Raw genomic sequence first — 57,671 nt, 5'->3', positions numbered from 1 at the left:
GCCAGCGTCTCGCTGCGCGGATCGGAAAACAGCGAATGCACCCACCCGGCCCTAACGTCTGGCGCCGGGCGGGGCACTCGCCGGGCGCAAACTCACCGCATCAACTGACCGCGGATCGCTCCGTCGGGATACTGGCTGGTATGGACGTTGACGTAATACATCGAGGGATTGGCAGCGATCCCGTCCTGCAAGGACTGGCTGGCGTCCGAACATCCCTGATACTCGCCCTGGTTCGAGCGGTTGAGCGGAAACACCACGTCGCCGTTCGTACCGGCGGCGCCGCGGTGAATGTGCGCGGCGGTGATCGGGCCGATGCCGGTCACGTCCTTCAGTTCGTAACAGATCTGGCCCAGTTCGTCGGACAGGGATATTTCGGCGCGGCCCATGCCTTGCGGCGCGCCGCCCCCGACCTCGGCAGACCCGGTCAGATTGGCGTTGTAGGTGTCCGAGGTCGTCTCGACCGCGCCTTCCTCCAGTGTGGCACAGGCCGACAGGCCAAGCGCGCCGATGGCGATCATCGCATAGGACAGGTTTCTCATCGAATGTTCTCCTCACCGCATGAAATCATGCTGGCTGGGAAACGCCGGGGTGCGGCGCGATGTTCCGCATTTCGTCAGCTTTGGGGCAACGGGTCGCCGGGTCTCGCGCGCGACGGGTAGTCGACATAGCCGCGTGCGTCCCCGCCGTAATAGGTGCCGGGATCGGGCTCGTTCAGATCGCCTCCGGCGGCGATGCGCGCGGGCAGGTCGGGATTGGCGAGAAAGGCGCGCCCGAAAGCGACCGCGTCGGCATCGCCCCGCGCGATCCAGCCGGCAGCGTCCTCCGGCGAGAGGTTGCCGTTGGCGACGAACGTGCCGTCGAACGCCTCGCGCATGGCGGCGAGAATGCGATCGCCCTCGCTCTTTTCGCCGCCCGCCCCGCCGTGGTCCGTCGCCCGGACCACATGCAGGTAGGCAAGTCCGCGCCCGGACAGCAGGCGCGCAGCGGCCGGGTAGGTTTCGTGCGGATTGTCGTCGTGACTTCCGCCCGGCCCGCCAATCGGCGTCAGGCGCACGCCGACGCGTCCCGCCGGCAGTTCTTCGGTCAGCGCGTCGACCACCTCGCCCAGAAGGCGCAGGCGCTTCTCCAGCGTGCCGCCGTAATCATCGGTGCGCTTGTTCACCGAAGACCGCATGAACTGGTCGATCAGGTAGCCGTTCGCAGCGTGCAGCTCGACCCCGTCGAAGCCGGCACGGGCGGCCATGCGGGCGGCGTTGCGGTAATCGTCGACGACGGCGGCGATCTCGTCCCTCGTCAGGGCGCGGGCTTCCTGGTGGGGAACCTGCGGACCATCTTCGAGGTAATCGCCGACGAAAGCCTTGCCTTCGGGTGTCCACGCGCTGGAAGAGACGGGCTGCGCGCCGTCCGGCTGGAACACCGGATGGCTGATCGCGCCCACATGCCACAACTGGCAGAAGATTCGGCCCCCGGCGTCGTGCACCGCATCGGTGACAAGCTTCCAGCTATCAGCCTGTTCGGGCGTGTAGATGCCGGGCGTCCAAGCGTAGCCCTGCCCCTGCCGGCTTATCTGCGTCGCCTCCGACACGATCAGCCCCGCCCCGGCGCGCTGCGCGTAATAGAGGGCATGTAGCGGCGTCTGCTCGCTCGTTTCGCGGGTTGAGCGGGCGCGGGTCAGCGGGGCCATCCAGATGCGGTTGGAAAAGGTCAGGTCACCCGCGGTCACGGGTTCGAACAGCGGGGCGGTGTCGTTTTCGGGATCGTGGCGGGACATGGCGGCTCCTGTTCAATCGGTTGTCGAATGCAACCGGCAAGTGGGATTCGCGTTCCGCTGGGGCGAGGCAGCTATTCTACGCGGGCGCCAAGATCGCCTTCACGCGGGCGGTCGGGCGAGGGTCGCGAGGCCCGCTTCATTCCCACTCGATCGTGCCCGGCGGCTTGGAGGTGTAGTCGTACACCACGCGGTTGATGCCCTGCACTTCGTTCACGATGCGCGTCGCCGTGCGGGTGAGAAAGCTGGCGTCGAAGGGGTAGACGTCCGCCGTCATCCCGTCGGTGCTGGTCACGGCGCGCAGAGCGCAGACGTAGTCGTAGGTACGGTGGTCGCCCATCACCCCCACCGTCCGCACCGGCAGCAGTACGGCGAAGGCCTGCCAGATCGCATCGTAGAGACCGGCATTGCGGATCTCCTCGAGATAGATCGCGTCCGCCTTGCGCAGGATGTCCGCCCTGGCCTTGTCCACCGCGCCGGGAATACGGATCGCCAGCCCGGGACCGGGAAAGGGGTGGCGGCCCACGAACACGTCGGGCAGGCCCAGTTCGCGGCCGAGATCGCGCACCTCGTCCTTGAACAGTTCGCGCAAGGGTTCGACCAGCGCCATGTCCATGCGTTCGGGCAGACCGCCGACATTGTGGTGGGACTTGATCGTGACGCTCGGCCCGCCGGTGAAGCTGACGCTTTCGATGACGTCGGGATAGAGCGTGCCCTGGGCGAGGAAGTCGGCGCCGCCGATCCTGCGCGCTTCCTCCTCGAACACGTCGATGAAGGTCTTGCCGATGAACTTGCGCTTCCTTTCGGGGTCGGTTTCGCCTGCCAGCCCCGACATGAAGCGCTCCTCCGCATCGACGTGGACGAGGGGGATGTTGTAGTGCCCGCGGAACAGGCCGACCACCTGTTCCGCCTCTCCGGCGCGAAGCAGGCCGTGATCCACGAACACGCAGGTCAGCTGCTCGCCGATCGCCTCGTGAATGAGGACGGCGGCGACCGCGCTGTCGACCCCGCCCGACAGGCCGCAGATCACCTTGCCCTCGCCCACCTGCTCGCGGATCTCGGCGATCTTGGTGGCGCGGAATTCTGCCATGGTCCAGTCCCCGGCGAGCCCGCAGACATGGCGCGCGAAATTGGCCAGCAGCTTGCCGCCGTCCGGCGTGTGGACGACTTCGGGATGAAACTGCGTCCCGTAGAACCTGCGCGCCTCGTCCGCGATGACGGCGAAGGGCGCGCCGTCGCTGACCGCGACGATCTCGAAGCCGTCGGCGAACTGCGTGACCTTGTCGCCGTGGCTCATCCACACCTGGTGGCGCTCCCCTTCCCGCCACAGACCGTCGAACAGCGCGCACGGCTTCGTCACGGTGAGGAACGCGCGGCCGAATTCGCCGCCCTCGCCGGTTTCGTGCCCGGGTCGCACCTCTCCGCCGAGCTGGTGCGTCATGACCTGCTGCCCGTAGCAGATGCCGAGGATCGGCACCCCGGCCTCGAACAGCATCGGGGGTGCGCGGGGACTGTCTTCGTCGGGCACGCCGGCCGGGCTGCCCGACAGGATGATTCCCTTGGGCTGCAAACGTTCGAACGCCGCCTGGGCCTGCGTGAACGGCGCGATCTCGGAATAGACGCCGGCCTCGCGCACGCGGCGGGCGATGAGCTGCGTGACCTGACTGCCGAAATCGACGATCAGGATGGAATCGGGAAGGTGGTCTTTATCCATGACGCCATGCCTTTGGCGTGCAGCCACCGGCAAGTCCAGCCGACCGGAAACACGGGCCATCATGGTCAAGTTGCAAAACACGCAACACTTGTCATATATTTCGCATTTGCAACATTTTGTGTCGCACGCCATCTGCCCGCCCACAGACAGGGGACCAGCTTCGCCCGTCATTCCACAAAGATTTGAAAGTTAATTCCAATGCGTCACGTGCTCACCAACATCGCCGCCTCCGTGGCGGCTATCGTCATCTCCTCCACGCTGTTCACCGGCATCCTCGTCTGAGGCACCGGTAAGCATCGGTCCGGTCGACGCTCCTCCCCCGATCCCCCGAAGTCCCGGACCGTTCGATGGCCGCCCGCGCGAAAGCGTCGGGCGGCCATTTTCGTGTATGTTCAGGGAATCGGCCGGGCCTTCGCCTCAACCGCCGCCCAGTTCCCCGAGGCCCAGCGCCAGCAGCACGCCGAGCGCGGTAGCGATGCCGGCCGAGTAGCTGTCTTCCTTGAAAGCCTGGGGAAAGACCTCGGTCGACAGGCTGGCCACCACCGCTCCCGCCGCCACGCAGCGAATGATGCCGAGCGTGCCCTCGCCCGCGGTATCGAGCAGGAGGTTGCCGGCGATCGCCGCTACCGACAGCAAGGCTGCCGTGCCGCCCCACAACAGCATGGCGCGCCCTTTCGAAATGCCGGAACCGGCCATCTCCTTGGCTCCCCCGGCGGCCTCCGGCAGATTGGACAGGAGGATCGAACCGGCAAGAGCCGCGACTTCCATCGGCCCCGCGCCGATCAGCGCCACGCCAAGCGCGAGGTTTTCCGGGATACCGTCGAGCGTGATCGCCGCCAGCAGGCCGCCGCCCTGCTCCGATCCCCATTTCTCGTTGATCAGGTAGTCGACGGCGGTGAACACCACGGCGCCCACCGCCACGCCGACGAACGCCGGCAGAAGCCCGGCCTTGTCCACGCTCGGCTCGATCAGTTCGGTTACCACCGACAGCAGCAGCGATCCCCCCGCCAGCGCGACGAGGAAACCTTCCACGGGTTTCGACAGCGAGCCGTAGATGCCCCACGCCGCCCCGGCGAGCAGCGCGCCCGATACCACCAGCACCACGATCAGCGTCATCATCATGGCTACCGCCCCTAAGCCTGTCAGGGGGGAGATCGCAACCGGTGGAAAAGCCTTCGCGCGCCCGCACGCGCGATTTGGGTTTTCGCACCGCAAACCCTATATGATCGACATGGACGAGACACCCGAAACCACCCCCGAACCGATCCCCGCAGATACCCATCGCAAGGGCCAGTACGGCGCGGAAAGCATCAAGGTGCTGAAGGGGCTGGATGCGGTCCGCAAGCGGCCCGGCATGTATATCGGCGATACCGACGACGGTTCAGGCCTGCACCACATGGTCTTCGAGGTGAGCGACAATGCCATCGACGAGGCGCTGGCCGGCCATTGCGACCTGGTTCTGATCGAGCTCAACACCGACGGCAGCGTTTCCGTGGAGGACAACGGTCGCGGCATTCCGGTCGACATCCACAAGGAGGAAGGCGTCTCCGCCGCCGAGGTCATCATGACCCAGCTTCACGCGGGCGGAAAGTTCGAGAACACCAGCGACGACAATGCCTACAAGGTTTCGGGCGGGCTGCACGGCGTGGGCGTATCCGTCGTCAACGCGCTGTCCGAATGGCTGGAACTGCGCGTCTGGCGCGACGGCAAGGAACACTGGATGCGCTTCGAGAACGGCGATGCGGTGGAACCGCTGCGCGTCGTCGGCGACGCGCCGCCCGTCGCCAGCAACGGGGACGAGGACGGGCTGAAGAAGGGCACCCGCGTTACTTTCAAGGCAAGCGAGGAGACGTTCAAGAACGTCATCGAATTCGATTTCGAGAAGCTGGAACACCGCTACCGCGAGCTCGCCTTTCTCAATTCGGGCGTGCGGATCCTGTTGCGCGACAACCGGCACGAGGAACCGCTCGAGCACGATCTGTTCTACGAAGGCGGCATCGCGGCGTTCGTGAAGTATCTCGACCGCAACAAGCAGGCGATGATTCCCGAGCCGATCTCGGTCTCCGCCGAGAAGGACGGCATCGGCATCGACGTCGCGCTGGAATGGAACGACAGCTATTACGAGAACGTCCTCACCTTCACCAACAACATCCCGCAGCGCGACGGGGGCACCCACCTCGCCGCCTTTCGCGCGGCGCTGACCCGCACGCTCAACAATTACGCCGCCAATGCCGGCTTGCTGAAGAACGCCAAGGTCTCCCTTTCCGGGGAGGACATGCGCGAAGGGCTGACCGCCATCGTCAGCGTGAAGCTGCCCGATCCCAAGTTCGGCAGCCAGACGAAGGACAAGCTGGTGAGTTCCGAGGTCCGCCAGCCGCTCGAAAGCCTGATGGGCGAGAAGATGACGGAATGGCTGGAGGAAAATCCGGCCGACGCGAAGAACATCGTCCAGAAGATCATCGACGCCGCCGCCGCGCGCGAGGCCGCCCGCAAGGCCCGCGAGATGAGCCGCAAGGGGGCGATGAGCGTCGCCAGCCTGCCGGGCAAGCTCAGCGACTGCCGCGAACGCGATCCGGCGAAGTCCGAAATCTTCCTGGTCGAGGGCGATAGCGCCGGCGGCTCGGCCAAGAGCGGTCGCGATTCCAAGTATCAGGCGATCCTGCCGCTGAAGGGCAAGATCCTGAACGTCGAGCGCGCCCGGTTCGACCGGATCATCTCCTCGAAGGAGGTCGGCACGCTCATCCAGGCCATGGGCACCGGGCTGCGCGACGAGTTCAACCTCGAAAAGCTGCGCTACCACAAGATCGTCATCATGACGGACGCCGACGTGGACGGCGCGCATATCCGCACGCTGCTGCTCACCTTCTTCCACCGCCAGATGCCCGAGATCATCAAGGCCGGGCACCTGTTCATCGCCCAGCCGCCGCTGTTCAAGGTCGCCAAGGGGAAGAGCGAGGTCTATCTGAAGGACCAGGGCGCGCTGGACCGGCATCTGGTGCAGGCGGGCCTGTCGGACCGTCTGCTCGAGACGCAGGGCGGCGCGCGCGCCGGGGCCGATCTTGCGGACCTGGTCGAACAGGCGCTGCTGCTGAAGAACCTCATCGGCTTCGCCCCGCGGAAATACGATCCCGCGGTGATCGAGGCGATGGCGCTGGCGGGCGCGCTCGAACCGGGGCTTTCCGGCGAAGCGATGGACGCAGCGCTCGCCCGTGCGGCGGCGCAGATGCAGATGGGCGATCCGGAGGCCGAATGGTCTGCGCGCACCGCCCGCGACGGCGGGGCACGGTTCGACCGAATCTGGCGCGGCGTGACCGACGTCCATCTGATCGAGGCGAAGTTCCTCGGCAGCGCGGAGGCGCGCAAGCTACACCGCCGCGGCGTCGAGCAGGCGGAAACCTACGCCGCACCCTCGCGCCTGGTAAAGGCCGGCGGCGGGGCGGCGGAGCCGGAACCGGTGGAGGACAATCCGGACGAGACCGATGCCGAAAGTCCGGCCTTCGACCCCGAGACGGCCATCACCCGGCCTACCCAATTGCTCGACGCCGTCCTGGCGGCGGGGCGCAAGGGCCTGTCGATCAGCCGCTACAAGGGTCTGGGCGAGATGAACGCGGAGCAGCTCTGGGAAACCACGCTCGACCCGGACAACCGTGAATTGCTGCAGGTGAAGGTCGAGGATGCCGACGTGACCGACGAGATTTTCACCCGGCTCATGGGCGATGTCGTCGAACCGCGCCGAGAGTTCATTCAGGACAACGCGCTGAACGTCGCCAATCTGGACGTCTGAAGCGGAACGGGCCGTCGCTTTCTGCGGCAACGACGACCCGTTCCCACGCCGTCAGTCGCGGCGAATCTCCACCCGGTCCGCATGGCCATCGCCGTCGCGGTCGCGGCGAACGATATCGGCGTCCCCGTCGCCGTCGAGGTCGCGCCCCCGGGTGTCCGCATGTCCGTCGCCGTCGAGATCGGCGGTGACCGTTCCGTCATTGGCGGGCCGGCCCGTCGCGCGGGTGTTCATCGTATCGGTTACGGGCGTGGGTCGATGCGAGGTCGCCCCGCTTTCCGCCCTGCCGCTGGTCGCCGTCGTGGCCGCGGGCGAGGCGCCCCGTTCGGCATCGCTCACCAGCCTGTCATAGAGCGCCTCGTAATGCTTCATTGCCTGGCGCATGTCCTCGGTTGTGGTTTCCCCGGTGTTGTGGCGGTCGGCGATGTCGTGGCCCGCACGGTAGTGGCGGGCGACGTCGGCATGGTTGACGGTCAGATCCTCGAACCGGTGATCGAAGTCGGCCATCGGAAAGCCCTTGGCCGTCATCATCGTCGCCAGCATCCGGTCGGCGTGGAGCACGGCTTCCGTCGGGCTGTCGACGAAGACCGATTTCACCTCCCGCCATTCGTCGGCGAAGCGGGCGTGTTCCTCGCTGGTCAGGGGGCGGATGTCGAGGGTCTTCACCCGCTCCTCGCGGGCCTCTAGGTTGGCTTCGGCGGCATCGCGCCCGCCCTGTGCCTCGAGCGTACGGTCGTATTCCTCGCCGAACTGGTCGCGCAGGTGATCGGTGCGCTTCTTGCGAATGCTCGCCCAGATGGCAAAGGCGATGAGTATCACCGCGATGACGATGATGATGGTCAATATGTTCTGGTCCATCGGATTTCTCCAGTCTGGACCCCGCCCTCATTAGCCGATCAACACTGGGCAGGCCGGGGCGTTCCAGCCCATGGTACTGCCAACGCACGGAAAAAGGGGCGACCCGTCGCGGGCCGCCCCTCCTGTCTTTCGCCGGGTTTGGGTCAGTCGTTCGCCGGCGGCGCGACCGGGCTGCCAAGCTCCGGCTCGCGGGAGAACTGCTCTTCGTCCGCCATCGTGTTGCTCGGGTTCGTACCCATGGCGCTGTTGTTCGTCGATCCGTCCATGCCATCGCGCGTGTAACGCTCGCCGCTGACCATGGTATCGGCGTCGATCGCGGTATCGTTCTGAAGCCGGTAGAGCGCACCGTTCGAAATCGCGAAATAGCCGGGGCTGCCATTGTAGTCGTCGATCGTCAGGCGATACCCGTCGTCATCGACGGTATAGGTACCGGTGCGCGGGCTGCCGTCGCTGCCGGTATATTCATAGGTGTTGTCCGACGAATTGAGGCTGAGGCTGGAGGTGGTGCCGTCGGAATTGGCGTAGTTGTAGGTGCCCGAATAGTCGCCGGCATCCGACAGGCGCGTGGCTGGACCGGGTTCGGTCATCCCGGCATCGGTGGACGTCGCGGGGGCGGCCGCGACATCGGTCACGTCGTCCGTCGGCTCGTCGCTGCCGCAAGCGGCGAGCAGGGCCAGGGGCGCCGCTGCGGCGGTGAATTTCAACAGGTTACGCATGATGTCTTCTCCGTGGTGGTTCCGTGAAGAAGCGATCACGCAGCCATGTTGTTCCAAACGTGGCGAGAATGGGGCGAAAATACGGAAGTCGCGCGGCGGGTGCCGGGTTCAGTTCGCGACGCGGATACTTCCCGATCCGCTGTCCGACTGCGTCAATTGGCCAACCCGCCCCGCCCGGATGCTGCCCGACCCGGCGACCGCCGCGCTCAGACGGTCGAGATCGCCAAGCGTTATGCTTCCCGATCCCTGCGTACTGGCCGTAGCGTCTCTTACCGTTGCCTCGCCAGCATCTATGCTGCCGGAACCACCGGTCGACAGCGCCAGCGTATCGATGCGGCCCGAAAGCGTGATCCCGCCCGATCCATGCGTCGACAGCGCGAGGCTATCGGCATTCCAGTCCACCACCCGGACCCGGCCGCTGCCGAATTTCTCGATATCCCGCAGGCCCGGCGCGGTGACCACGGCACGGACATCCCGGCGTGAGGACCACGATCCGTGCGAACCGATGACGAGCGTATCGCCGCTCACATCGACATCGATCAGGTTCACGATGTTGTCTTCCGCCTCGATCGTGACGGAGGGGCGGGGCCCCTGACGGACCTCGACACTTACCGGACCGTTGGCCACGATCCGGTCGAAATTGCCGATCTCAACCTGGCGTTCGACGACATTGCCCGACCCGATGATGTCCGCCTCCCGCCAGCCGGCGCCATCGGCCGAAGAACAGGCCGTCGCGATGACGAGCAGGGCAAGACCTGCGGCGGCGCTTCGTGCGAAGGTCATCGTCGGGCTCCTCGTTTCGTCCTCCGCGGGAAATTAGCCCCGATCCGAACGATACTCAAGCAGCGGCGGACCAGTCAGCCCCGCCCCGCCGATCACATGCGGAACACGCCGAATTGCGGGCGCGGCGGGATCGGCGCCGCGAGGCAGGCGGACAGGCTGAGACCGAGCACGTCACGCGTCTGCACCGGGTCGATCACGCCGTCGTCCCACAGGCGGGCGGTGGCGTAATAGGGATTGCCCTCGGCTTCGTATTTCTCGCGGATGGGCGCCTTGAATTCCTCGGCCTGCTCCTCGGTCCAGGTGTCGGCATCGCGGTGGACGGTGGCAAGGACCGATGCCGCCTGTTCCCCGCCCATCACGGAAATGCGCGCATTGGGCCAGGTGAACAGGAAACGCGGGGAATAGGCCCGCCCACACATGCCGTAATTGCCCGCACCGAAGCTGCCGCCGATGACCACGGTGATCTTCGGCACCTGCGCCGTCGCGACCGCCGTCACCAGTTTCGCGCCGTGCTTGGCGATGCCTTCGGCCTCGTACTTTCCGCCGACCATGAAGCCAGAAACGTTCTGCAGGAACAGCAGCGGAATGCCACGCTGGCAGGCGAGTTCGATGAAATGCGCGCCTTTCTGCGCGCTCTCGGAAAACAGCACGCCGTTATTCGCCAGGATCGCTACGGGCATGCCCCATATATGGGCAAAGCCGCAGACGAGCGTGGCGCCGTACTGGGCCTTGAATTCGTGAAATTCGCTGCCGTCCGCCAGCCGGGCGATTACCTCGTGCACGTCGTAGGGCGCGCGCACGTCCTCGGGGATGATGGAGTAGAGATCCTCGGCACCGTATTTCGGTGCGCGCGGCTCCCTCAAGTCCACTTGAGCTTTCGATTCCGCCCCGAGATGAAAGACGATGTCGCGCACGATGGTGAGCGCATGTTCGTCGTTCTCGGCCAGGTGATCGACGACCCCGGATTTCTTCGCGTGGAGTGCGCCGCCGCCCAGATCCTCGGCACTGATCTCCTCGCCGGTCGCGGCCTTCACCAGCGGTGGGCCGGCGAGGAAGATGGTGCCCTGCTCGCGCACGATGACGCTCTCGTCGCTCATCGCCGGGACATAGGCACCGCCCGCCGTACAACTGCCCATGACGCAGGCGATCTGCGCAATGCCCTTCGCGCTCATCTGCGCCTGGTTGTAGAAGATGCGGCCGAAATGGTCCCGGTCGGGAAAGACCTCCGCCTGATAGGGCAGGTTCGCCCCGCCGCTGTCGACCAGGTAGATGCAGGGCAGGTGGTTCTGTTCGGCGATCTCCTGCGCACGCAGGTGCTTCTTGACGGTCATCGGGTAGTAGGCGCCGCCCTTCACGGTGGGGTCGTTCGCCGCAATCATCACCTGCCGCCCGCCGACGCGCCCGATGCCCGCGATCATGGAGGCGCCCGGCACGTCGCCGCCATACATGCCGTTGGCGGCGAGCTGACCGATCTCGAGGAAGGGCGAGCCGGGATCGAGCAACCGTTCAACGCGCTCGCGCGGCAGCAACTTGCCACGCCCGACATGGCGCTCCCGGTGCTTCTCGCTGCCGCCGCGCGCGGCCTCGGCCACCGTGTCGCGCAGCGTCCTCGCCAGCTTGCGATTATGCGCGGCGCGCGCCTTCGCATCGGGGCCTTGGGTATCGAGCGTGGAGGTAAGGACAGGTGCGGTCATGGCCCTTGCCGATAGCGGCGGCCCGCCAAAAAGCAAAGCCGCCCGGACCCTGTCGCCCGCTCGCGGATTGATTGTCGGCAAGCGTCTTTGAGGGACAAGCCAATGCCGCGCACCGTCGTCGTCACAGGGGCCGAGTCGGGCATCGGTGCGGCATGCGCCGCCGCTTTCGGCGCTGAAGGCGACACTGTCGCCGTCCTCTATTTCGAGGACGCGGATGCGGCAGCCGCCACCGTTCGCGCGGTCGAGAAGGCGGGCGGAACCGGACTTGCCGTGCAATGCGACGTCGCGGACCAAAACTCTGTCGATACCGCGTTCGCGCAGATCGAGATCCGGTGGGGTACGGCAAGCGTGCTCGTCAATTCCGCCGGCCTCAACATGCGCGGCGTGCCCGTGCGCGACATGGCCGCGGATCAGTGGGACAAGCTGGTGGCCACCGATCTGACGGGTGCCTTTCTCACCTCGCGCCGCTTCCTGACAGGCCGCGGGAAGGCGCCAGGCGACGCGTCGATCGTCCACATCAGTTCCATCCACGCCTTCGCCGTTCGCGAGGGAGGGGCCGATTACTGCGCGGCCAAGGGCGGCCTCGCCAACCTCGTGCGCACGCTGGCCATCGAGGAAGCGCCGCGCGGCATCCGCGTCAATGCCATCGCGCCCGGCATGATCCTCACGCCGATGAACGCGCGCGCGCAGGACGATGCCGCCTACCGCGCCAGGCTGGAGGCGAACATTCCGCTCGGCCGGGCCGGGGAGGCGAGCGAGGTCGCCGGACTCGCGGTGTTTCTCGCGTCGGACAAGGCACGCTACATCACCGGCGCGCAGATGGTGATCGACGGCGGCTTGTCGCTCATCCAGGCCACCGGGGCATGACTGCGCAGTTCGTCGATCCGCAGGCGATGGAGCGCGCTGGCAAGGATGACGTGCGCCCGCGCTCCACCGCCATCGATTTCAACGTCGAAGCGCTCGACCTGGTCGAGATCATCGGTCCTCCCGAACTGATGGCGCGCGATTTCATGTCGCCCTATGTCTGGCGCGAAGCGGATGGTCGTTTCGGCATCATGCTGCGGGCGGTGCCGAAAGATCCTTCGACCGCGGCCGATACCGGCCTCGCCTGGAGCGGATGGAGCGAGGATGGCGGCCGTTTCGCGATGCTCGACGCGCCTTCCATAATCCCCGGTCCCGGTGCCGAGGATATCGGCGGCATCGAGGATCCCACCGTCATCCGCCTGAACGACGGCTACGCGGTCTATTACACGGGCGTTCGGGCGGACAGGGCGCACGGCCAGATGTTCTACGCCCGTGGCCCCTCGCTCGACCGGCTGGAGAAAGCCGGCGTCGCACTCGCCGCCAGCGAGACGATGGGCAATACGAAGGAAGCGACGGTCGAGCGCACGCAGAGCGGCGAATGGCGGCTGTTCTTCGAATACGCCTTTGGCGATGCGTCGCGTATCGGACTGGCCACGGGCCGCGACGTCGCGGGTCCGTGGACCTTCCGGCCCAGCCCCTTCATGCCGCGCGAGGACAGCTGGGACAACTGGCACCTTTCCACCGGACCGCTGCTGATGGACGATCCGGAAATGCCGGTCATGTTCTACAATGGCGCGACCCGCGACGCGCGCTGGCGCATTGGCTGGATCGCCTTTTCCGCCGATTGTCTGGCGGTCGTCGATCGCGGTATCATGCCGCTCGTCGTGCCCCCGCCCAGCGACGACCGCGCCGCCACCGACATCGCCTTTGCTGCCAGTTGCGTCAGCGTGGGTGGGCAGGTCTGGCTGTATTACTCGCTGGAGGACAAGAAGCTGGCCCGCGCGCTGGTGCGGCGAAGCTGAGGCGCGACAAGGGCTTGCGGCGCGCCATTGCCGGGCGCACAATGCGCGGCGATCACCGAAGGGTTCGAGCCATGCCGAGATTGCACCGCCCAGCCTCCATAGTGTGCGCCGCCCTTATGGCGATGATACCGGTCGCGGCCCAGGCCGACGTCGCGGGCCGTTACGAGATGGTCGGCGAGAACATTCCGATCCGCATGAGCATGACGGTGGAAGCGGACGAGACCGGCAATGTCCGTCTGCAGATGGGCAGCCAGCCCGGCTATTACCTGGTGATGGACGACGACATCTATGCCGTCGGCGGCGGCATGGGGCGTGACGTGGTGGCCCGCGTGGCGGACATCTCCGCCCTGGCCGACGAGAAATACGCCGAATTCTTCGCCGAGGTTCCGGTGCATGGCGATGACGAAATGGCGCTGGACCTCGTCCCCATGGGGGATGAGACGGTCAACGGCCGCACGGGCACGGCCTATGGCATGGCCGTGGGAGAAGGCGGCGAGGCGCACCATGCCTCGATGGTCATCAGCCGCGATCCGGCGCTCGCGCCGCTCGGGCGGGCGATGCAGACAGCGAACGGTTCCATGTTCCGCAATGCCGGGACGCTCGGCACGATGTTCTCCATGCTCAACGCCGACATTGCGGAAACGCTGGCGGAAGGCGCGTTGCTGCGGATGCTGACGATGGAACTGACGGACGTGTCGTTCGACCCGATCCCGCCCGCGCGCTTCGCCCTGCCGTCCGAACCGCTGTCGCTGGACGAATTGCGCGCGATGACGGCGCCCGAACCTGCCCCGCCGACACTACCGCCGGTGGCCGCGGACTGAGGGTCAGTCCGCCGCGCCGATAAGCTCGCGCCCGATCAGCATGCGGCGGATCTCGTTCGTGCCCGCGCCGATGTCGAGCAGCTTGGCGTCGCGCAGATAGCGCTCGACGGGCCAGTCCGTGGTGTAGCCCGCACCGCCGAGCGCCTGCACCGCCTCGCCCGCCACGCGGAAGGCGTTCTCGCTCGCCAGCAGGATCGTGCCCGCCGCGTCGAACCGCGTGGTCTTGTCGTTGTCGCACGCCCGGGCGACGGCATAGGCATAGGCGCGCGCCGATTGCAGGGCCACGTACATGTCGGCGACCTTGGCCTGCATCAGCTGAAAGTCGCCCAGTCGCTTGCCGAACTGGTTGCGTTCGCGGACATAGGGGATGACGGTGTCGAGGCACGCCTGCATGATGCCGAGCTGTACCCCCGACAGCACCACGCGCTCGTAATCGAGACCGCTCATCAGGACGGCGACGCCTTTGCCGACTTCGCCCAGCACGTTCTCTTCGGGTACCAGGCAGTCCTCGAACACCAGCTCGCTGGTGATGGACCCCTTCATGCCCATCTTCTCGATCTTCTGGCCGGGGTGATAGCCGTCCATGCCCTTTTCGATCAGGAAGGCGGTGATGCCCCTGCTGCCGCCTTCGGGATCGGTCTTGGCATAGACCACCAGGGTTTGCGCAGCGTGCCCGTTGGTGATCCAGAACTTCGTGCCGTTGAGCAGGTATCCGCCCTGCACGCCTTCGGCCTTCAGCTTCATCGACACGACATCGGAACCGGCGGCAGGCTCGCTCATCGCCAGCGAGCCGACATGCTCTCCGCTGATGAGGCCGGGCAGGTACTTCGCCTTCTGCTCCGCCGTGCCCCAGCGGGCGATCTGGTTGACGCACAGATTGGAATGGGCCCCGTAGCTGAGACCCACCGATGCGCTGGCGCGGCTCACTTCCTCGACCGCGATCAGATGTTCGAGATAGCCCAGCCCCGTGCCGCCATCATCCTCGCTCACCGTCATGCCGTGAAGGCCCAGCTCGCCCATCTCGGGCCATAGCTCGACGGGGAACCAGTCCTCGGCATCGACCTTCGCGGCGATGGGGGCAATCCGCTCGTCGGCGAAGCGGGCGACGCTTTCGCGGATCATCATGGCCTCTTGCGAAAGGCCGAAATCGAAATCGGGGGTGGCGCGCACGGGTCTGCTCTCCTTCGTTTCCCCCTCGCCCTAGCAATAGCGCGCACGAGCGCAAACCGGTAACGGTTGCAACCGGGGGCGAGAGGACTCGCGCATCGCGGCGTTTGTCGCTACAAGCGCCTCTGCTGAGACGGGAAACACCTTGAACGAACATGTCGCCATAACGCCGTCCGGCGTTCCGGAGCCCTCGCCCGTTTACAACGACGAGGCGGAGCGGCTGCGCGTCCTGCACAGTTTCGAGGTCGACGCGCTTCAGGACGATCCCGAACTCAACGCCATCGCCAGCTTCGCGGCGCGGCTGTGCAACGTGCCCATAGCGCAGGTCACGCTGGTCGAGGAGGTGCGCCAGCGCTTCCTCGCGGGCGAGGGGCTGGAGGTGGACGACACCCCGCGCGAGGTAAGCTTCTGCCAGCACGCCATGCAGACCTGCGAACTGATGGAAGTGCACGACGCTACCGAGGACGAGCGCTTCGTCGACAACGATCTCGTCACGCGCGATCCGGGCATCCGCTATTATGCCGGCCAGCCCTTGATTTCGGATGAGGGCGCGCCGCTTGGGGCGCTTTGCGTAATCGACACGCGCCCCAATCAAGAAGGCTTGTCGGACTTCCAGCGGGAGGGGCTGGCGGTGCTCGGCCAGGCGGTGCTTCGGCGCCTGCGCAACCGGCGCGAAAACCTGCAGGCCGAAAGGGCCATCGCCGAACGCGAGGAGCGGATGCGGCGGATGATCGACGGTGTCCCGCAGATCGCCTGGTCGGCCGACGCGAGGGGGAATTTCGAGTATTTCAACAGGCGGTGGAAGGAACTGACGGGCGAGACGCCGCCGGCCACCCTCACCCACTGGAAGCGCTTCATCCATCCCGAAGACTGGGAAACGGCGAAAGCGGAATGGCTGCGCTGCTTCGCGGCCGGAGAAGAGTACGAGGCCGAGTTCCGTCTTTGCACCCGGGAGCATGGCTGGCTGTGGATGCTGGCGCAGGCGGCACCCGTGGCGGAACGGCGCGGCGATCCCCTGCGCTGGTTCGGTACGCTGACCGACATCGACGAGGGTCGCCAGCTTTCCGAAGAGCGGGACGTGCTCGCCAAGGAACTGTCGCACCGCATCAAGAACATCTTCGCGGTCGTGATCGGGCTCGCCACGATGAAGGCGCGCAAGGCGCCGGAACACGAAAGCTTCGCGAGGGATCTGACCGATACGCTGCGTTCGCTGAGCCGGGCGCACGATTTCGTCAGGCCGCAGGATGCCGCCATGCAGGAAAGTCTGCAGGGCCTGCTGTCGGCCTTGTTCGAACCCTATCGTGACGAACTGGGCGGCCCGCGTGTGCACCTGTCGGGGGAAGACGCTGAAATTCACCATCGCGCCGCCACGCCGCTGGCGCTGGTCTTCCACGAACTGGCGACCAATTCGGCCAAGTACGGGGCATTGTCGGCCGATGATGGCCATGTCGATCTGGTCGCGGAGGATCGCGGCGACGTCATCGGTCTTGTCTGGACGGAGCACGGCGGACCGCCGGCCGTGGATGCGGGCGAACGCGGCTTCGGCTCCCGTCTGGTCGAAATGAGCGTGAGGGGGCAATTGCAGGGCGAATGGGACCGACGCTTCACCGATGAAGGACTGATCGTCGAACTCACTGTTTCCAAGGACGCGCTGGCCGGTTAGCGTTCCCGCCCGATGCCGGGCGCTTCCCCACCCTTGCTCCAGTTCGACCGCGTATCGCGGCACTACGGCGAGGTAACGGCTGTCGACGACGTCTCGCTATCGGTCGAGCGCGGGGAATTCGTCGCCCTGGTCGGGGCCAGCGGGTCGGGCAAATCGACCTTGCTCAAGACGGTCAACCGGCTGGTCGAACCGACCGCGGGCCGGGTGCTGCTGGAAGGGGCCGACGTTACCGACGGCCCCGCCCCTGCGCTGCGCCACCGGATCGGATACGTGTTCCAGGGGATCGGCCTGTTCACCCACATGAGCGTGGCGCAGAACATCGCCCTTGTCCCCCGGCTGGAAGGGCGCCACCCGCCCGAAGGCCGCATCGCCGACCTTCTCCAGTTGGTCGACCTCGATCCCGCGATGGCAGGGCGCTATCCGGACGCGCTTTCCGGCGGCCAGCGCCAGCGTGTCGGCGTCGCGCGGGCACTGGCGGGGGAACCGCCGCTGCTGCTGATGGACGAACCGTTCGGCGCGCTGGACCCCGTTACCCGGGACGCGCTGGGAGAAAGGGTCAAGCGGCTGCATGCCGAACTGGGGCTGACCACCGTCATGGTCACGCACGACATGGCCGAGGCCCTGCTGCTGGGAACGCGCGTGCTGGTCATGGACGGCGGACGGATCGTCGCCGACGCAACTCCGCGCGAATTGCTGGCGGGCGGCGGGGGGGACGTGGCGCAGGCGCTCGTTGCCGTACCGCGGGCCCAGGCCCGCGCCCTGGCGGACCTGACCTGATGGGCGGCCTCGGCGACGCGCTCCTCGGCCTGGGACCACAACTGGCCGAGCATGTCCTGCTCTGCGCCGCCGCCGTGTCCCTCGGGATAGCCGTCGCCCTGCCCCTGGCCGTGTGGGCCGGTCGCTCCCCCGCCGTCGCCCGCATCGCGCTCGCCTTCGCCAGCCTCGTGCAGACCATTCCCGCGCTGGCGCTGCTGGCGCTGTTCTTTCCCCTGCTGCTCGCCCTGCGGACGGTGTTGGGGGAAGGCTTGCCCACACTGGGCTTCCTGCCCGCCTGGCTGGCGCTGGCGCTTTACGCGCTGCTGCCGATCCTGAGGAACGCCGTCACCGCGCTCGCCAACCTCGATGCCGAGGTGATCGAGGCCGCGGACGGAATGGGGATGACAGCGTGGCAGAAGCTGCGGCTGGTGCAGGCGCCGCTCGTCGCTCCCTATGTCATGGCCGGCATCCGCACGGCGAGCGTCTGGACCATCGGCGCGGCCACGCTGGCCACCACGATCGGCCAGCGCTCGCTCGGCGATCCGATCTTTGCCGGATTGCAGACGCAGAACTGGGTGCTGGTGCTGGCCGGCTGTATCGCCAGTGCCGGCCTCGCGCTCGTCGCCGATGCGCTGTTCGGACTGGTGGAGCGCGGTTTTAGCACGCGCCGGCCGTGGCTTTGCTGGATCGGCGCGGGGCTTGCGCTGGCGGGGATCGGCGGGGCGGCCCTCTCGCTGGTCGATTTCGGCACGGACGAGGGGCGCGGGACGGTGGTGATCGGAGCCAAGAGCTTTTCCGAGCAATACGTCCTCGCCCGCGCCATCGGTTCCGTGCTGGAGGATGCCGGATACGCGGTCGAATATCGGGAGGGACTGGGCAGCGCGGTCGTCCACAATGCGGTCGCGAGCGGGGCGATCGACATCGCCATCGACTACACCGGGACGATCTGGACCAATCAGCTCGGACGGACCGACAACCCGGGCCGCGGGGCGACGTACGAGGAGATCGTGCGGTGGGAGCAGGCCAATACCGGTACGCTGGTGCTCGGTCGGCTGGGTTTCGAGAACGCCTACGGCCTCGCCATGCGGCGGGAACGCGCGCGCGACCTTGGCGTCGCCAGTATCGCCGATCTCGCCCGGGTAGCGCCGCGCCTTGTCATGGGCGGCGATCCCGAATGGTTCGAGCGACCCGAATGGGAAAACCTGCGCGATGCCTACGCCCTGCGCTTCGCGGCCCGGCGCACCTTCTCGCCCACCTTCATGTACAACGCGCTCGCTTCCGGAGAAGCGGACGTCATCAGCGCCTACACCTCGGACGGGCGCATCGCCGCGGACGGTCTGACGATCCTGGCCGACCCGCGCGAGGCGCTGCCCGGCTACGACGCGATCATCCTCCTGAGCCCCCGCATTCGCGACGATGAGCGGCTGAAAGCCGCGCTCGAACCGCTGCTCGGAGCTGTCGACGTGGCAACCATGCGGCAGGCGAACTTCGCGGTCGACCGCGACGAGGACAAGTGGACGCCGGAACGGTCAGCGGCGTGGCTGCTGGACGAGATAGCGCGCTAGGTCGCGGCCGGGAAACCGACCCCATCGGGCCAGTCGGGCGCGGCGAGGCCCATGACCTTGAACAATTCCCCCATCTGGTCTGCGTCGACAAGCCGGTCGCGCGCGCGGGCGAGCGCCTCGGCATGCTGGGGCGCGAACTCCGCCAGCGCGTCGGCACGCTCCGCAATACCCAGCGCGCGCAGCCATTCGCCCTGCTCAACCGTTCCGAGAACGCGGGCACCGCGCGATCGGGCGATCTGTTCCATCTGCGCGAAATCGACATGGGCGGAAAGGTCCACCTCTCCCGGAGCGTCGAACACCCCGGCCTTCCTGTGGCCGCGCACCGCCTGCAAGGTCGATCCGCTGCGTCCGCCGCGATAGCCGTAGTCGATGAACAGCGCCGCCCCGTCCTGGGCGGCAAGGCGACCGGCGACCTCGAACAGGATGGCCGCGGAGGCGGGCGACGTCTCGATCACCGTTCCGGCCGGCGCGTCGCGGCGCGCCTCGGGCACGGCGGAATCCATCGGGCGCTGGCCGGCGGTCTCGACGAAGCGACCGTCTTCCCCGACGGCCACCATCACCTCGCGCCAGCCGGCGTCGGTCCTGACCAGCTGGCGAACCGGCAGCGCGTCGAGGAATTCGTTCGCGACCAGCAGCACCGGGCCGACCATCGGCACGGTCGAAAGGTCGTCGTGGTGGATCGCGCCCGGCACCTGTTCCAGCTGTACGTCGCGCAGCCGGGTCGATCCTTCGACCAGATGCAGCTTCGGTTCCAGCCCGTAGCGCCTCATTGCCCTTGCCGCATCGCGCGCCAGCGTGCCGCGACCCGGCCCCAGCTCGACGTAGTGGACAGGCTCGGTACGCCCGGCGCGAATCCACATGTCGGCGAGCCACAGGCCGATCAGTTCGCCGAACATCTGGCTGATCTCTGGCGCGGTGACGAAATCTCCGGCGCTGCCCAGCGGATCGCGATCCGCGTAATAGCGGGCGTTGCTCTCCCCCATATACTGCATCAGGCTGATCGGGCCGGTGGCGGCGATCAGGCGCCGGAAGGTATCGGCGAGATCGCGCCGCCGATCATCCTGCCCCCCGGGCGGGCTCAAGAAGCCCCGCTTCGGCCCGAAGCCGGTGCGGCGGGGGCCGGGGTCTTCGCCGCGGCCCGGGCCCGCACGGAAGCGCCGCTGGCGACCGGCGGACGCATCAGCGCCCAGATCACCAGACCGCAACCGACGAGGAACAGCGGGATCGTCAACCACTGTCCCATGTTGAGGCCGCTGCGCGCGGCGAAGTCGGCCAGCTGGCTGTCGGGCTCTCGGAAGAATTCGACGATGAACCGTCCGGCGGAAATCATCACGGTGAACACGCCCACCAGCAACGCCGGGCGGTAGCGCGCGCGGGTCAGCCAGAACAGCGACAGCAGCACCACGACGACCAGCAGCCCCTCGAGCCCGGCTTCGTAAAGCTGGCTCGGATGGCGGGCGATGTTGCTCGATGCGCAGGCGATGCCGGGCCGCGGGGCCTGGTCGCAGAAGGTCATCGCCCAGGGCACGCCCTCGCCGGCCGGCCGGCCCCACAACTCGCCGTTGATGAAGTTCGCGATCCGGCCGAAAAACATGCCGAAGCCGACATTGGTGGCGATGTAGTCGCACACGCGAATGAACGGCAGGCCGCCGCGCCAGCTGACATAGGCGATGGCGATCACCGTTCCGATCACTCCGCCGTGGAAGCTCATGCCCCCGTCCCACATGCGCAGGGCGCGCCAGCTGACCCAGCCCTCGCCCGAGAAATCGGTCCACAGGCCCGGTTCGTAGAAGGTGAGATAGCCCAGCCGTCCGCCGATGATGATGCCGAGCATGCAGTAGAAGAACAGGTCGTCGACATGGACCTGCGCCATGGGTGCGCCGGGGGCCTTCACCATCTTCGACAGGTGCCAGTAGCCGACCACCAGCCCGGCAATGTAGGCGAGCGAATAGAAGCGCAGCGTGAAGAAGCCGAGATCGATGCCCGGCTTCAGGCCGAGTTCGCTCCAGCGGAGGACATCGTTCGATGCCGCGGCCAGCATGTCGAGCATGAATACGCCTTCCGAAAACACCTGGCCGCCAGCCGAGCGGCCCTCATCGCCCCGCGCCTTGGCACACTCGCCCGGGCCATGAAAGCCCTCCCGCGCCGCCCGCCGGCCCGGCTCGCTTTGCAAAGCGGCGCTGCGCGCTTATCTCGCCTGTCATGAGCCTTCCCGTCATCCCCCGGCAACGCGCGGTGCTGGACCGTCGCCGGCTGGCCGGCGCGATCGCCGATGCCGTGGAGGAAACGGGTGCGCAAGCCGCGCGCATGGCGATCGTCGCGCTGCTCAGGGATGCTCTGGCGAGCGGCCGCGCGGAACTGGCATCGCGGCTGGAGGTCAAGCCCAATGCCGGCCACGCCATCGCCCATGGTCATGCCTTCCTCGTGGATCAGTTGATCCGCGTGATCCACGATCACGTGGTGGAAGACGTCTACCCGGTCGCCAACCGCAGCACCGGCGAACGCATCGCGCTGATGGCGGTGGGCGGATACGGACGCGGCGAGATGGCGCCGCATTCCGATATCGACATCGCCTTCATCACGCCGGGCAAGCCGACGTCCTGGTGCGAGCAGGTGATCGAGGCGATGCTCTATTACCTCTGGGATCTGGGCCTGACGGTCGGGCATTCGAGCCGCTCGCTCGACGAGGTCAGCCGGATGGCTAGGGAAGACATCACCATCCGTACCGCGCTGCTGGAGGGGCGATTCCTGTGGGGAGATCAGGACGTCTACGATGCCGCCGCCGCGCGCTTCTGGAACGAGGTGGTGCCCGGCACCGAAAGCGAATTCGTCGCCGCCAAGCTGGCCGAACGCGATGCCCGGCACAAGCGGATGGGCGATTCGCGCTATGTCGTCGAGCCGAACATCAAGGACGGAAAGGGCGGTCTGCGCGACCTTCACACGCTCTACTGGATCGGCAAGTACCTGCACCGCGTTCGCAATGCCCGCGAGTTGATCGAGAAGGGTCTTTTCACCGAGAAGGAATACCGCACCTTTCGCCGGGCCGAAGGTTTCCTGCTGGCGGTGCGCGCGCATCTGCACACCATCGCGGGCCGCGCCGAGGACCGGCTGACCTTCGACATGCAGCGCGAGGTGGCGGACCGCATGAACTACGCCGAACGCCCGGGGAAAAGTCCCGTGGAGCGGTTCATGCAGTTCTATTTCCTGCAGGCCAAGCATGTCGGACACCTGACGGGGGTGTTCCTCGCCCATCTGGAGGAGGAGACGACCGAGCGCAGCGTCATCGCCGAACTGTTTTCCTCGCTGAAGCCCGCCCGCCGGATCGAGGGCTATCCGGTCGAAGGCGGCAAGATCGCCGCGCCGGAAGACGACTGGTTCCGGCACGACCCCGTGCGCCTGCTGGAAATCTTCGCGATCGCCGAGCGCGAGGGGCTGGAGGTGCACCCCGGAACCATCCGCATGGCGCGCCGCGACGCCGCGCTGATCGACGGCGCAGTGCGCCGCGACGAACGGGCCAACGCGCTGTTCCTGCAAGTCCTTGCCGGGCGTCGCGATCCCGAGACCGTACTGCGCTGGATGAACGAGGCCGGCGTGTTCGGCCGCTTCCTGCCCGATTTCGGCAAGGTCAACGCGCAGATGCAGTTCGACATGTACCACCATTACACTGTCGACGAGCACACCATCCGCGCCATCGGCCTGCTGGGCCGGATCGAACGCGGGGAGCTGCAGGAGGATCATCCGCTTGCCACCGGCCTGGCGCGCAACATCAAGTATCGCACCGCGCTGTTCGTCGCGGTTCTGCTCCATGACATCGCCAAGGGGCGCGGCGGGGATCATTCCATCCTGGGTGCGGAGGTGGCGCTGCGCGTCTGCCCGCGTCTCGGGCTCGACCGCAACGAAACCGAACTTGTGAGCTGGCTGGTGCGCTATCACCTGCTGATGAGCGCGACCGCGTTCAAGCGCGACCTGTCCGACCCCAAGACCATCGCCGATTTCGTGGGGGAGGTACAGGGGCTGGAGCGGTTGCGGTTGCTCACCATCCTCACCATCGTCGACATCCGCGCGGTCGGCCCCGGCGTGTGGAACAGCTGGAAGCGGCAGCTGCTGGCCGAACTTTACGACAACGCGGTCGAGCGGCTCCGCCTCGGCCACAAGGCTCGTGGCCGGGAGGCGCGGGTCGCAGCCAAGAAAGACGCCGTACGCACCCTGCTGGGCGGCCGAGCCGCGATGGTGGACGAAACGGCCGACCGGTTCGACGATGCCTACTGGATCGCCGAGCCGGAAGACGTCATCGCGATCAACCTGCCGCATTATTGCGCCGCGCGGGATCGGGGCGACAAACTTTCGATCCATACCGAATACTATCAGGCCCTCGGTGCGACGCTCGTCACGGTAATCGCCGACGACCATCCCGGCCTGTTCTTCCGTATCGCCGGCGCCATCAACCTGGCCGGCGGCAACATCATAGATGCGCGTATCCATACCGGGCGGATGGGCACGGCGGTCGATAATTTCCTGGTACAGGATCCGCTGGGCAAGCCGTTCCGCGAACCCGCGCAGCTCGATCGGCTTCAGAAGAGTATCGAGGATTCGCTAGCCGGGCGCATCGACATGGTGCCGAGCCTCGCCCGGCGCCCGCTACCGCGGACGCGTGCCGAACATTTCAGCGTCAGTCCGCTGATCGTGTTCGACAACGCGGCGTCCAACCGCTTCACCGTGATCGAGGTCAACGCGACCGACCGGCCCGCGCTGCTCAATCGCCTGACGCGGGCGATGTTCGAACAGAGCCTGATCGTCAATTCCGCGCATATCACGCAATACGGGGAACGCGCGGTCGATACCTTCTACGTGACCGATCTGCTGGGCGACAAGCTGTTGAGCGAGGCGAGGCAGGACCGGGTCGAGGCGGCGTTGCTGGAAGCCATCGCCGCCGGAACGCCCGCGCAGGCCTCCCGCAAGGGGAAGGACGCGGGCATGGGCACGGACAGGCAGGCCGAACCCGCCGGCTGATTCCATCAACTCCGGCGCATCCGGTCGTAGAGCTGACGCAGGGTCGGCTTCTGCCCGGAGGCGAGCAGGCTGTTGCGGAAGAGCCGACCGAGCAGGACGAATTCAGCCGCGACGAACGCCGCCAGAACCAGTCCGGCCCCGATCAGCTCCCACGTTTCGATCCCCGTACCCAGCCGGGCAAGGACGGCGAAGGGCGTCCATAGCGGCACCCAGGTCAAGATCTGGACCGCGATCCCCTCGTTGCCCAGCAGCACTGCCTGGATGAGGAAGAAGATCGGCAGCATGATCGCCAGGATGACGGGCATCAGGTAGCCCTGCGCATCGCTCATCGAATCGGCCATCGCGCCGATGGCGAGGAAGATGATCGACACCGCGACATAGCCTGCGAGGAAGAAATAGAGGATCGCCAGGATGATGCCGGGCGAGGCGAGCGGTTCGAGCGCGGGCCGGATGAACTGCGCCACCGTTCCCTGCGCCCAGAACACCGCCACCCCGGCGCACACGACCCAGACGGCGAGCATCGACAGTCCCACCGCGATGGTGCCGAACAGTTTACCGTGCATCAGCTCCTCGGGCCGGATGCAGGCGAGCAGCGATTCGATCAGCTTGTTGGAGCGTTCCTCGACGCTTGATTGCAGCATCCAGCTGCCGGACAGCATCAGCGCCATCATCAGGATATAGGCCAGCGCCAGCGGCACGATGGAACGCACCAGCACCGCCTCGCGCGCACCCCCGCCGGGTGGCGGAGTGGAAACGGCTATGGCGGGTGCCGCGGTGTTCACCGCGCCGGCGGCATCCGCGCTCATTCCCTGGTCGGTCATCATCCGCGTACGCAGGTCGCCCGTCAGCACATCCTGCAAGGTTGTAACGAAGCTCGTGCGCGGCTCGTCATTGGCGATGACCTGCACGACCGGAATGCGCGGATAGTCCTCCCCGATCACGACCACCGCGTCGGGCGCGTCGTCGCTGTCGGCGTCCATCAGCTCGCGCGCGGCATCCTCCAGGTCTTCGGGATCGGCCGCGGCCAGGTCGGCGGGGGGGGAGACGAACTCGTATGCCGGTTGCGGCGGATCGTAGTCGGGCGTTCCCTCGGGCTTGACCCTGTCGATGGCGGCCAGCGCCGTGTCCAGCCCGCCCGCCTGCCGGAACGCGGCGACGTCGGCATCGGTGTACCAGCGATCGAACTGCGCCCACAGAGCATCGGGGTCGGCATCCTCCAGCTCGTACCTGCGCACGTAGCGGGACAGGTCGGACAGGACGTAACGGTCCTCGTCGAGCGCGAAGCGCCGTTCGATGGCCTGCGCGGTATCGCCGCCGCTCCGGTCGTAGAGAATGACCTGCTGCGCCTCGTCATCGCCGAGATACTCTCCGATGATCGGCCCCAGCGACAGGGCCACCGGCAGCAGCAGCAAGGTGAGCCAGAAGCTCTTCATCGAGGTGATCTGGCGAAATTCGCGCTTCGCGACGAGCAGGACGTTCTTCATCGCTCGATCTCCTCGTCGCCGACCAGCCGCACGAACACTTCGTGCAGACTCGGCTGGGCCTCGTCGAACCGGCGCAGGGGAACGGAGCGAGCGGTGCACGCTTCCAGCACGTCGCCGGCGTTGCGGCCCGGTTCCAGTACCAGGTCGTAATGGTGCCAGCCCTCGTGCGCGGGTTCATCACGCCGTGTCGCCTTCGCGACCCCCTCGACCTGTTCGATCCCGGGTTTCGCGATCGTCTCGATCCGGCCCGGAAGCTGCGCGCGCGCCTCGGCCAGCGTTCCCTCGAACCGCTTGGAGCCGCGCTTTAACAGGAGCAGGCGATCGCACAGACGCTCGGCATGCTGCATGACGTGGGTGGAGAAGATCACCGCCGCACCTTCGCGGCTGGCGCGCAGAATCTCCTCTTCCAGCAAACCCTGATTGACCGGGTCGAGGCCGGAAAACGGTTCGTCCAGCAACAGCAACGGCGGCCTGTTGACGAGCGCGGTGGCCAGCTGCACCTTCTGCGCCATGCCCTTCGACATGTCGCCGATCTTCGACGTGGCGCGGTCCGCCAGATCGAACCGGCCGAGCAATTCCATCCCGTATTCGCGCGCCGGCCTGGCGTCCATGTCCTTCAACCGCGCGAAATAGACGATGGTGTCGATGGCGCTCATCTTGGAGTAGAGGCCGCGTTCTTCCGGGAGGAAGCCGATGGAGGACGCGTTGCGGTGGTCGGGGGCCTGCCCCATCACCTCGATGCGGCCAGACGTCGGGCGGATGATGTCGAGCACCATGCGCAGCGTCGTGGTCTTCCCCGCGCCGTTGCCGCCCAGAAAGCCGAAGATCTCTCCCGGCGCGACGCTGAAGGTCAGGTCGTCCACAGCCAACACGTCGCCGAAACGCTTGGTCAGTTCATGCGTCGCCAGGATCGGCGCCATCGGCAAGATTCCCCCGTTTGTCGTCCCGCCGCAACCGCTAGCCGGTTCAGCGCACGCGCGAAACCCGCAAATATCCGCTGCGCCCGTCGAAGCGCATCTCGTAAGCGCCGCTCCAGTGGCGGGTTATGGTTGCCACCCACCCGTCGCGCACGCGGTTGCGCATGGTCGACCCGTTGATTTCGCGCCAGAGCTGGCCGTTGCTGAGGACGATGACATTGTTGCGCCGCGAATCGGTCAGCACCTCGGCCACGGTGGCGGTGACGGCGGCTTCCTCCTTTGCGCGGGACGTATCCTCGGAAGGCCGGAAGCCGAATTCCTCGCGCGCGCGTTCTGCGGCCCGCTCCTGCGCCTCGGCCACTTCGGCGCGGTTGCGCGCATAGGTGGCATCGAAGCAGGCGAGGCGCTGAACATCGTCCGCCATCGCGGCGCACCGGGCGAAGGGATCCTCCTCCTGCGCGGCGACGGGCCGGGACAGGGCGGCGAGGGCCAGGACGGGCAGCAGGACGAGACGACTGGGCATCGCTCATCAAAGGCAGCGCGGCCGCCCTGCGTCAATCCCTATTCCCGCGCACCGAACAGCGCCGTGCCCACGCGCACATGCGTGGCGCCAAGCTGGACGGCGACGGGGTAGTCCCCGCTCATCCCCATGCTGAGGCCGGCCAGGCCGTTATCCTCGGCCAGCTTCGCGAGCAGCGCGAAATAGGGCGCCGGCTCGATTTCGGCAGGCGGAACGCACATCAGTCCGGCCAACGGGATATCGGCGTCCCGCGACTGCTTCAGCAGATCGGGAAGATCGGCGATGGCACAGCCACCTTTCTGCTCCTCCTCGCCGATATCGACCTGAACGAAGCACGGCACCTGCCGCCCGGCCTTGTCGAACGCCCTGGCGAGCGCCTTCACCAGGCTCGGCCGATCGAGCGAATGGATGCAGTCGAACAGCGCCGCGGCGTCGTCTGCCTTGTTCGACTGGAGCTGACCGACGCAGTGCAGTTCGATCCCGTCATACCGCTCTTGCAAGGGCGGCCACTTGCCCTGCGCCTCCTGCACCCGGTTTTCGCCGAAGACGCGGTGGCCGGCATCGAGCAGCGGGGTGATCGTGGCGGCATCGTGCATCTTGCTGACGGCGATCAGCGTGATGTCGGCGGATTCGCGCCGGGCGATCCTGCACGCCTTCGCGATCTCGGTGTTCACGGTATCGAGGCGGTCGCTGGCACTGTCGGTCATGGACGCGCTATAGCGGGCGCATGGCGTCAGACCAGCCCCTCCCCCGCCTCTGGCTGCTGTCGGACGCGCGCAACGACGCCTTGCTGGAGCAGGCGCTCGCCCGCCTGCCGCGCGGCAGCGGCTTCGTTTTTCGCCACTACCACCTCGCGCCGGGGGCGCGGCTGGCGCGGTTTCGTCGCCTGGCGCGCCTGTGCCGGTCGCACGGCCACCTGACGGTCCTCGCGGACAGTACGCTGACGGCGCGCGAATGGGGCGCGGACGGCGTCTACGGCTCGCCGCGCAGCCTTGCGCCCCGCCGCCGCGGCCTGCTGGCAATAGCGACCGTCCACGACATCGGCGAGATCGCGCAGGCCAACCGCGTCCGGGCGGATGCGGTCATGCTCTCCCCCGTGTTTCCGACCCGGTCCCACGCCGGGACCATACCTATCGGTCCGCTGCGCTTCCGCCTGCTGGCGCGCCGCGCGCAGATGCCGGTCATCGCGCTCGGCGGCATGACCGCGGCCGCTTCACGACGTCTCGGCTGGCCGCGCTGGGCAGCCATAGACGGTTTGTCCGTCGGTCATTGACCAACGAGTCCCGCTGTGGGAATCTGGCGGCAGGGACGTTTTCGCCAAGGGGATACGCAATGGCCACGCGGGCCGCATCGCAGGCGCCGGACTGGCGCGCCGCTTTCCGGCGGTCGCTGGCGCGCGCGCTGCAACTGACCGGCGCGAGCGTGCTGTTCGCCTTCACCGTCTTTCTCGCCATCGCGTTGATGAGCTATTCGCAGACCGACCCCTCGCTCTCCACCGCGGCTGGCGACGTGGTCGACAACTGGATGGGCAGGCCGGGCGCGCTGGTGGCGGACCTGGCGCTGGGCGCCTTCGGCCTCGTCGCAATCCTGTTTCTTCCGCTCACCTACGTCTTCGCGCGCAAGCTGTGGCGGGATGCGGACGCGGACGAGCACTGGGGCGGCGCGTGGTGGCGCGCGACAGGGCTGATGCTGCTGGCGATGGCGCTGCTGGCCACCGTGTTTTCGCTCGTCACCACGGCGCGCAACTGGAGCTTGCCGGCCGGCACCGGCGGCCTGGCGGGGTTGCTCGGGGAAGACGCCATCGTGGCGCTTTCCGGCCTGCTGCCCGAACCGGCGCGGTTCTGGGCGATCCTGGGCGGCGGCATCGCCTGCCTGATCGCGGGCGCGATCGCCGCGGGCCGCGTGTTCGCACTCGACTGGGCAGGGCTGCTGACGCTCCCGCGCTGGGCGACGCATCTGCCCAGCTTCGGCAAGCCATCCAATCCCTACAGGGAGGAGGCGAAGGGCAAGACCCGCCGCAGCCGCGCCCGGCCCGTGCCCGATGTCGACGGCGATGACGGCGACGACGCTTTGGAGCGCCGCGCGGTCGAGATCACCGACCCCGCCGCGCCGCCGCGCCGCGCGAAACCCTCGCCCAGGACGCAGCAGAAGGACATGTTCGCCGATTTCGAGCTGCCTTCGGTCGATCTGCTGGCGGAACCGTCTGCCAACACCGCCCCGCCGCTCGACAAGCTGGCGCTCGAGCGCAATGCCCGCCTGCTCGAGACGGTGCTCGACGATTTCAACGTCAAGGGCGAGATTGTGGCCGTCAAGACCGGCCCCGTCGTCACCATGTACGAACTGGAACCGGCCCCCGGCATCAAGGCCAGCCGCGTCATCGGCCTGGCCGAGGACATCGCCCGCAACATGAGCGCGATCAGCGCCCGCGTCGCGCCTATTCCCGGCAAGACGGTGATGGGCATCGAACTGCCCAACGCCGACCGCCAGACCGTGTCGTTCCGCGAACTGGTGGAAAGCGAGGCCTTCGTCGATGCCAAGGGCAACCTGCCGATCATCCTGGGCAAGGGGATCGCGGGCGAGCCGGTCGTGGCCGATCTCGCCGCCATGCCGCACCTGCTGGTCGCGGGCACGACCGGATCGGGCAAGTCGGTCGGGCTCAACGCCATCCTGCTGTCGCTGCTCTACCGCTTCACCCCCGCCGAGTGCCGCCTGATCCTCATCGATCCCAAGGTGCTGGAACTGAAGAGCTACGACGACATCCCGCATCTGCTCGCCCCGGTGGTGACGGAACCGCACAAGTCGGTCCGCAGCCTGAAATGGGCTGTCGAGGAGATGGAGAAGCGCTATCGCATGATGAGCGAGATTGGCGCGCGCAACCTGTCGGGCTTCAACGAACGCGTGTCCGCCGCCGCCGCGAAGGGCAAGCCGCTCAAGCGCACCGTGCAGACGGGCTACGATCCCGAAACGGGCGAACCGCTGATCGAGGAGGAACAGCTCGATTACGAGGTGCTGCCGCAGATCGTGCTGATCGTCGACGAGCTGGCCGACCTGATGGTCACGGTGGGCAAGGAGATCGAGGTGCTGATCCAGCGCCTGTCGCAGAAATCGCGCGCCGCCGGCATTCACCTCATCATGGCCACGCAGCGTCCGTCGGTCGACGTCATCACCGGCGTCATCAAGGCGAACCTGCCGACCCGCATCAGCTTCTCCGTCACCAGTCGCATCGATTCGCGCACGATCATCGGGGAGCAGGGTGCCGAGCAGCTGCTGGGCAAGGGCGACATGCTGCACAAGCCCAGCACCGGGGCGCTGAAGCGCGTCCACGGCCCCTTCGTCTCGGACGAGGAGGTGGAGCGCGTGGCCGAACACTGGCGCTCGCAGGGAGAGCCGGCCTACGTCGATTCCGTCACCGAGGAACCCGAGGATGGCGGCTTCGGCTTCGACGACGAGATGACCGCGTCGGACAATCCGGAAGAACGCAAGTATCACCAGGCGATCCAGATCGTGTGCGAGAACCAGAAAGCCTCCGGTTCGTGGCTGCAACGCCAGATGGGCATCGGCTACAACACCGCCGCCAAGCTGATCGAGCGGATGGAGGAAGACGGCATCGTCGGCCCCGCGAACCACGTCGGTCGCCGCGACATCTACCGCGATCGCGACGGGAATCCGCTGTAGGTGCCGGTGGTGGAAGGGGGCAGGACGACGCGCAATCGCAAACCTCTCGCCACCGTCGGCTGGCGCGAGCTGGTCGATCTGCCGGACCTCGGCCTCCACGCCATTCCGGCCAAGATCGACACCGGCGCGCGCACCTCCTCGCTCCATGCGACGATCCTCGAGCAGTACGAGCGCGGCGGGGAAAGCTATGTCCGCTTCGCCGTCGATTTCGCGCGGCAGCACGTGCGGCAGGTGTGCGAGGCCGTGCAGGTGGACTGGCGCGGCATCACCAGTTCCAACGGCAAGACGCAGCGACGCATGATCATCAAGACCCCGCTGACCATCGGCGCGCAGACCTTCCGCGCCGAGATCAGCCTGGCGGATCGGTCGGACATGAAATTCCCGATGCTGATCGGACGATCTTCGCTAAGACGGCGCTTCACCGTCGATTCGGGCCATTCCTGGCTGCAGACGCCCGGGCGCGACCCGGTGGAAGGCCACAAGCCATGAGGATACCTCGATGAAGATCGCCATGCTGGCGCGCAATCCGAACCTGTATTCGCATCAGCGGCTGGTGGAGGCGGCCGGGGAGCGCGGTCACACGCTCGATATCCTCAACACCACGCGCTGCATCGTGAACATCGCCAGTCACCGACCGACGCTGACCTATAACGGGGAGACGGTGAAGGGCTACGAGGCGGTGATTCCGCGCATCGGCGCCTCGATCACCAATTACGGGCTTGCCGTGCTGCGCCAGTTCGAGATGGGCGGGGTCTGGCCGCTCAACGAGAGCGTCGCCATCGGGCGCAGCCGCGACAAGCTGCGAAGCATGCAGATTCTGGCGAAATACGGCCTCGGCCTGCCGCTGACCGCCTATGCCAACGATCCCAAGCAGGCGGAGGAGATCATCCGCGCGGTGAACGGACCGCCGGTGGTGATAAAGCTGCTGGAAGGCACGCAGGGCATCGGCGTGGTGCTGGCCGAGACGATGAGCAGCGCCAAATCGGTGATCGAGGCGTTCCGCGGCGCGAACGTGAACATCCTCGTACAGGAATTCATCAAGGAAGCGGGCGGCACCGACATCCGCGCGCTGGTGGTCGGCGGCAAGGTGGTCGCGGCGATGAAGCGCACCGGCGCCGCGGACGATTTCCGCTCCAACCTGCACCGGGGCGGTAGCGCGCAGGTCATCAAGATCACGCCCGAGGAACGCAGCACCGCCGTGCGCGCGGCCAAGCACATGGGTTTGAACGTGTGCGGCGTGGACATGCTGCGCTCGAACCACGGGCCGGTCATCATGGAAGTCAACTCCTCCCCCGGGCTCGAGGGGATCGAGAAGGCGACCGGCAAGGACGTTGCCGGCACGATCGTCGATTACATCCTCGCCAACGCCAAGCAGGGCAAGACGAAGACGCGCGGCAAGGGTTGAACCGACGCCGCGCGCGGGACCGTCATCGAGACGCCGCCGTTCCGGATCGTGCCATCGCCAACGCCCGCGCCAGCACCTCGGCTACCTCGTCCGCCCGCCGCGGCAGGAGATCCTGGCGCACCTCGATCTCCAGATAGGGCAAGTCCCGCGGATAGGCGTGGCGCGGCACGGTGTAGTCGGTTTCGTCCATGACGTAGGGCTGGTTGTCGGCCACCGTCCAGTCCTTCTCGCGCGTCAGCCGGTCCAGCACCGCAAGCGCGAAATCGTCCCGGTGGCCGTCGTGCAGCACGCCGAAATGATAGTCGCGGCGGCGCCCCTGCCAGACGGGGGTGAAGCTGTGGACCGAGATCAGCACGCTCGCCAGCCCTGCCGCTTCCCGCTTGTCGAGCAGATGCTCGATGGCGGCATGATAGGGTTCGAACACCGCGTCGATCCGTGCCTGCCGCTGCCCCGGCGTGAGGCGGACATTGCCCGGAACGCCGGTGCCGTCGCTCGTCTCCACCACCGCTTCCGGGTGGTCGGGGTAGCGGTTGCAGTCGATCACCAGCCGCGAATAGGCCTGCGCCACGAACGGGGCATCCAGCCGCCTGGCCAACGCGAGGCCGAGCGCCGCCGATCCGATGTCGACGGCGATGTGCCGCGCCCGATCCGCTTGCGATACGCCCAGATCGCCGAGTGCCGCCGGGATCGCATCACCCGCATGGTCGCCCACCAGCACGAAGGGGCCGGGCGACAGCGCGTTCCCGGTCAATTCCACGCATGCTGGATCGTTAGGCCCCAGTAGATCGTTCACAGGTCGAGCTTTTTCCCAAATCGTCAGTATCTTGCCAATGCCTACCGTATCGATCGATCACATCACCCGCTACCGCTACCGCGACAAGGTCGCGTTCGGCGAGCACCGGATCATGACGCGCCCGCGCGAGAGTTACGACCAGCGCGTCCTGTCCGCCTCGCTCGACATCGATCCGGAGCCTTCGACGCTGCGCTGGATTCAGGACGTGTTCGGCAACGCCGTCGCCATCGCCACCTTCGCCGACCGGTCGGACCGGCTCGACGTGCGCGCCACGGCCGAGGTCGAGCATCTGCCCACTCCCGAGAGCGACATCGCGGTGGAGGAGTATGCGCGGCATTATCCGTTCACCTACGCGGCCGAGGACATGCCCGACCTGCTGCGCTCGATCGAGCGGCGCTACGACGACCGCGATCGGCGGGTGGATGGCTGGGCGAGGCGGTTCATCCATCCCAACGACGGCGACACGCTGGCGATGCTGCGCGACATCACGCAGACCATCAGGCGCGACTTCGACTACAACCGGCGCGACGAGAAGGGCATCCAGTCGCCGCTCGTCACTTTGCGCAACGGGTCGGGCACCTGCCGCGACTTCGCCATGCTGATGATGGAGGCGGTGCGCGCGCTGGGCTTCGCCGCCCGGTTCGTATCGGGTTACATCTACGATCCGGACGAGCGCACCCACCGCGTCGGCGGACATTCGACCCATGCCTGGGTGCGCGTCTTCCTGCCCGGATCGGGCTGGATCGAGTTCGACCCGACCAACGGGATCGTCGGCAACGATTCGCTGATCCGCGTCGCGGTCGCCCGCGATCCGGCGCATGTCACGCCGCTATCGGGCACCTGGCGCGGCAGGCGCGGAAGCCAGATCGACATGAACGTCGAAGTCCGCCTGGAACACATGGCGACGAACACTGCCCAACCCCGTTTCGATGACAACACCACCGCCGGGAAGGAACCCATCCAGTGCTGATACGGACAGGATACGACATCGAGTTCGCGACCGAGCAGCCGGTCCACATGCTGGCGCTGCTGCATATCCGGCCCGAACGGCGCAAGGATCTCGTGACGCCGGAGGAGCTGCGCACCGATCCCCCGGTGAAGATCGAAACCTACAACGATCCGTTCGGCAACGTCGTCTCCCGCTTTACCGTCCCCGAAGGCGGCATCCGGCTGACCAACGACTTCATCGTCCGTGACAGCGGCAAGCCCGATCCGGTGGTCCGCGACGCCAGGCAGGTACCGGTCGACAAGCTGCCGAACGACGTCCTGCCGTTCCTGCTGGAATCGCGGTATTGCGAAGTCGGCCGGTTGGCGGACGAGGCCTTTGCCGCGATCGAGGGCAAGGCTACCGGCTGGGCGCGGGCGCAGGCGCTGGTGGATCTGGCGCATGACCGCATAACATTCGATTACATGAAGGCTGATCGCCATCGCACCGCACGCGGCGCGTGGGACGAGGAGTTCGGCGTGTGCCGCGATTTCGCCCATCTCGCCATAGCGCTGTGCCGGGCGGTCAACATTCCCGCCCGCTACGCCACGGGCTATCTGGGAGATATCGGGATCGATCCGTTCGACGATCCGATGGATTTCTCCGCCTGGATGGAGGTCTATCTCGACGGGCGCTGGTACACCTTCGACGCACGGCACAACCGTCCGCGGATCGGGCGCATCGTCATGGCCTACGGTCGCGACGCGACGGACGCCGCGATCACCACCGCCTTCGGGCAGACCCGGCTCAAGCGGTTCGATATCCACACCGACGAGGTTGCGGATAACGACCTCTCGAAACCGCCGGAGGAAACCGCGATCCCGCAGCATGAAGGGTGCCAGGGTTGAGCAGGGCGCTCGCCGTTCTGGCCGCCCCCTCCGCGCTTGCGATGAACTGGTATCACTTGTAACGGCAAGATCCCCCGCACGGCGCGGGTTCGCTCCAGGAGTTACGTCACCATGCGCATCGGTTGTCCCGCCGAAATCAAGAACCGCGAATATCGCGTCGGACTGACGCCCGAAAGCGCGAAGGAACTCGTGGCGCACGGGCACGAGGTCTGGATCGAGGCGGGGGCCGGGCACGGCATCGGCGCGTTCGACAGCGAATACACCGCGGGCGGCGCGAAGGTCGTCGATACGGCGGAGGAAATCTTCGCCGGATGCGAGATGATCGTGAAGGTGAAGGAACCGCAGGCGCAGGAACGCGCCATGCTGCGCGAGGGCCAGCTTCTCTATACCTACCTCCATCTCGCTCCCGATCCGGCGCAGACGAAGGATCTCGTCGATTCCGGCGCTACCTGCATCGCCTACGAGACGGTGACCGGCCCCAACGGGGCACTCCCGCTCCTGAAGCCGATGAGCCAGGTGGCCGGCCGCATGAGCATCCAGGCGGGCGCCAACGCGCTGGAAAAGGCGCATGGCGGGCGCGGCGTCCTGCTGGGCGGCGTGCCGGGCGTGATGCCCGGAAAGGTCGTCGTGATCGGCGGCGGCGTGGTCGGCTTCAACGCCGCGCAGATGGCGGCGGGCATGGGCGCCGATACGGTCATCATGGATCGCAATCCCGACGTCCTGGAAAAGGTCGGCACCCATTTCGAGGCTCGCGCGAGCACGCGGTTTTCCAGCAAGGCAAACCTGGAGGAGGCGGTTGCCGAGGCGGACCTGGTGATCGGCGCGGTGCTGGTGGTGGGGGCAGCGGCACCCAAGCTGGTGACGCGGGAGATGCTGGGAAGCATGAAGCCGGGCGCCGTGCTGGTCGACGTCGCCATCGACCAGGGCGGCTGTTTCGAGACCAGCAAGCCGACGACGCATGACGATCCGACCTACATGGTCGACGGCATCGTCCATTACTGCGTCGCCAACATGCCCGGTGCGGTCAGCCGCACCAGCACCTATGCGCTCAACAACGTCACCCTGCCGCACGCCCTGCGCATCGCCGACATGGGCTGGAAGGAAGCGATGCGCGCCGATCCGCATCTGGCGCAGGGACTGAACGTCCACGCAGGCCGCGTGACCTACCCCGCCGTGGCAACGGAACTGGGCTATGACCTTCTCCCCATCGAAAAGGCCATCGCCTGATCTTGTGGCGCAAAATTACAACCAATACGGACTTAATCCCGGGTCAGACTTTTACTTGCGGTAAATCAAACCGGTCTAGGTCTTCCCTTCGATGGGGACAGATCGCGTGTTTCCCGCCACTCGCCTGGCGGGCCGAAGGACGGCAAGCTGGGCTGCGGTGTTCGCGGCCCTGGCTGCGCTGTTCCTGGCCGTTGCGGCCCAGGCCAGTCCCGCCGGCGAGGCGTTCGCGCCCGGTTCGACATGCTTTGCCAGCACCGGCCCGGCGGTCGGCTACGCCCGGATCGCCGATACCCCGGACGCGTGGAACTGCGAGGCGTTGGAGCGCACGGCCGGCGATGCGCGCGCCTTCGTCCGCATCGACCTGGGGACGAACCGCACAAATGTCGATTACGTCAAGCTGCGGCGCCAGCGCTTTTCCGAACTGCGCGTCATCGCCGTGGGACAGGACGGATCGCTGGCGCAGAACCGCATCGATCCCGACGGACTGATAACCGGCCGGCATCTGTGGGACGCCTACGCGCCGATCCCGCGAACGAATGCCCCCCCGCGCACGATCATCGTCGAGATGGACGATCCATCGGCGGCCAGCCGCCTCGGCAGCGCCCAGGTCGTGGCGGGCGAGCCCTTCACCCGGATCGCCGGCATCGACCATGTCCTCGCGGCCCTGTTGTGCGGCCTGCTGATTGCCCCGGTCTTCTTCGATCTCGCCTTTGCCCGCACCCTGCGCGCGCCGTTCCCGCTCTATCACGCGGCTTTCTGCGTCCTCGCCCTGATCCAGACGGCCACCGCATCGGGCCTGGTCGACCTGCTGACGTCCCTGCCGATGGCGGTCCAGCATGCGCTGGTGATCTTGTCGTTCGATCTCATGATGGCGGTGACGGCCCTCTTCACCCTGGCGTTCGTTGAACGCGGCGTGATCGAGCCGTGGCAGCGCCGGATGCTGGCGGGGATGGCTCCGCTGGCCGCGGGGCTGGGATTGCTGGCCGTCTTCGGGTTCCCGGTCTTCGGACCGAACGTGGGTTACGTCTATTACGGTGGTTACCTGCTGTATCTTGCCGGCATCATTGTCGTGCTGGCAACGGGTCTTCGGCGCGGCAGCCGTGCGCTGGGCTTTCTCATCATCTCCTATGCGCCGCTTCTCCTGATCGGGGCATCACGCGTGTTCGTGTCGCTGTTCGATTCTATGAACGTACCGACGGAAAGCGTCTGGCCCCAGAACCTGGCGCTGGGGTTCCAGGTCGTCGTGACCGCCTTCGCCGTCGCCGACCGCTTCATGATCCTCAAGCGCGAGCGCGATACCGCGCGCACGGAGGCGCGGGCGCTCGAAGACCTGTCGGAACGCGACTGGCTTACCGGCCTGCTCAACCGCCGCGGGATAGAGAAGCGTTTCGCCGATCTGCGGACACAGGGATACACCACGCTCGCCATCATCGATCTCGACCACTTCAAGCTCGTCAACGACCGCTATGGCCACGCCGTGGGCGACGAGGTGCTGCAACTGGTCGCCGACGTGCTGCGCGCCGACGATGTCGACACGCTCGCGTTTCGCATGGGGGGCGAGGAATTCCTGCTGATGCTGGGCGGCCCGAACGCGGCGAAGATCGCGGAAATGCGCCGGCGCGCCATCAGCGAAAGCGTCGCGGCGGCCGGCATCGCGGCGCACACCGTCACCGCCAGCATGGGGCTTGTGGAAGCGCCGCTGGACGCCTTGCCCGACGCCGGTTTCGAGGCGCTCTACCACCACGCCGACCGGCTGCTTTACGAAGCCAAGGCGACCGGTCGCAATCGCACGATGAGCGAGAAACTCAGCGCCTTCCGTCCGCGCCGGGGCGACCGGCGGCGCGCGGCCTGAGAGCGCGAGCCGTCAATCCGCCGGTTGCCAGCCGCCCTCGGGCCGGAACGGTTCGGCGACCTCGCTCGGCACCCGCGTCAGCTTGCCGCTTGCCCTGTCGACCATCGCCCATGTCGTTTTCGCGCGGACCAGCAGCCGCCCGTCGTCATCGGTGAAATCGAAATGCCGGTCGAACCGCGCGCCCTTGGGGTGGGAGCGGATGACCGTCTCCCCGTGGACCGTGGCGCCTTCGCCGACATTGCCGCGATAATCGATCTCGTGCCGGGTCACGACCCAGGCATAGGCATCGCGGTGCGCAGGCAGGGCATCGGCCTCCCAGTGGGCGACGGAAAGATCTTCCATCCAGCGGACCCACACGGCGTTGTTGACGTGGCCGTTGGCATCGATGTGTTCGGGCCGGGCGACGAATTGCCGGGAAAAGCGGTTGCTCATGTATCCTCATCGCGGCGGGCGGCAGGCAGGCACGACGGGTTCAGCGAAATCCCCGCCGAGGGCAAGGGATAATCCGGCTTACCCCCATGACGCCCGGCCGGCCGTGATCATTCGGCGACACCCATCTGCCAGAGGATGAAGGCGACCTCCTCCGCCGTCTCGCGCAGTCCCTCGAAACGGCCCGACTTGCCCGCATGGCCCGCGCCCATGTTGGTCTTGAGCAGCAGGATGTTGTCGTCGGTCTTGTGCGCGCGCAGCCGGGCGACCCATTTCGCCGGTTCCCAGTATGTGACCCGCGGATCGTTGAGCCCGGCGGTGACCAGCATGGGCGGATAATCCTGCCGCGTCACCTGCTCGTAGGGGCTGTATCCCAGGATGTGCCGGAAAGCCTCGGCGCTCTGTTCCGGGTTTCCCCACTCCGACCATTCGCCGGGCGTTAGCGGCAGATCCGCGTCGAGCATGGTGTTGAGCACGTCAACGAACGGAACATGCGCCACCACTGCGCCGAACAGGTCCGGGGCCTGATTGACGACCGCCCCCATCAGCTCGCCGCCCGCCGAGCCCCCGCTTGCCGAGATTCGCCCGGTCGCGGTGTAGCCGCGTTCCACCAGCGCCCGGCTGACATCGACGAAATCGTTGAAGGTGTTGGTCCGCGCGGCCAGCTTGCCCTGCAGATACCAGTCGCGCCCGAGATCGTCGCCACCGCGAATATGGGCGATGGCATAGGCGAAGCCGCGGTCGACCAGGCTCAGTCTGGAGGTGGAGAAGCCCGGCGGGACGGCATAGCCGTAGGCGCCGTAGGCATAGAGGTGGAGCGGTCCGCCCGGGTTGCGATCGGCGCGCGACAAGATGCTGACGGGCACCATGGCACCGTCGCGCGCCCGCACCGAAATCCGTTCGACCCGGTACTGCGAGGGATCGAAGCCACTGGGAATTTCGCGGACCTTCAGTGTTTCCAACCGGCCTTCCCCGACGTGGTAATCGTACACGGTATCCGGCGTGACCGGGCTTTCGTAACTCAGCCTGAGCCGGTCCACGGCATATTCGGGGTTGTTGCCCAGTCCCGCGCAATAGGCCTCTTCCGGAAAGTCGATGGCGCGCATCTGCGCGGGATCCGCGTAGGATCGCAGCTGCACCTGGTCGAGACCCGCCAGCCGCCCCTCGGTAACGTAGAAATCCGCGAACAGCTCGAAATCGGTAAGGTAGAAATCATCCGACCCCGCAATCAGCGTCGTCCATTCGCCCGGTGTCGCGAGGGAGGCTGTCGCGAGGCGGAAATTGACGTGGTCGTCATTGGCAAGGATGAACAGCGTGCCGTCGCGAATATCGACTTCGTATTCGACCCCGGCGCGTCGTTCGCGAACCAGGACGGGACTGGCGAACGGATCGGCGGCGGGAACCAGGCGCACCTCGCTCGTCTCGTTGTCGCCGGTCGACAGAACGATCCAGTCGCGCTGCGCCGACAGGCCGGGCGATACGGTAAAGCCGAGCTGCTCCTCGACATAGATCTCGCGGTCATCGCCCGTATGACCGAGGCGATGGACGAGGACGCGATCGACCCGCCAGTTCTCGTTCGCCCGGCCATAGACCAGCATCGTGTCGTCCGCCGCCCACACGAAGCCCGTGTTCACGTCGGCGATCCGGTCGGGCAGAAGTTCCCCGGTCTGCAGATCCTTGACGAAACCGGTGTAGAATTCGCCCCCCGTCGTATCGGTAGAATAAGCGAGATAGCGACCGTTCTCGCTCACCGAGAAGGCACCCAGGTCGAAATAGTCCAACCCCTCCGCGAGCGCCGGCCCGTCCAGCAGCAATTCGCGGCTGTCGGGGTGCGCGACCGGCCGGCGATAGAACTTGCGGTACTGCGCGCCTTCCTCGAATTCGGACCAGTATTCGAAGTCGCCATCGCGCTGCGGCACGGTGGAATCGTCTTCCTTCATCCGGGCGCGCATCTCTGCGAACAGGTCGTCGACCAGCTTGGCATGCTGCCCCATCTGCGCGTCGAAATACGCATTCTCCGCCCGCAGATAGGCGAGCACGTCCTCGTCCTCGACCCTTGGGTAGGACGGGTCGCGCAGCCAGGCCCAGGGGTCCGATACTCTCACGCCGTGTCGTGTGAAACTGTGTTCGCGCTGCTGGGCGACAGGCGGCAGGATCGGCGCGGAAGAAGCGGTATCGGTCACGGTGTGGTCATCCTGAAACGGGGGTATCGGCGCGGTCGCCCGCGCGGTAGCAAGGCGTGGCTCCACGACAAGGGTCCGTGCGGCTCTGCCGATACATAATCTTTCGCGCCCCGCTGGAAAGCCGGGTGCAAATCGCCTATTTCGCCGTTCGCCACCGACTGCCCACTCCGAACCCGAGATCTGCGCCTTGTTCCCAGTTCATAGCGTTTGCCGCCCGGACCGGCATCGGCAGCCGGCGCGATGATCCGCTGGCCCCTGCGCATCCTGCTCGGCGTCGGACTGCTGATCCTGCTGACGGGCGCGCTCGGCCGCTTCTCGCCGCTGCTCGACATCATCAACTTGGCGATCGTTCCGGTTGCCTTCGCCTGCGTTCTTCTCGCGCTGATCCTCCTCGCGATCAGTCTGAAGCGAGGGAAGGCCTCGAAGCCGATGGGCATCGTGCTGGTGATCTGCCTCATCGTGCTGTTTCCCCTGCCCGATGCGAGGGGTTCGTGCGCAGCGGATGCGCCGCGGCTGCGTGTCACCTGGCTCAACGCCGAAGGAACCACGCGGATCGCCCCCATCCTGGCGTGGATCGATGCGCAACATCCCGATATCGCCGCCTTCGCCGAGTTCAAGACGGGACCGACCCGGCTGCAAGAGGAGATGCGCCGGCGCTTCATCGCCGATCAGGACTGCCTTCCCACCGGTACCTGCTCGACCCGCATATTTGCGCGCACGACGCCGCTTTCCTCGGCCGGTCTCACGCGCGGGACGGTGGCGAATCGCGAAAACCTGATGGCGACGCGGATGCGGTTCGATTTCGACGGCGAGCCGCTGACGATCCTCGCCACGCATCTCCCGCGCCCCTTTCCGCCCGGCCCGCAGCGCGAGCAACTGGCCGAGCTGTCGACGCATGTGGACGACCCGGCCAACACCATCGTGCTCGGCGACTTCAACGCCACGCGCCGGATGCACACGCTGCGCGATTTCGCCCGCGCCAACGCTCTCGTCTCGAACCCCGTGGGAGCAGGGACGTGGCCCCTGATGCTGGACGGAGAACGCACTAGGCCGTTCGTCCAGATCGACCAGGTGCTGACCGGCGCGAACTGGACGGTGGAGGGGATCAGGGCGACCCGCAATCTCGGCTCCGATCACCGGGGGATCGTCGCGCAGCTGTGTCGACGCACGCCCTGAGCGTACGCGAACTGGCGCGAGAGCGCGGCAATGCCTATGTTCGAGAGGACCGATTCATACTCCGCCGACACAAGGACACGCCCATGCTGATGCAGACGCACGAAGCCCGCCTTTCCGCCCTTAGGGAGGAGCTCGCCCGCCGCGAACTCGACGGCTTCGTGATCCCCATCAGCGACGAGCACCTGTCCGAATATGTTGGCGCCTATGCCCAGCGCCTGGCCTGGCTGACCGGTTTTGGCGGATCGGCGGGGAGTGCGGCGGTGATCCGCAAGCCAGTGAAAGGAACGGGGGCAGCGATGTTCGTGGACGGCCGCTATACCCTCCAGGTGCGCGAACAGGTCGATGGAAAGCTGTACGAATACAAGTCCGTCCCGACCGATTCGATGGGCGACTGGCTGGTGGAATGCGCCCCGCAGGGCGCGCGTATCGGCTTCGATCCGTGGTTGCATACGCGCGGCTGGGCGGAGCAGATGAAGACGCGCCTCACCAAGGGCGGGGCCGAACTGGTGGCGGTCGAATCGAACCCGCTCGACGCGGTGTGGGAAGACCAGCCGCAACCCTCCCCCGCGCCCGCCTTCCTGCAGGACGAGCGCCATGCCGGCCGTTCGAGCGCCGACAAGCGCGCCGAGATCGCCGACTGGCTGAAGGCGGAGAAGCTCGATGCCGTCGTCATCAGCGCGCTCGACTCGGTCGCCTGGACACTGAACATTCGCGGCAAGGACGTCGATCATACGCCCGTCGCGCTGTCCTATCTCACCGTTCAGGCAGACGGCACGGCGGACTGGTTCATCGCCCCCGGCAAGGTGCCCGACGACGTGGCGCAGGCGCTGGGCAACGCCGTCCGCATTCGCCCGCGAGACGAGTTTTCCGAGGCTTTCGCCGCCTTTGCCGGCAAGCGCGTGGCGGCCGATCCCGATCGTTCGGTGGCCGCGATCTTCGAGCGGCTGGACGAGGTGGGAGCGCAGATCGTCTCGGAAACCGATCCCGCCGTCCTGCCCAAGGCGATCAAGACCGAAGCCGAACAGCAGGGCCACCGCGCGGCGCAGAAGCGCGATGGCGGGGCGGTCACGCGCTTCCTTCACTGGCTGGAGGGAGAGGCCCCCGGAGGAACGGTGGACGAACTGTCCGCTGCCGCCAGGTTGCAGGCCTTCCGCGAGAAATGCGGTGATTTGCGCGACCTGTCCTTCGACACGATATCGGGTGCCGGCCCCAACGGTGCCAGCCCGCATTACCGGGTGAACGAGGAAACCAACCGGACGCTGGAGCCGAACAGCGTCTATCTGGTCGATTCGGGTGGACAGTATCCCGACGGGACGACCGACATTACCCGCACCGTCTGGATCGGGCCCGGCGAACCGAGCGCGGAAATCCGCGACCGCTTCACCCGCGTGCTGAAGGGTCACATCGCACTCGCCACGCAGACCTTCCCGCCCGGCACTCCGGGAAGCGCGCTCGATGCGCTGGCGCGGCAGTTCCTGTGGATGGCCGGTCTCGATTACGCGCACGGCACGGGTCACGGCGTCGGCAGCTTCCTCGGCGTTCACGAGGGGCCGCAACGCATCGCCAAGCCCCGCGGCAGCCAGGCGGGCACCGATCAGGAACTGATGGCCGGCATGCTGCTGTCGAACGAGCCAGGCTATTACAAGGCCGGCGAATACGGCATCCGCATCGAGAACCTGGTCGTGGTCGAGGAGCGACACATCGAGGGCGCGGAAGGCGACTGGCTCGGCTTCGAGACGCTGACGCTGGTGCCCATCGACCGCACCATGGTGGACCGGGAACTGCTGACCGAGGCGGAGATCGGCTGGTGGAACGATTACCACGCCCAGGTTCGCGAAACCATCGCGCCCGAACTGGACGGAGAAGCGCTGGCGTGGCTCGAGAATGCCTGCCGCCCGCTCTAGCTTGACTTGCCGATGAACGCACGGGCCGGGACGCGACAAAGCGCGACACTTTTCGCGCGTCCCGGCAAAATGCTGCGACACCTGCCCGCTAGACCGGATGGCGAGAGCGACGGGATGGCGGACTTCTCCTCCTCCCTCACGACCCCGCCATTTCGTCGCTCCTCGCAATCGCTTGAAAGTACGGAGAGTGACATGAAAAAGATCGTGACCATCGCGCTGGCGACCGCCGCGCTCGGTATCGGCGGAACCGCGGCCCTGGCGCAGGCGGACGCGGATGCCACGGCTCACCGGCGCGGGGCGGAAACGACCCGGGTGCAGACGCAGGCCCGTGCCGCGGCGATGTTCGCCCGCATGGACGCGAACGGCGACGGCGTTCTCAGCCAGGCAGACCGCGAAGCGCGTGCGCGCGCTCGGTTCGAAGCCATGGATGCCGACGGCAACGGCGCCGTCACCTTTGCCGAGATGCAGGCGCATCATCGGGATATGCGCGGAATGCGAGGCGATGGTCAGCGCCGGGATCGGGGCGAGCGAATGGGGCATCGCGGTGGCCTTCATGGCGCGATGATGGGCCTTCGCGCCGGCACCGGCTCCGACGGCAGCATCAGCCAGTCGGACTTTGTCTCGGCTGCCCTCGCCCGTTTCGATGCGGCGGACGCCAATTCCGACGGCACCGTGACCCGCGAGGAACGCCGCGCCCGATGGAGCGAGCGACGCGCGGGCCGGAACGCCGCCGAGGCGCGGTGACGGACGATCCGGTAAACCTGCTGCTGGTGGACGATGACACCAGCCTGCGCGAAGCCCTGGCCGATTACCTGTCGCGCCAGGGCTTCGTCGTGCGCCAGGCCAACGATGCGTCGAAAGCAAGGTCCGCCCTGGGGAGCGAATCGTTCGATCTCGTCCTGCTCGACATCATGATGCCCGGCGAGGACGGGCTTTCCCTGTGCCGTCATCTGGTCGAGGCGAGGCAGTTGCCAGTCATCTTCCTGACGGCCCGGGGCGAGGCGACCGACCGTATCGTCGGGCTGGAAATCGGCGCCGACGACTATGTGGTCAAACCGTTCGAACCGCGCGAACTGGTGGCGCGCATCCGCTCCGTCCTGCGGCGGGTCGGCAGGGGCGCGTCGGTGCCGGCCGAGGACGATGCGCCCTACGAATTCGATGGCTGGCAGCTCGATCCGCTCAAGCGCCGGCTGACCGATCCGGACGGGACCGTGGTTCCCATCTCCTCGGCCGAATTCCGCCTGCTGACCGCGCTGCTCGACCATCCGCGCCAGGTCATGGATCGCGACCGCCTGCTCGACATGGTGCAGGGGCGCGAGGCGCATCTGTTCGACCGCGCCGTGGACAACCAGGTCAGTCGGCTGCGGCGCAAGATCGAGGAGGACAGCCGCGATCCGAAGCTCATCCAGACGGTCTGGGGCGGGGGCTACCGCCTCGCGTGCGATGTCGTCCGGCTTCCGCCCTGCGCGGCGGACGACTAGGCCCGCGATGGGCCGCGTCCTGCAGCGAAGCCTGCTCGGGCAGATGCTGCTGGCGGTGGCGATGGCGCTGTTCGTGGCCCAGACCCTGGCCGGCGTGCTGCTCTACCGCGCGGCGGCCGCGCGGGCGGAGGCGGAGGTGGTCAGCGCGCTCGCGTTTCAGCTTCTTTCCGACAACCGCACGAGCGGTCCGTCCTGGCGCGGCTTTCCCGAACGGGTGAGAGAAGGTCGCCGCGAACGGCGGCGCCAGCGCGCCATCCTCGCCATCGAGGCGGCGCTCTACAGGCCCGAAATGCGCGATACCGGGCGCGAAGCGGCGCTGCGTTCCGTGATGAGCGAGCAGGACATTCCCGTCGAGGCACTGATCGTTTTGTCCGACCTTCCGATTCCCGAAGGGCGCGATCGCCGCGGGCGCACGGTGACGGGCAATGCCAGCTTCGTACTCGCCGGACTGCGCATTCCGGGCGAGAATCAGTGGCGTATCGCCGCCCATGTCCTGCCGCCACCCGAACGCAGCCCGCTGCGCGGCGTCCTGTTGCAGACCGTCATCCTCTACGTCGTCCTGGTCGGCGGCCTGGCGCTTCTGCTCCGGCGGATCACCCGGCCGCTCGCCGAACTGACCGACCGGGTCGAACGCTTCGGCGGTGCCCGCGACGACGACCCGCCGATGCGCCCGACCGGACCTGAGGACACGCGCCGGCTCATCGCCGCGCACAATGCGATGGAAGCGCGCGTCGCGGCGCTGCTGGACGAGAAGGACGTCATGCTCGGTGCCATCGGACACGACCTCAAGACCCCGCTCGCCGCCCTGCGCGTGCGGATCGAAACCGTGGAAGACGAAAGCGAACGCGCACGCATGGCGGCGGGGATCGAGGACATCACCCGCTCGCTCGACGACATTCTCTCGCTTGCCCGGGTGGGTCGCCCGTCCGACCCCCTCGAGCGAACCGACCTCGCGGCCCTGGTCGCCTCGGTGGTGGAGGAATACGAGGATCTCGGCCGCCCGGTCACCTTCGAGGCCGACGGGCGCATCGCCGCGTCCGTACGCGCTACATGGCTTCGCCGGGCAATCCGCAACCTCGTCGACAACGCGCTGCGCTACGGCGGGAAGGCGCATGTCACGCTGCACGACGCGAGGGAAGGCGCGATCATCGCGGTAATCGACGATGGGCCGGGAATCGACGCGGACAGGATCGACGAAATGCTCGAACCCTTCAAGCGCGGCGACGCTTCGCGCAACCGCGAAACGGGCGGGGCGGGGCTGGGCCTCACGCTCGCCCGCGCCATCGCCGAACAGCATGGCGGCACGCTCACCCTCGCCAACAAGACCGATGGCACCGCGGTGACGGGCCTGATAGCGCAGCTGGCCATCCCGGTGGCAGGTCCGGGACGTACGACCTGACGACATTTTCCGTCGCCAAGTCGGAGCAGGCTTGCTACCCGGCGCTCAACAAGACCGTTCTGTCGCGAAAGTCCCCTGTCATGCGCCACGCTTCCCTTGCCGCCCTCGCCGCCGCCCTGCTCGCCGGATGCGCCACCGTCCCCGCCCCGCAGGATGGCGCGACCGCGCCCACCTTCACCGCCGCCCCGTTGCCCGCCGACGTAACCAGCGATCTGCCGCGTATCGCCCGGCCGCTCAACTACGCGATCCAGGTGGTGCCCGACGCCGAGAACCTGACCTTCTCCGGCGCGTCGACCGCGACGATCGAGGTCTACGAGGCGACCCGCTCGATCACCATGCATGCCAAGGGACTGGACATCACCTCTGCCGTGCTCGTCGCGCCGAACGGCCTGAGGGAGGAAATGGCGGTCAGCTATGACGGGGAACTCGACACCGTCACCTTCACCGCGGACAGTCGCTTCGCGCCGGGAACGTACCAGTTGCAGACGCAGTATGCCGGCACCATCGGCACCCAGGCGGCCGGCCTGTTCGCGCTCGATTATCCCGACAAGCGCACGGGCGAGGAAGTGCGCGCGCTGTTCACCCAGTTCGAGGCGCCGGACGCACGCCGGTTCGCGCCGCTGTTCGACGAGCCTTCCTACAAGGCGACCTTCGACCTTTCCGCGATCGTGCCCGCCGACCTGATGGCGGTTGGCAACATGCCGATTGCCGGGGAAGAGGATCTCGGCAACGGCACCAAGCGCGTCACCTTCCGCACCACGCCGATCATGAGCAGCTATCTGCTGTTCTTCGCGCTCGGCGATTTCGAGCGCAATTCGGCCATGGCCGATACCGGGACCGAGGTGGGCATCGTGGCGCCGGCGGGCAGCGGGGAGCAGACGCAATACGCGCTCGACGGCCTCAAACCGCTGATGCCGTGGTTTACCGATTATTTCGGCATCGCCTATCCCCTGCCCAAGCTCGACAACGTGACCGCGCCCGGCCAGTCGCAATTCTTCGGCGCGATGGAAAACTGGGGCTCGATCCTGACATTCGAGCGTATCCTGCTCAACGATCCGGCCAATACCAGCCCCGCCACGCGCCAGTCGATCTTCAGCGTCCAGGCACACGAGACCGCGCACCAGTGGTTCGGCGACATCGTGACGATGGCCTGGTGGGACGATCTGTGGCTCAACGAAGCCTTCGCCAGCTGGCTCGAAACCAAGGTCACCAACGATCTCCATCCGGAATGGTATGGCGATCTGGGCCGCGTCAACGTGCGCGAAGCGGCGATGAACGCGGATGACGATGCGACGTCGCATCCGGTCATCCAGGATATCTCGACCGTCGCGGAAACCGCGCAGGCCTTCGACACCATCACCTATTCCAAGGGCGAGGCGCTGATCGGCATGTTCGAGGACTATGCCGGCGCGGATGTCTGGCAGCGCGGCCTGCAAGCCTATTTCCAGCGTCATCAGTACGGCAATACGCAAAGCCCCGATCTGTGGCGGGCCATCGCGGAAGCGGGCGCAAGCGATCTGCCCGCGATCGCCGACGATTTCACCCTGCAGCCCGGCGTGCCGCTGGTGCTGGCCGATGGCCCCTGCGTCAACGGGCAGACGCAGCTGCAACTGGTGCAGTCGCAGTTCAGCCGCGACCGCAAGGCAGAAACAGAGGCCGAGCCGGCGCACTGGCTGGTCCCGCTCTCCATCGCCAATGGCTCGAGCGATCCTGTCGACATGGTGCTCGACAACCGGATGGAGCATTCGCTCCCCGGGTGCAGCGCGCCACTCGTCGTCAATTCGGGCCAGCTCGGCTATTACCGCACGCTCTATTCTCCGCGGTTGTCGCAGCGGATCGCCGATGGCTTTTCCGGCCTTGCCCCCATCGACCAGCTTGGTCTCATGCGGGACGGCTTCGCGCTCGCTGTCGGCGACTACCAGGCGTGGGACCGACCGCTGGCGCTGCTCGAGCAGGTGCCGCCCGATGCGAACCCCATCGTGGCGCAGTTCGCCGTGCAGCAGTGGGCTTCCATCTATTCGGCCGTTTCCGAAGACAACGCCGCCGAGCGTTCGCGGATTGCCGAGATCGCCACGGAGAAATGGCGGCCGCGCCTTGACGCGCTCGGCTATGATGCGAAGGCGGGTGAGCCCGTCGTCGACGCCAATTTGCGCAATGCGCTGATCGGGGCCTTCGACACCATGGGCGACGAGGGCGTCCAGGCCGAGGCCCGGCGCCGCTTCGCCATGCTGGAGGACGATCCGCGCGCGCTCGACGGGTCGATGAAGAACCTGTGGCTGGGGATCGCCGGCAACAACCTCACCACCAGCGAGTGGGCGCTGCTGTCCGAACTCGCCGTCAAGTCCACCAGCACCACCGAAAGGGCGACCTATTACACGCTGCTCGGCGCGCCGGAGGACGAGGCGCTGGCGCGCCAGGCCCTGAACTTCGCGCTGACCGGAGAAGCGGGGACGACCTCCGCCGCCATCATCCGTCAGGTCGCCGCGCAGCATCCCGAGCTCGCCTACGATTTCGTGATGCAGCACCAGGACGAAGTGCGCGAACTGGTCGATCCATCGGGCTGGCAGGGCTACATCGCCGGCCTGACCTACGGCTCGCGCGATCCGGCGCAGCTGGAACGGCTCGAGGAATATCGCGCGGACATTCCCGATGACGAGGCCGTGTCGCTCGACCGGGCGATCAACGCCTTCCGGGTACGGCTGGAGACGGATCCGCGGGTCGAAGCGGCGATTATCGACTGGCTGGGCCGCCGCGAGGGCTGACCATTGCCGGGCCGGCGGCCTATCGCATGAGGCCGCCGATCAGGTTCCTGACGAAGCGCCCCGCCACGGGGCCGGCCAGGTCGGTGGCGATGGAACCGATGCCCGATGTCATCGCCGTGCGTGTCGGGTTGGCGCGGCTGCGGCGACCGGTGATGCTGGCCGCCGCGACGGAAGCCATGGAGCCTGCCGCCGCCGCGCCCGCGCGCTTCATCGCCTTGCCCCAGATGGACGGCGACTTGCGCTCCCTTCCGCGCACCGCCTCCTCCCCTCGCGCCGCGACCTCCTCCGCCGTCGCGGCAGCGTCCTCGCCCTTCGCGGCGAGCAGTTCCTCCGCACTTTCGCGGTCGATCCGTTCGTCATACTTGCCGGCATAGGGACTGGCCGACTGGACGATCGCCCGTTCCCCCGCGTCGATCGGTCCCAGCCTGGAACGCGGTGGCTTGATGAGCGTGCGCTTGACGACAGAGGGCGCGCCATCCTCCATCAGCGTCGAGACCAGCGCCTCGCCCACGCGCAGTTCGGTGATCGCCGTCTCCACGTCGAGATCGGGATTGATGCGAAACGTCTCCGCCGCGGCCCTGATCGCACGCCTGTCGCGCGGGGTGAAGGCACGCAGCGCGTGCTGCACGCGGTTGCCCAGCTGGCCGGCGACCTGTTCGGGAATGTCGATGGGGTTCTGCGTCACGAAATAGACGCCCACGCCTTTCGACCGGATCAATCGCACGACCCGCTCGATTGTTTCCTGCAACGCCCCGGGCGCATCGTCGAACAGCAGGTGCGCCTCGTCGAAGAAGAAGACCAGCTTCGGTTTTTCCGGATCGCCGACCTCGGGCAGGGTCTCGAACAGTTCGGCCAGCAGCCACAGCAGGAAGGTCGCGTACAGCTTGGGACTGCGCATCAGCCGGTCGGCGGCAAGCACGTTGATGATGCCACGGCCCTTGTCGTCGAGGGCGAGGAAATCGTCGATTTCCAGCGCCGGTTCGCCGAAGAACTCGGCGGCCCCTTGAGACTCGAAGCTGAGCAATTGCCGCTGGATCGCGCCGACCGACGCTTTCGACACGTTGCCGTAGGTTCCCGACAGCTCCTTCGCGTTGTCGTAGGCCCAGCCGAGAACTGCGCGCAGATCGGCGAAGTCGAGCAGCAGCAAGCCGTTCTCGTCCGCATGGCGGAAGACGATCTGGAGGACACCCTCCTGCGTCTCGTTGAGGTCGAGCAGGCGGGCGAGCAGCAACGGTCCCATCTCGGAAACCGTGGTGCGGATCGGGTGTCCCTGCTCACCGTACAGATCCCAGAACACCACCGGATTGTCCGAATAGGCGTAGTCCGCCATGCCCAGCTCGGCGGCCCGCTTCTCCAGCGCGGCGGCATGCTTGAAGCCGGGGGAGCCGGGCAGGGCGATACCTGACAGATCGCCCTTCACATCGGCCAGGAAGACCGGGACGCCGGCCGCAGAGAAGCTTTCCGCCATGCCCTGCAACGTCACCGTCTTGCCGGTGCCCGTCGCGCCCGCGATCAGCCCGTGCCGGTTGGCGCGGGTAAGGTCGAGCGCTTGACGTTCGCCATCGAGCGCATTGCCCAGATAAATGTCCGCCATTCGCGCCCGCATGCCCCTTGTCTTGTCGCTTTGTTGCCAGCTTGCGGCTTGGACCCTACAGCGGAGCCGATGGAGCGCAAGACCCCCTTCGTGCTGCTCGACGACGCGCGCGCGGCGGGCGCGGGCGATGCGCACCTGTTCACCGATCCGGCACGGGTCTTCGCCGCCACGCGGGCGGAGCAGGTCGCCGATACGCTGGCCGAAGCCGACGCCGCGCGGCGCGATGGCGGGCAGCATCTGGCCGGATACATCGCCTACGAGGCGGGCCTGGCCCTGGAGGAGCGGCTGGCGTCCCGCACGCATGCGCGCAGCGGAGCGGCCGGTCCGCTCGTCTGGCTCGGCCTGTTCGACGCGCCCCGAACCATTCGCGCGCCCGACATGCCCGCCTGGCTCGATGCGCATGCGGACGGTTCGGCGAGCATCGGCCCGCTCGCCCCGCAACAGGCCGTGGGCGACTATTGCGAGGCGTTCGGCCGCTTGCAGGACGCGATCCGGGCCGGCGATATCTACCAGGCCAACCTCACCTTCCGCCTCGCCGGCCCGGCACGCGGCGATCCGCTGGCGCTCTACGCCGCGATCCGCCCCCAGGCGGCTGCGGGATATGGCGGACTGGTGTTCGACGGGTCGCACTGGCTGCTCTCCTTCAGCCCCGAACTGTTCTTTTCGCTGAAGGGCGACAGCATCCGCGCCCGGCCGATGAAGGGCACCCGCCCGCGCGCGCCGGACAGGGCGGAGGACGACGCGATGGCCGCGGAGCTTGCGGACAGCGACAAGGACCGGGCGGAGAACCTGATGATCGTCGACCTGATGCGCAACGATCTCGGCCGGGTCGCGCAGGCGGGCAGCGTGCGGGTGCGAAACCCCTTCGCCATCGAAAGCTATCCCACCGTCCACCAGATGACGAGCACGGTGGAGGCAACGCTGGCACCGGACAGGAACGCGATCGACCTGCTGACCGCGCTGTTCCCCTGCGGCTCTGTCACCGGGGCGCCGAAGATTCGCGCCATGGAGCTGATCGACACGGTCGAGCGCGACGCGCGCGGACCCTATTGCGGCGCCATCGGGAGGATCGACGCAAACGGCGACGCCGCATTCAACGTCGCCATCCGTACCGTGCGCCTGACACCCGGAGAGAACCAGCGTCACCGGGCGGTGCTGGGCGTCGGCGGCGCGATCGTGGCGGATTCCGATCCGCTGACCGAATGGCGCGAAGCACTGGTCAAGGGCGCGTTCGCGCGCGGGGCCGCGGGCGGACATGATCTTATCGAGACCATGCGTTTCGATCCCGAGGGCGGCATCCCCCTCCTGGAAATGCATCTCGAACGCATGAAGGGGAGCGCTGCCGCGCTCGGCTTCGCCTTCGACCGGCACGAAACGCGCAACCGCATCCAGGCGCTGTGCTTCGAGCTGGAAGAACCCGCATGCGTGAGGCTGCTGCTTTCGCGTGGCGGGGCGACCGCGCTTGAAGCGGGCGAGTTGCCCCCCGCCCTGCCCGACCCCGCCCCCTGCATCGCCCTGCCGCATCCGGTGGTGCCGACCGACTGGCGCCTGTCCCACAAGACCACCGATCGCGCCTTCTACACCGCGGCGCTGGAAGCTGCGCGGGACGAGGGAGCTGTCGAAGCGGTGCTGGTACGCGAGGACGGGCGCGTGACGGAAGGAGCCTGGTCCAGCATCTTCGTCGAACGCGGTGGAATGCTGGAAACTCCGCCCCTTTCTCTCGGTCTGCTGCCCGGCGTGCTGCGCCGCTCGCTGATCGAGGGCGGCAGGGCGCGCGAGGCGGACCTGACGCTGGACGATCTGGCCGACGGTTTCCTGATCGGCAACGCGCTGCGCGGCCTTCATGCCGCGCGGCTGTTGTTGCCGTGACGACCCTGCACCTGTCGCGGGCGCTCGACCGGATCGAGGCTTCTCCCACCACCGCCATGACCGACCGCGCCACCGCGCTCAGGGCCGGCGGGCGCGACGTGATCGCGCTATCGGTCGGCGAACCGGATTTCGCCACCCCGGGCCACGTCATCGGAGCCGCGAAACGGGCGCTGGACGCGGGCGAAACACGCTACACCCCGGTTGCCGGCACCCCGGAATTGCGCGAAGCGGCGGCAGAGCATTTCGCGCGCGATCTGGGCATCACGGCCGATCCCGCGCATGTCATCGCGACAGCCGGCGGGAAACAGGCGATCTTCGAAGCGTTCGCCGCCACGCTGGACGCCGGTGACGAGGTCATCGTGCCTTGTCCCTGGTGGGTCAGCTATCCGCAGATGGTGCGGTTCTGCGGCGGACGGGTGGTTCGGCTCGAGACACATGCGCGCGATGGCTTTCGCTTCGATCCGAGAGATCTCCTCCCGCTGGTAAGCTCCCGCACCAGGTGGCTGGTGCTGAACTCTCCCGGCAATCCGACCGGCGCCGTGTATCCCGCCGCGATGCTGGAAGGCGTTGCCGACGTGCTGCGCGCGCATCCCGGCATACTGGTGCTGAGCGATGATATCTACGCGCCTCTGATCTATACCGGGCAACCCCACGCCACGCTGGCCGCCATCGCGCCCGATCTCGCCGATCGCGTGCTTACGGTCTCGGGCGTGTCGAAAAGTCACGCAATGACAGGCTTTCGCATCGGCGTGGCGACAGGGCCGGCCTGGCTGGTGCAGGCCATGGCGCAGCTCCAGAGCAATTCGAGCGGCAATGCCTGCGCCGTCAGTCAGGCCGCCGCCGTGGCCGCGTTTGCTGGCCCGCAGGATTTCCTCGCAGACTGGAGGGTTGTCCTGCGCCGTCGCCGCGATCTGGTGACGGGCAGGCTGAACGCTATTCCCGGCCTGTCCTGCCGTCCCCCCGAGGGCGCGTTCTACGCCCTCGTCGATGCCACGCCGATCATGGACCGGTTTGCCGGAGACGACGGAAACCTCGCCCTGCACTTGCTCGAAAACGGGGTTGCGGTAGTGGCGGCCAGCGCATTCGGAGGGCGGGACGGCTTCCGCCTCAGCTTCGCGGCGGACGAGGCGACGCTCGCCGAAGCGCTGGATCGAATCGAAGGAGCCCTCGCGTGAACGACTTTCTCTTCAGCGCCAGCCTGCTCGGCCTGTCCGTGCTCCTGCCGGTGCTCGCGGCGCGTATCCGGGCGGTGCGCTGGCAAGTCAAGGCGCCCGCCTGCCTCGCGCTGGCGAATGCGATCCCGCTGACCCTGTTATGGGCGGACGATCCGGCATTCCTTATCGGCCCCTCGCTCATCATGAAGATCGTGGCGCATCTGGCGATCAGCCTGCTGCTGGTGACGATCACCGTGATCTTCGTTTCCGCGCAGGGTCCGGCATGACCCCGCAGATCGTCTACGAGGACGGCGAGGCGCTCGTCATCGACAAGCCGGCGGGCCTGCCGGTCGATCCGCCGCGCCGGGGCGGGCCCTCGCTCGAGGATCATCTCGAGGAGCTGAAGCTGGGTTTCCAGCGGGCGCCCCAGGCGGTCCACCGGCTCGACACCGATACCAGCGGCTGCCTGCTCCTCGCCCGCAATCCCAAGGCGCTCAAGCGCTTCGGCATGGCGTTTCAGGAGAAGCAGGTCACCAAGACCTATCTCGGCATCCTCGCCGGCCGGATCGAGAATGACGAGGGCACGGTGGAGCTGGCGCTTTCCAAGGTCAGCACCGAGGCGAAGGGCTGGCGGATGATCCCGGCGAGGAAGGGCAAACCGTCCGTCACCCACTGGACGAAGCTGGCCGAGCTCGATGGCGGACTGACGGTGGTGGAGTTTCGCCCCGAGACCGGCCGAACCCACCAGATCCGCGTCCACGCCGCCAGCGGTCTGGGCCGCGCGTTGCTGGGCGATCCGGTCTATGGTCACAAGGATGCGCGCGTCGGCCGCACCATGCTGCACGCCCAGGCGCTCGTCGTACCGCGCGACGGCAAGCCCGACATCGCGGCGAAGGCGCCATTACCCGCCGATTTCGCGCGGTTCGGCGTGGCGGCGCAGGACGAGGGCTGATGGGCCGCATCCTCGACCGGGCCAACGCCATCGCCGAGGAGAATTTCGTCGCGGCGAGCGGGCCGGGCGGACAGAACGTCAACAAGGTCGCGACCGCCGTACAGCTGCGGGTCAACATCTACGAACTCGCGCTCCCCCCGCGTATCTTTCACCGGCTGAGCGATCTGGCGGGCAACCGTCTCAACCAGACGGGCGAAATCGTCATCGACGCGCGTAACCACCGCACGCAGGACGCCAACAGACGCGAGGCGCGCGAGCGGCTGGCGGACCTGATCGCGGAAGCGGTGAAAGAGCCGAAGAAGCGCGCGAAGTCCCGCGTGAACCGGCTGAACAAGCGCAAGCGGCTGGCCAACAAGAAGGCGCACGGCCAGAAGAAGGCGCTGCGCGGCAAGGTCGACTACTGAGAGGCCGCCGTTCCCGGACCGCGCTTGACTTTTGGCTGATTCTCCAGCAAAGGCGCGCCGGTGAGGGCGGCGCCGTGCGTCGCCCGTGTTGTTTTCGGGCCGGCCACGGCCTTTCAAGCTTACTGGACGTGAAACATGGCGAAGCCCGCAACCATCAAGATCCGCCTCAATTCGACTGCGGATACCGGCCACTTCTACGTGACGAAGAAGAACCCGCGCAACCACACGGAAAAGTTCACCTTCCGCAAGTACGATCCGATCGCGAAGAAGCATGTCGAGTACAAGGAAGGCAAGATCAAGTAGGTTCGCGCCGGCGTTCCGTGCCGCCTGAACCCCGGGAACCTGCCGGGTTCACAATCGGTTCAACGCTCCGATTCTAACTCCCGGAGCATGAACCCCGTGACGAAAACCCTTCGCAAGCCAATCGTTGTCGCCTTCGCCGGCGCTATGGCTCTCGCCCTCCCCGCCTCGCTCGCGGTTCCGCTGGCGAGCGCCTCTGCACAGTCGAATACCAGCCAGCTCGACCGTGCGGTTCGCGCCCTGCGCGCGATCACCACGATGAAGGCGGATTTCACCCAGACCGACCGGTCGGGCAACACCGTGAATGGCGAACTCACGCTCAAGAATCCGGGCAAGATCCGTTTCGAATACGGCAGCGGCACGAACATGCTTGTCGTGTCCAACGGCGACGCGCTGACGCTGGTCGATTACGAGGTCAACCAGGTCGAACGCTGGCCGATCAGCAACTCGCCGCTCGGCGCGCTGCTCGATCCGAGCCGCGACATGCGGCGCTACGGCACCGTTCAGCGGACGGCGAATTCCGATGTCATCAGCATCGAGGTGGCCGATCCGAACAAGCCCGAATACGGCACGATCACGCTTATCTTCGTGGAAAACGCCCGCGCGCCCGGCGGGCTTCAGCTGACCAACTGGGTGGCGCTCGATTCCCAGAACCAGCGCACGACCGTGCGCCTGCGCAACCACCGGTACGGCATGGCCGTCGCCGACAGCACGTTCAGGTATCGCGATCCCCGGCGTTCGTCCCGTCGCCCCGGCTGAACGGCGCATGGTCGAAATGTTGTATCTTTGCGACAGAACGCAGCAAATATTCATTGGCGAGACAGCCGGCCGATCCTAATTTGGGTCAACGGAATGCGGCGGTGAGGCGGGTTTCCCCCCTGTTGCCCTTGCCTCGACAAGCCGGCGTGTTTCGCGAAGCGTGACGAACGCTCAAAACGAACCCTCGTCCCAATGCCCCCGGGACGAGGGTTTTCGTTTGTCCGCGCCATGCCCTGGCGCACCCCGGGGTTTGCTAAAGGCGCTTGCGCCTCTAACGCTGCGCGAATGATCTCTATCGCCAGCTGGAACATCAACTCGGTTCGCCTGCGAATGCCGATCGTCGCGCGCTTCCTTCGGGAACAGTCCCCCGACGTCCTGTGCCTGCAGGAGATCAAGTGCCAAGAGCAGCAGTTCCCCTACAAGGCTTTCGCCGAACTGGGTTACGAGCATGTCGCGGTGCACGGGCAGAAGGGGTATCACGGCGTGGCGACGGTCAGCCGCATTCCGTTGCGCGACTTCTCCAGGCACGATTGGCAGGACAACGGCGAGGCGCGCCATGTCGGCGTGGAACTGCTGGGGCCGGGCAAGGGCATGGTCCTGGAGAATGTCTATGTCCCGGCGGGCGGCGACGTGCCGGACCGCGCGGTTAACCAGAAATTCGGGCAGAAACTCGATTTTCTCGAGCGCATGACACGCTGGGCCGATGGGGTGGAGCGACCGACCATGATCGTCGGCGATTTCAACGTCGCTCCGCTCGAATGCGACGTCTGGAGCCACAAGCAGCTGCTGAAAGTGGTCAGCCATACGCCGGTCGAGGTCGACGCCCTGCAACGCTTCATGGACGCGCATGGCTGGGCCGATATCGGACGCCAGCAAATCGCCGCGCCGGAGCGGTATTACAGCTGGTGGAGCTATCGCAGCAAGGACTGGCGGGTAAACGATCGCGGGCGGCGGCTCGATCACATGTGGACAAGCCCGGACCTTTCGGGCCAGGTTACAGGACACCGCGTGCTGGAAGACGCGCGCAGCTGGGACAAGCCGAGCGACCACGTACCGCTCGTGACGGAAATCGACCTCTGACACGCGGATCGCCTTCCCCGGCGCGGCGCGTCGCGCAGGCGGTGGATGCGCTGCGCCACGGCTGGCCCATCGCGCTCGAGGGTGCGCCGGTGCTGCAACCGGTGGAAACGGCGCCCGACCCGGCTACCGCGTCTGCCCGAATGCTTATCTCCGCGGCGCGCGCGAAGACCCTCCGGCTCGCCAATCAGCGTGAGGCGGCGGACGGCCATTCGCCGGCGCTGATCCGCGCGGCAGAAGCGCTCGATATTGCCGCCGCGCTGCCGATAGCCGACCCCGCGCTCGACCCGGCAAACCCGCTGAAGGGCCCGTTCCTGGCCGAGGAACTGCGCTGGACGGACGCGGCCCGGGCGGCGATGGAGCTGGCGCGTGTCGCCGGGATACTGCCCGCCTTCCTCGT

51 protein-coding genes (2 of these 51 only partly in view) are annotated in these 57,671 nt (G+C 67.0%); 31 read left to right on the top strand and 20 right to left on the bottom strand.

Annotated features, from left to right (window positions below):
• From EG799_RS14125 to EG799_RS08235, 5 genes are all read right to left on the bottom strand, one after another.
• A protein-coding gene (locus tag EG799_RS14125; RefSeq protein WP_199798277.1) for an endonuclease III domain-containing protein crosses the window boundary here: on the bottom strand, window positions 1-41 show its 5' end (the start). The gene continues 661 nt to the left of window position 1, outside the view; the window shows 41 of its 702 coding nt (coding positions 1-41); the start codon lies at window positions 39-41; its stop codon lies beyond the left edge, outside the window.
• A 51-nt stretch (window positions 42-92) separates the two neighbouring features.
• A complete protein-coding gene (locus EG799_RS08250) occupies window positions 93-539 on the bottom strand; it encodes a CHRD domain-containing protein (protein ID WP_123880232.1) in 447 nt (148 codons plus the stop codon).
• A gap of 74 nt (window positions 540-613) precedes the next feature.
• Entirely contained in the window at window positions 614-1,771 is a 1,158-nt protein-coding gene (locus EG799_RS08245) for an alkene reductase (RefSeq protein ID WP_123880230.1), read from the bottom strand.
• A gap of 136 nt (window positions 1,772-1,907) precedes the next feature.
• A complete protein-coding gene (gene guaA / locus EG799_RS08240; RefSeq protein WP_123880228.1) occupies window positions 1,908-3,482 on the bottom strand; it encodes a glutamine-hydrolyzing GMP synthase in 1,575 nt (524 codons plus the stop codon).
• Between the two features lie 417 nt (window positions 3,483-3,899).
• On the bottom strand, window positions 3,900-4,604 hold the full coding sequence (locus EG799_RS08235; RefSeq protein WP_123880226.1) for a ZIP family metal transporter: 705 nt from the start codon (window positions 4,602-4,604) through the stop codon (window positions 3,900-3,902).
• Window positions 4,605-4,713: 109 nt separating this feature from the next.
• Here EG799_RS08235 and gyrB point away from each other — a divergent pair, with 109 nt between their 5' ends.
• Window positions 4,714-7,266, top strand: a complete 2,553-nt coding sequence (gyrB, locus tag EG799_RS08230) for a DNA topoisomerase (ATP-hydrolyzing) subunit B (protein WP_123882967.1) — start codon at window positions 4,714-4,716, stop codon at window positions 7,264-7,266.
• Window positions 7,267-7,317: 51 nt separating this feature from the next.
• On the opposite strand, the gene EG799_RS08225 is transcribed toward gyrB, so the two are convergent.
• The 4 genes from EG799_RS08225 to EG799_RS08210 form a co-directional block, all read right to left on the bottom strand.
• Entirely contained in the window at window positions 7,318-8,121 is an 804-nt protein-coding gene (locus tag EG799_RS08225) for a hypothetical protein (RefSeq protein ID WP_123880225.1), read from the bottom strand.
• A gap of 143 nt (window positions 8,122-8,264) precedes the next feature.
• Window positions 8,265-8,837, bottom strand: a complete 573-nt coding sequence (locus EG799_RS08220; RefSeq protein WP_123880223.1) for a hypothetical protein — start codon at window positions 8,835-8,837, stop codon at window positions 8,265-8,267.
• Between the two features lie 108 nt (window positions 8,838-8,945).
• The gene (locus EG799_RS08215) at window positions 8,946-9,620 is read right to left on the bottom strand and encodes a head GIN domain-containing protein (RefSeq protein WP_123880221.1); all 675 of its coding nucleotides are present in this window, start codon (window positions 9,618-9,620) and stop codon (window positions 8,946-8,948) included.
• Between the two features lie 92 nt (window positions 9,621-9,712).
• Window positions 9,713-11,314: a carboxyl transferase domain-containing protein gene (locus tag EG799_RS08210; RefSeq protein ID WP_123880219.1), complete on the bottom strand. Its 1,602-nt coding sequence runs from the start codon at window positions 11,312-11,314 to the stop codon at window positions 9,713-9,715.
• Window positions 11,315-11,416: 102 nt separating this feature from the next.
• Here EG799_RS08210 and EG799_RS08205 point away from each other — a divergent pair, with 102 nt between their 5' ends.
• The 3 genes from EG799_RS08205 (at window position 11,417) to EG799_RS13975 (ending at window position 13,961) form a co-directional block, all read left to right on the top strand.
• Window positions 11,417-12,181: an SDR family NAD(P)-dependent oxidoreductase gene (locus EG799_RS08205; RefSeq protein WP_123880217.1), complete on the top strand. Its 765-nt coding sequence runs from the start codon at window positions 11,417-11,419 to the stop codon at window positions 12,179-12,181.
• Window positions 12,178-13,140, top strand: coding sequence for a glycoside hydrolase family protein (locus tag EG799_RS08200; RefSeq protein ID WP_234029078.1), 963 nt, complete (start codon window positions 12,178-12,180; stop codon window positions 13,138-13,140). Before EG799_RS08205 ends, EG799_RS08200 begins: the two co-directional genes overlap by 4 nt.
• Window positions 13,141-13,256: 116 nt before the next feature.
• The gene (locus EG799_RS13975) at window positions 13,257-13,961 is read left to right on the top strand and encodes a hypothetical protein (RefSeq protein WP_158611041.1); all 705 of its coding nucleotides are present in this window, start codon (window positions 13,257-13,259) and stop codon (window positions 13,959-13,961) included.
• A gap of 3 nt (window positions 13,962-13,964) precedes the next feature.
• On the opposite strand, the gene EG799_RS08190 is transcribed toward EG799_RS13975, so the two are convergent.
• Window positions 13,965-15,131 (bottom strand): acyl-CoA dehydrogenase family protein, encoded by a 1,167-nt coding sequence (locus EG799_RS08190; protein WP_123880215.1) that lies wholly within the window; start codon window positions 15,129-15,131, stop codon window positions 13,965-13,967.
• A 142-nt stretch (window positions 15,132-15,273) separates the two neighbouring features.
• On the opposite strand from EG799_RS08190, the gene EG799_RS08185 reads away from it, so the two are divergent.
• Genes EG799_RS08185 through EG799_RS08175 form a run of 3 tightly spaced genes read left to right on the top strand, consistent with a single transcriptional unit; the run spans window position 15,274 to window position 19,112 of the window.
• A complete protein-coding gene (locus EG799_RS08185; RefSeq protein ID WP_123880213.1) occupies window positions 15,274-16,791 on the top strand; it encodes a sensor histidine kinase in 1,518 nt (505 codons plus the stop codon).
• A 12-nt stretch (window positions 16,792-16,803) separates the two neighbouring features.
• Window positions 16,804-17,568 carry an ATP-binding cassette domain-containing protein gene (locus EG799_RS08180; RefSeq protein WP_123880211.1) on the top strand — a complete coding sequence of 255 codons (765 nt, stop codon included), beginning with the start codon at window positions 16,804-16,806 and terminating at the stop codon, window positions 17,566-17,568.
• A complete protein-coding gene (locus EG799_RS08175) occupies window positions 17,568-19,112 on the top strand; it encodes an ABC transporter permease/substrate-binding protein (RefSeq protein WP_123880209.1) in 1,545 nt (514 codons plus the stop codon). The genes EG799_RS08180 and EG799_RS08175 overlap by 1 nt, the downstream gene beginning before the upstream one ends.
• Here EG799_RS08175 and EG799_RS08170 read toward each other — a convergent pair.
• Both EG799_RS08170 and lgt read right to left on the bottom strand, forming a co-directional pair.
• Window positions 19,109-20,194, bottom strand: coding sequence for a class I SAM-dependent methyltransferase (locus tag EG799_RS08170; RefSeq protein WP_234029077.1), 1,086 nt, complete (start codon window positions 20,192-20,194; stop codon window positions 19,109-19,111). The two genes, EG799_RS08175 and EG799_RS08170, sit on opposite strands and share 4 nt — an antisense overlap.
• The gene (gene lgt, locus EG799_RS08165) at window positions 20,191-21,162 is read right to left on the bottom strand and encodes a prolipoprotein diacylglyceryl transferase (protein ID WP_123880207.1); all 972 of its coding nucleotides are present in this window, start codon (window positions 21,160-21,162) and stop codon (window positions 20,191-20,193) included. Before lgt ends, EG799_RS08170 begins: the two co-directional genes overlap by 4 nt.
• A 152-nt stretch (window positions 21,163-21,314) precedes the next feature.
• Here lgt and EG799_RS08160 point away from each other — a divergent pair, with 152 nt between their 5' ends.
• A complete protein-coding gene (locus EG799_RS08160; RefSeq protein ID WP_123880205.1) occupies window positions 21,315-24,122 on the top strand; it encodes a [protein-PII] uridylyltransferase in 2,808 nt (935 codons plus the stop codon).
• 5 nt (window positions 24,123-24,127) lie between these two features.
• Here EG799_RS08160 and EG799_RS08155 read toward each other — a convergent pair whose 3' ends face one another.
• Genes EG799_RS08155 through EG799_RS08140 form a run of 4 tightly spaced genes read right to left on the bottom strand, consistent with a single transcriptional unit; the run spans window position 24,128 to window position 27,750 of the window.
• Window positions 24,128-25,606, bottom strand: a complete 1,479-nt coding sequence (locus tag EG799_RS08155) for an ABC transporter permease (RefSeq protein WP_123880203.1) — start codon at window positions 25,604-25,606, stop codon at window positions 24,128-24,130.
• Window positions 25,603-26,526: an ABC transporter ATP-binding protein gene (locus tag EG799_RS08150; RefSeq protein WP_123880201.1), complete on the bottom strand. Its 924-nt coding sequence runs from the start codon at window positions 26,524-26,526 to the stop codon at window positions 25,603-25,605. The genes EG799_RS08155 and EG799_RS08150 overlap by 4 nt, the downstream gene beginning before the upstream one ends.
• A gap of 46 nt (window positions 26,527-26,572) precedes the next feature.
• Window positions 26,573-27,046, bottom strand: coding sequence for a hypothetical protein (locus EG799_RS08145; RefSeq protein ID WP_123880199.1), 474 nt, complete (start codon window positions 27,044-27,046; stop codon window positions 26,573-26,575).
• A 38-nt stretch (window positions 27,047-27,084) separates the two neighbouring features.
• Complete coding sequence (locus EG799_RS08140; protein ID WP_123880197.1) at window positions 27,085-27,750, bottom strand: YggS family pyridoxal phosphate-dependent enzyme; 666 nt, start codon at window positions 27,748-27,750, stop codon at window positions 27,085-27,087.
• 20 nt (window positions 27,751-27,770) lie between these two features.
• Between EG799_RS08140 and EG799_RS08135 the strand changes: the two genes are divergently transcribed.
• Genes EG799_RS08135 through rimK form a run of 4 tightly spaced genes read left to right on the top strand, consistent with a single transcriptional unit; the run spans window position 27,771 to window position 32,123 of the window.
• Window positions 27,771-28,316, top strand: a complete 546-nt coding sequence (locus EG799_RS08135; protein ID WP_123880195.1) for a thiamine phosphate synthase — start codon at window positions 27,771-27,773, stop codon at window positions 28,314-28,316.
• A gap of 59 nt (window positions 28,317-28,375) precedes the next feature.
• On the top strand, window positions 28,376-30,718 hold the full coding sequence (locus EG799_RS08130) for an FtsK/SpoIIIE family DNA translocase (protein ID WP_123880193.1): 2,343 nt from the start codon (window positions 28,376-28,378) through the stop codon (window positions 30,716-30,718).
• A gap of 9 nt (window positions 30,719-30,727) precedes the next feature.
• Window positions 30,728-31,207, top strand: a complete 480-nt coding sequence (locus EG799_RS08125) for an ATP-dependent zinc protease family protein (protein WP_123880191.1) — start codon at window positions 30,728-30,730, stop codon at window positions 31,205-31,207.
• 10 nt (window positions 31,208-31,217) lie between these two features.
• Window positions 31,218-32,123, top strand: coding sequence for a 30S ribosomal protein S6--L-glutamate ligase (rimK, locus tag EG799_RS08120; RefSeq protein ID WP_123880189.1), 906 nt, complete (start codon window positions 31,218-31,220; stop codon window positions 32,121-32,123).
• 22 nt (window positions 32,124-32,145) lie between these two features.
• On the opposite strand, the gene EG799_RS08115 is transcribed toward rimK, so the two are convergent.
• Complete coding sequence (locus tag EG799_RS08115; RefSeq protein ID WP_199798276.1) at window positions 32,146-32,916, bottom strand: N-formylglutamate amidohydrolase; 771 nt, start codon at window positions 32,914-32,916, stop codon at window positions 32,146-32,148.
• A 37-nt stretch (window positions 32,917-32,953) separates the two neighbouring features.
• Here EG799_RS08115 and EG799_RS08110 point away from each other — a divergent pair, with 37 nt between their 5' ends.
• The 4 genes from EG799_RS08110 (at window position 32,954) to EG799_RS08095 (ending at window position 37,828) form a co-directional block, all read left to right on the top strand.
• On the top strand, window positions 32,954-33,886 hold the full coding sequence (locus EG799_RS08110; RefSeq protein ID WP_123880185.1) for a transglutaminase family protein: 933 nt from the start codon (window positions 32,954-32,956) through the stop codon (window positions 33,884-33,886).
• A complete protein-coding gene (locus tag EG799_RS08105) occupies window positions 33,880-34,749 on the top strand; it encodes a transglutaminase-like domain-containing protein (protein WP_123880183.1) in 870 nt (289 codons plus the stop codon). The genes EG799_RS08110 and EG799_RS08105 overlap by 7 nt, the downstream gene beginning before the upstream one ends.
• 111 nt (window positions 34,750-34,860) lie before the next feature.
• Window positions 34,861-35,976 carry an alanine dehydrogenase gene (ald, locus tag EG799_RS08100; RefSeq protein WP_123880181.1) on the top strand — a complete coding sequence of 372 codons (1,116 nt, stop codon included), beginning with the start codon at window positions 34,861-34,863 and terminating at the stop codon, window positions 35,974-35,976.
• A 91-nt stretch (window positions 35,977-36,067) separates the two neighbouring features.
• Window positions 36,068-37,828 (top strand): GGDEF domain-containing protein, encoded by a 1,761-nt coding sequence (locus EG799_RS08095; protein WP_123880179.1) that lies wholly within the window; start codon window positions 36,068-36,070, stop codon window positions 37,826-37,828.
• 12 nt (window positions 37,829-37,840) lie between these two features.
• On the opposite strand, the gene EG799_RS08090 is transcribed toward EG799_RS08095, so the two are convergent.
• Window positions 37,841-38,260: an acyl-CoA thioesterase gene (locus EG799_RS08090; RefSeq protein WP_123880177.1), complete on the bottom strand. Its 420-nt coding sequence runs from the start codon at window positions 38,258-38,260 to the stop codon at window positions 37,841-37,843.
• 107 nt (window positions 38,261-38,367) lie between these two features.
• Entirely contained in the window at window positions 38,368-40,440 is a 2,073-nt protein-coding gene (locus tag EG799_RS08085) for a S9 family peptidase (protein WP_325051108.1), read from the bottom strand.
• Window positions 40,441-40,680: 240 nt separating this feature from the next.
• Here EG799_RS08085 and EG799_RS08080 point away from each other — a divergent pair, with 240 nt between their 5' ends.
• The 6 genes from EG799_RS08080 to EG799_RS08055 all read left to right on the top strand — a co-directional run bounded on the left by EG799_RS08080 (window position 40,681) and on the right by EG799_RS08055 (window position 49,162).
• Window positions 40,681-41,616: an endonuclease/exonuclease/phosphatase family protein gene (locus EG799_RS08080; RefSeq protein WP_123880173.1), complete on the top strand. Its 936-nt coding sequence runs from the start codon at window positions 40,681-40,683 to the stop codon at window positions 41,614-41,616.
• Window positions 41,617-41,699: 83 nt separating this feature from the next.
• Complete coding sequence (locus EG799_RS08075) at window positions 41,700-43,520, top strand: aminopeptidase P family protein (protein WP_123880171.1); 1,821 nt, start codon at window positions 41,700-41,702, stop codon at window positions 43,518-43,520.
• 192 nt (window positions 43,521-43,712) lie between these two features.
• Entirely contained in the window at window positions 43,713-44,264 is a 552-nt protein-coding gene (locus EG799_RS08070) for an EF-hand domain-containing protein (RefSeq protein WP_158611040.1), read from the top strand.
• On the top strand, window positions 44,219-45,001 hold the full coding sequence (locus EG799_RS08065) for a response regulator (RefSeq protein ID WP_123880167.1): 783 nt from the start codon (window positions 44,219-44,221) through the stop codon (window positions 44,999-45,001). Before EG799_RS08070 ends, EG799_RS08065 begins: the two co-directional genes overlap by 46 nt.
• 7 nt (window positions 45,002-45,008) lie before the next feature.
• Entirely contained in the window at window positions 45,009-46,400 is a 1,392-nt protein-coding gene (locus EG799_RS08060) for a sensor histidine kinase (protein WP_123880165.1), read from the top strand.
• An 80-nt stretch (window positions 46,401-46,480) separates the two neighbouring features.
• Entirely contained in the window at window positions 46,481-49,162 is a 2,682-nt protein-coding gene (locus EG799_RS08055) for a M1 family metallopeptidase (RefSeq protein WP_123880163.1), read from the top strand.
• Window positions 49,163-49,181: 19 nt separating this feature from the next.
• On the opposite strand, the gene EG799_RS08050 is transcribed toward EG799_RS08055, so the two are convergent.
• Window positions 49,182-50,756 carry a helicase HerA-like domain-containing protein gene (locus EG799_RS08050; RefSeq protein WP_123880161.1) on the bottom strand — a complete coding sequence of 525 codons (1,575 nt, stop codon included), beginning with the start codon at window positions 50,754-50,756 and terminating at the stop codon, window positions 49,182-49,184.
• A gap of 69 nt (window positions 50,757-50,825) precedes the next feature.
• Between EG799_RS08050 and pabB the strand changes: the two genes are divergently transcribed.
• From pabB to ribA, 9 genes are all read left to right on the top strand, one after another.
• Window positions 50,826-52,625, top strand: a complete 1,800-nt coding sequence (gene pabB / locus EG799_RS08045) for an aminodeoxychorismate synthase component I (RefSeq protein WP_123880158.1) — start codon at window positions 50,826-50,828, stop codon at window positions 52,623-52,625.
• A gap of 5 nt (window positions 52,626-52,630) precedes the next feature.
• Window positions 52,631-53,800 carry a pyridoxal phosphate-dependent aminotransferase gene (locus EG799_RS08040; protein ID WP_199798286.1) on the top strand — a complete coding sequence of 390 codons (1,170 nt, stop codon included), beginning with the start codon at window positions 52,631-52,633 and terminating at the stop codon, window positions 53,798-53,800.
• Window positions 53,797-54,066, top strand: a complete 270-nt coding sequence (locus tag EG799_RS08035; RefSeq protein ID WP_123880156.1) for a hypothetical protein — start codon at window positions 53,797-53,799, stop codon at window positions 54,064-54,066. Before EG799_RS08040 ends, EG799_RS08035 begins: the two co-directional genes overlap by 4 nt.
• Window positions 54,063-54,731: an RluA family pseudouridine synthase gene (locus EG799_RS08030; protein WP_123880154.1), complete on the top strand. Its 669-nt coding sequence runs from the start codon at window positions 54,063-54,065 to the stop codon at window positions 54,729-54,731. The genes EG799_RS08035 and EG799_RS08030 overlap by 4 nt, the downstream gene beginning before the upstream one ends.
• The gene (gene arfB, locus EG799_RS08025) at window positions 54,731-55,135 is read left to right on the top strand and encodes an alternative ribosome rescue aminoacyl-tRNA hydrolase ArfB (protein ID WP_123880152.1); all 405 of its coding nucleotides are present in this window, start codon (window positions 54,731-54,733) and stop codon (window positions 55,133-55,135) included. The genes EG799_RS08030 and arfB overlap by 1 nt, the downstream gene beginning before the upstream one ends.
• Window positions 55,136-55,270: 135 nt before the next feature.
• Complete coding sequence (rpmG, locus tag EG799_RS08020) at window positions 55,271-55,438, top strand: 50S ribosomal protein L33 (protein WP_047003840.1); 168 nt, start codon at window positions 55,271-55,273, stop codon at window positions 55,436-55,438.
• Between the two features lie 87 nt (window positions 55,439-55,525).
• Window positions 55,526-56,194 carry a LolA family protein gene (locus EG799_RS08015; RefSeq protein ID WP_123880150.1) on the top strand — a complete coding sequence of 223 codons (669 nt, stop codon included), beginning with the start codon at window positions 55,526-55,528 and terminating at the stop codon, window positions 56,192-56,194.
• A 285-nt stretch (window positions 56,195-56,479) separates the two neighbouring features.
• Window positions 56,480-57,274: an exodeoxyribonuclease III gene (gene xth, locus EG799_RS14220; RefSeq protein WP_234029075.1), complete on the top strand. Its 795-nt coding sequence runs from the start codon at window positions 56,480-56,482 to the stop codon at window positions 57,272-57,274.
• A gap of 41 nt (window positions 57,275-57,315) precedes the next feature.
• Window positions 57,316-57,671 carry the 5' portion of a GTP cyclohydrolase II gene (ribA, locus tag EG799_RS08010; protein WP_234029074.1) on the top strand. It continues 670 nt past the right edge of the window, so the window shows 356 of its 1,026 coding nt (coding positions 1-356); it begins with the start codon at window positions 57,316-57,318; its stop codon lies off the right edge, out of view.

It is taken from the genome of Aurantiacibacter spongiae, from assembly GCF_003815535.1.
Classification (GTDB): Bacteria; Pseudomonadota; Alphaproteobacteria; order Sphingomonadales; family Sphingomonadaceae; genus Alteraurantiacibacter; species Alteraurantiacibacter spongiae.
This window is presented reverse-complemented; position numbering and strand designations above follow the sequence as displayed.

Bases quoted from the DNA above. Each gene is read 5' to 3' on its own strand.
- EG799_RS08250 (WP_123880232.1), bottom strand. From the start codon at position 539: ATGAGAAACCTGTCCTATGCGATGATCGCCATCGGCGCGCTTGGCCTG.
- EG799_RS08245 (WP_123880230.1), bottom strand. From the start codon at position 1,771: ATGTCCCGCCACGATCCCGAAAACGACACCGCCCCGCTGTTCGAACCC.
- guaA (WP_123880228.1), bottom strand. From the start codon at position 3,482: ATGGATAAAGACCACCTTCCCGATTCCATCCTGATCGTCGATTTCGGC.
- EG799_RS08235 (WP_123880226.1), bottom strand. From the start codon at position 4,604: ATGATGATGACGCTGATCGTGGTGCTGGTGGTATCGGGCGCGCTGCTC.
- gyrB (WP_123882967.1), top strand. From the start codon at position 4,714: ATGGACGAGACACCCGAAACCACCCCCGAACCGATCCCCGCAGATACC.
- EG799_RS08225 (WP_123880225.1), bottom strand. From the start codon at position 8,121: ATGGACCAGAACATATTGACCATCATCATCGTCATCGCGGTGATACTC.
- EG799_RS08220 (WP_123880223.1), bottom strand. From the start codon at position 8,837: ATGCGTAACCTGTTGAAATTCACCGCCGCAGCGGCGCCCCTGGCCCTG.
- EG799_RS08215 (WP_123880221.1), bottom strand. From the start codon at position 9,620: ATGACCTTCGCACGAAGCGCCGCCGCAGGTCTTGCCCTGCTCGTCATC.
- EG799_RS08210 (WP_123880219.1), bottom strand. From the start codon at position 11,314: ATGACCGCACCTGTCCTTACCTCCACGCTCGATACCCAAGGCCCCGAT.
- EG799_RS08205 (WP_123880217.1), top strand. From the start codon at position 11,417: ATGCCGCGCACCGTCGTCGTCACAGGGGCCGAGTCGGGCATCGGTGCG.
- EG799_RS08200 (WP_234029078.1), top strand. From the start codon at position 12,178: ATGACTGCGCAGTTCGTCGATCCGCAGGCGATGGAGCGCGCTGGCAAG.
- EG799_RS13975 (WP_158611041.1), top strand. From the start codon at position 13,257: ATGGCGATGATACCGGTCGCGGCCCAGGCCGACGTCGCGGGCCGTTAC.
- EG799_RS08180 (WP_123880211.1), top strand. From the start codon at position 16,804: ATGCCGGGCGCTTCCCCACCCTTGCTCCAGTTCGACCGCGTATCGCGG.
- EG799_RS08175 (WP_123880209.1), top strand. From the start codon at position 17,568: ATGGGCGGCCTCGGCGACGCGCTCCTCGGCCTGGGACCACAACTGGCC.
- lgt (WP_123880207.1), bottom strand. From the start codon at position 21,162: ATGCTCGACATGCTGGCCGCGGCATCGAACGATGTCCTCCGCTGGAGC.
- EG799_RS08160 (WP_123880205.1), top strand. From the start codon at position 21,315: ATGAGCCTTCCCGTCATCCCCCGGCAACGCGCGGTGCTGGACCGTCGC.
- EG799_RS08155 (WP_123880203.1), bottom strand. From the start codon at position 25,606: ATGAAGAACGTCCTGCTCGTCGCGAAGCGCGAATTTCGCCAGATCACC.
- EG799_RS08150 (WP_123880201.1), bottom strand. From the start codon at position 26,526: ATGGCGCCGATCCTGGCGACGCATGAACTGACCAAGCGTTTCGGCGAC.
- EG799_RS08145 (WP_123880199.1), bottom strand. From the start codon at position 27,046: ATGCCCAGTCGTCTCGTCCTGCTGCCCGTCCTGGCCCTCGCCGCCCTG.
- EG799_RS08140 (WP_123880197.1), bottom strand. From the start codon at position 27,750: ATGACCGACAGTGCCAGCGACCGCCTCGATACCGTGAACACCGAGATC.
- EG799_RS08135 (WP_123880195.1), top strand. From the start codon at position 27,771: ATGGCGTCAGACCAGCCCCTCCCCCGCCTCTGGCTGCTGTCGGACGCG.
- EG799_RS08130 (WP_123880193.1), top strand. From the start codon at position 28,376: ATGGCCACGCGGGCCGCATCGCAGGCGCCGGACTGGCGCGCCGCTTTC.
- rimK (WP_123880189.1), top strand. From the start codon at position 31,218: ATGAAGATCGCCATGCTGGCGCGCAATCCGAACCTGTATTCGCATCAG.
- EG799_RS08110 (WP_123880185.1), top strand. From the start codon at position 32,954: ATGCCTACCGTATCGATCGATCACATCACCCGCTACCGCTACCGCGAC.
- ald (WP_123880181.1), top strand. From the start codon at position 34,861: ATGCGCATCGGTTGTCCCGCCGAAATCAAGAACCGCGAATATCGCGTC.
- EG799_RS08095 (WP_123880179.1), top strand. From the start codon at position 36,068: ATGGGGACAGATCGCGTGTTTCCCGCCACTCGCCTGGCGGGCCGAAGG.
- EG799_RS08090 (WP_123880177.1), bottom strand. From the start codon at position 38,260: ATGAGCAACCGCTTTTCCCGGCAATTCGTCGCCCGGCCCGAACACATC.
- EG799_RS08080 (WP_123880173.1), top strand. From the start codon at position 40,681: ATGATCCGCTGGCCCCTGCGCATCCTGCTCGGCGTCGGACTGCTGATC.
- EG799_RS08075 (WP_123880171.1), top strand. From the start codon at position 41,700: ATGCTGATGCAGACGCACGAAGCCCGCCTTTCCGCCCTTAGGGAGGAG.
- EG799_RS08070 (WP_158611040.1), top strand. From the start codon at position 43,713: ATGAAAAAGATCGTGACCATCGCGCTGGCGACCGCCGCGCTCGGTATC.
- EG799_RS08065 (WP_123880167.1), top strand. From the start codon at position 44,219: ATGGAGCGAGCGACGCGCGGGCCGGAACGCCGCCGAGGCGCGGTGACG.
- EG799_RS08060 (WP_123880165.1), top strand. From the start codon at position 45,009: ATGGGCCGCGTCCTGCAGCGAAGCCTGCTCGGGCAGATGCTGCTGGCG.
- EG799_RS08055 (WP_123880163.1), top strand. From the start codon at position 46,481: ATGCGCCACGCTTCCCTTGCCGCCCTCGCCGCCGCCCTGCTCGCCGGA.
- EG799_RS08050 (WP_123880161.1), bottom strand. From the start codon at position 50,756: ATGGCGGACATTTATCTGGGCAATGCGCTCGATGGCGAACGTCAAGCG.
- pabB (WP_123880158.1), top strand. From the start codon at position 50,826: ATGGAGCGCAAGACCCCCTTCGTGCTGCTCGACGACGCGCGCGCGGCG.
- EG799_RS08030 (WP_123880154.1), top strand. From the start codon at position 54,063: ATGACCCCGCAGATCGTCTACGAGGACGGCGAGGCGCTCGTCATCGAC.
- arfB (WP_123880152.1), top strand. From the start codon at position 54,731: ATGGGCCGCATCCTCGACCGGGCCAACGCCATCGCCGAGGAGAATTTC.
- rpmG (WP_047003840.1), top strand. From the start codon at position 55,271: ATGGCGAAGCCCGCAACCATCAAGATCCGCCTCAATTCGACTGCGGAT.
- EG799_RS08015 (WP_123880150.1), top strand. From the start codon at position 55,526: ATGAACCCCGTGACGAAAACCCTTCGCAAGCCAATCGTTGTCGCCTTC.
- xth (WP_234029075.1), top strand. From the start codon at position 56,480: ATGATCTCTATCGCCAGCTGGAACATCAACTCGGTTCGCCTGCGAATG.